At 34.9% G+C, this 57,671-nt stretch carries 48 protein-coding genes and 1 riboswitch (2 of these 49 cut by a window edge); of the genes, 3 read left to right on the plus strand and 45 right to left on the minus strand.

Annotated features, from left to right (window positions below; genetic code table 11):
- The 8 genes from ABG79_RS04330 to rlmD all read right to left on the minus strand — a co-directional run.
- Positions 1-363, minus strand: the 5' portion of a protein-coding gene (locus tag ABG79_RS04330) for a recombinase zinc beta ribbon domain-containing protein (protein ID WP_083490333.1). Its footprint begins 264 nt before the window's first position; 363 of the gene's 627 nt are visible here — the first part of the coding sequence; it begins with the start codon at positions 361-363; the stop codon falls past the left edge of the window.
- A gap of 154 nt (positions 364-517) precedes the next feature.
- The gene (locus tag ABG79_RS04335; protein WP_057977520.1) at positions 518-1,204 is read right to left on the minus strand and encodes an ATP-binding protein; all 687 of its coding nucleotides are present in this window, start codon (positions 1,202-1,204) and stop codon (positions 518-520) included.
- Positions 1,197-2,669, minus strand: a complete 1,473-nt coding sequence (locus ABG79_RS04340; protein WP_057977522.1) for a DDE-type integrase/transposase/recombinase — start codon at positions 2,667-2,669, stop codon at positions 1,197-1,199. Before ABG79_RS04340 ends, ABG79_RS04335 begins: the two co-directional genes overlap by 8 nt.
- A 291-nt stretch (positions 2,670-2,960) precedes the next feature.
- Positions 2,961-6,209, minus strand: coding sequence for a DEAD/DEAH box helicase family protein (locus ABG79_RS04345; RefSeq protein ID WP_057977524.1), 3,249 nt, complete (start codon positions 6,207-6,209; stop codon positions 2,961-2,963).
- On the minus strand, positions 6,209-9,439 hold the full coding sequence (locus ABG79_RS04350; RefSeq protein ID WP_057977526.1) for a site-specific DNA-methyltransferase: 3,231 nt from the start codon (positions 9,437-9,439) through the stop codon (positions 6,209-6,211). Before ABG79_RS04350 ends, ABG79_RS04345 begins: the two co-directional genes overlap by 1 nt.
- 176 nt (positions 9,440-9,615) lie before the next feature.
- Complete coding sequence (locus ABG79_RS04355) at positions 9,616-12,297, minus strand: SNF2-related protein (RefSeq protein ID WP_242859308.1); 2,682 nt, start codon at positions 12,295-12,297, stop codon at positions 9,616-9,618.
- A gap of 27 nt (positions 12,298-12,324) precedes the next feature.
- Entirely contained in the window at positions 12,325-12,534 is a 210-nt protein-coding gene (locus tag ABG79_RS04360; RefSeq protein WP_057977528.1) for a helix-turn-helix domain-containing protein, read from the minus strand.
- Positions 12,535-12,857: 323 nt separating this feature from the next.
- Complete coding sequence (gene rlmD / locus ABG79_RS04365; protein WP_057977530.1) at positions 12,858-14,228, minus strand: 23S rRNA (uracil(1939)-C(5))-methyltransferase RlmD; 1,371 nt, start codon at positions 14,226-14,228, stop codon at positions 12,858-12,860.
- Positions 14,229-14,360: 132 nt separating this feature from the next.
- Here rlmD and ABG79_RS04370 point away from each other — a divergent pair, with 132 nt between their 5' ends.
- Entirely contained in the window at positions 14,361-15,485 is a 1,125-nt protein-coding gene (locus tag ABG79_RS04370) for a GNAT family N-acetyltransferase (protein WP_057977532.1), read from the plus strand.
- A gap of 43 nt (positions 15,486-15,528) precedes the next feature.
- Here the strand turns inward: ABG79_RS04370 and ABG79_RS04375 are convergent, their stop codons facing one another.
- The 27 genes from ABG79_RS04375 to uvrB all read right to left on the minus strand — a co-directional run bounded on the left by ABG79_RS04375 (position 15,529) and on the right by uvrB (position 46,454).
- On the minus strand, positions 15,529-15,744 hold the full coding sequence (locus ABG79_RS04375) for a DUF378 domain-containing protein (protein ID WP_057977534.1): 216 nt from the start codon (positions 15,742-15,744) through the stop codon (positions 15,529-15,531).
- 176 nt (positions 15,745-15,920) lie between these two features.
- Positions 15,921-17,678: a pyruvate kinase gene (gene pyk / locus ABG79_RS04380; RefSeq protein WP_057977536.1), complete on the minus strand. Its 1,758-nt coding sequence runs from the start codon at positions 17,676-17,678 to the stop codon at positions 15,921-15,923.
- A 12-nt stretch (positions 17,679-17,690) separates the two neighbouring features.
- Positions 17,691-18,653: a 6-phosphofructokinase gene (gene pfkA / locus ABG79_RS04385; protein ID WP_057977537.1), complete on the minus strand. Its 963-nt coding sequence runs from the start codon at positions 18,651-18,653 to the stop codon at positions 17,691-17,693.
- 169 nt (positions 18,654-18,822) lie between these two features.
- Entirely contained in the window at positions 18,823-22,287 is a 3,465-nt protein-coding gene (locus ABG79_RS04390) for a DNA polymerase III subunit alpha (RefSeq protein WP_057977539.1), read from the minus strand.
- An 11-nt stretch (positions 22,288-22,298) separates the two neighbouring features.
- Complete coding sequence (locus tag ABG79_RS04395) at positions 22,299-23,606, minus strand: DRTGG domain-containing protein (RefSeq protein WP_057977541.1); 1,308 nt, start codon at positions 23,604-23,606, stop codon at positions 22,299-22,301.
- A gap of 11 nt (positions 23,607-23,617) precedes the next feature.
- Positions 23,618-24,568, minus strand: coding sequence for a DNA-binding protein WhiA (gene whiA / locus ABG79_RS04400; RefSeq protein ID WP_057977544.1), 951 nt, complete (start codon positions 24,566-24,568; stop codon positions 23,618-23,620).
- 2 nt (positions 24,569-24,570) lie between these two features.
- The gene (locus ABG79_RS04405) at positions 24,571-25,902 is read right to left on the minus strand and encodes a gluconeogenesis factor YvcK family protein (protein ID WP_057977548.1); all 1,332 of its coding nucleotides are present in this window, start codon (positions 25,900-25,902) and stop codon (positions 24,571-24,573) included.
- Positions 25,899-26,777, minus strand: a complete 879-nt coding sequence (rapZ, locus tag ABG79_RS04410) for an RNase adapter RapZ (RefSeq protein WP_057977551.1) — start codon at positions 26,775-26,777, stop codon at positions 25,899-25,901. Before rapZ ends, ABG79_RS04405 begins: the two co-directional genes overlap by 4 nt.
- Before the next feature lie 26 nt (positions 26,778-26,803).
- Entirely contained in the window at positions 26,804-27,535 is a 732-nt protein-coding gene (locus ABG79_RS04415; protein WP_057977553.1) for a PHP domain-containing protein, read from the minus strand.
- A gap of 124 nt (positions 27,536-27,659) precedes the next feature.
- Complete coding sequence (locus ABG79_RS04420; protein WP_057977555.1) at positions 27,660-28,448, minus strand: metal ABC transporter permease; 789 nt, start codon at positions 28,446-28,448, stop codon at positions 27,660-27,662.
- A gap of 13 nt (positions 28,449-28,461) precedes the next feature.
- Complete coding sequence (locus tag ABG79_RS04425) at positions 28,462-29,169, minus strand: metal ABC transporter ATP-binding protein (RefSeq protein WP_057977557.1); 708 nt, start codon at positions 29,167-29,169, stop codon at positions 28,462-28,464.
- Between the two features lie 9 nt (positions 29,170-29,178).
- Entirely contained in the window at positions 29,179-30,027 is an 849-nt protein-coding gene (locus ABG79_RS04430; protein ID WP_057977559.1) for a metal ABC transporter substrate-binding protein, read from the minus strand.
- 259 nt (positions 30,028-30,286) lie between these two features.
- Positions 30,287-31,369 carry a histidinol-phosphate transaminase gene (gene hisC, locus ABG79_RS04435; RefSeq protein ID WP_057977560.1) on the minus strand — a complete coding sequence of 361 codons (1,083 nt, stop codon included), beginning with the start codon at positions 31,367-31,369 and terminating at the stop codon, positions 30,287-30,289.
- Between the two features lie 91 nt (positions 31,370-31,460).
- Positions 31,461-32,366 (minus strand): UDP-N-acetylmuramate dehydrogenase, encoded by a 906-nt coding sequence (murB, locus tag ABG79_RS04440; RefSeq protein WP_057977562.1) that lies wholly within the window; start codon positions 32,364-32,366, stop codon positions 31,461-31,463.
- A 63-nt stretch (positions 32,367-32,429) separates the two neighbouring features.
- The gene (locus ABG79_RS04445) at positions 32,430-33,785 is read right to left on the minus strand and encodes an RsmF rRNA methyltransferase first C-terminal domain-containing protein (RefSeq protein WP_057977564.1); all 1,356 of its coding nucleotides are present in this window, start codon (positions 33,783-33,785) and stop codon (positions 32,430-32,432) included.
- 60 nt (positions 33,786-33,845) lie between these two features.
- The gene (locus ABG79_RS04450; RefSeq protein WP_057977566.1) at positions 33,846-34,565 is read right to left on the minus strand and encodes a phosphatase; all 720 of its coding nucleotides are present in this window, start codon (positions 34,563-34,565) and stop codon (positions 33,846-33,848) included.
- A 102-nt stretch (positions 34,566-34,667) separates the two neighbouring features.
- Positions 34,668-34,853, minus strand: coding sequence for a hypothetical protein (locus ABG79_RS12785; RefSeq protein WP_341408318.1), 186 nt, complete (start codon positions 34,851-34,853; stop codon positions 34,668-34,670).
- 26 nt (positions 34,854-34,879) lie between these two features.
- Positions 34,880-35,056: a Fic family protein gene (locus ABG79_RS12790; RefSeq protein ID WP_341408320.1), complete on the minus strand. Its 177-nt coding sequence runs from the start codon at positions 35,054-35,056 to the stop codon at positions 34,880-34,882.
- On the minus strand, positions 35,053-35,226 hold the full coding sequence (locus ABG79_RS12380) for a DUF2281 domain-containing protein (protein ID WP_152978212.1): 174 nt from the start codon (positions 35,224-35,226) through the stop codon (positions 35,053-35,055). The genes ABG79_RS12790 and ABG79_RS12380 overlap by 4 nt, the downstream gene beginning before the upstream one ends.
- 81 nt (positions 35,227-35,307) lie before the next feature.
- Positions 35,308-37,155: an excinuclease ABC subunit UvrC gene (uvrC, locus tag ABG79_RS04460; protein WP_057977568.1), complete on the minus strand. Its 1,848-nt coding sequence runs from the start codon at positions 37,153-37,155 to the stop codon at positions 35,308-35,310.
- Positions 37,156-37,207: 52 nt separating this feature from the next.
- Positions 37,208-37,789, minus strand: a complete 582-nt coding sequence (locus ABG79_RS04465; RefSeq protein WP_160318217.1) for a metal-dependent hydrolase — start codon at positions 37,787-37,789, stop codon at positions 37,208-37,210.
- 145 nt (positions 37,790-37,934) lie between these two features.
- Positions 37,935-39,362: a peptidoglycan D,D-transpeptidase FtsI family protein gene (locus tag ABG79_RS04470; RefSeq protein ID WP_057977572.1), complete on the minus strand. Its 1,428-nt coding sequence runs from the start codon at positions 39,360-39,362 to the stop codon at positions 37,935-37,937.
- Positions 39,355-40,560, minus strand: coding sequence for an FtsW/RodA/SpoVE family cell cycle protein (locus ABG79_RS04475; protein ID WP_057977575.1), 1,206 nt, complete (start codon positions 40,558-40,560; stop codon positions 39,355-39,357). The genes ABG79_RS04470 and ABG79_RS04475 overlap by 8 nt, the downstream gene beginning before the upstream one ends.
- Before the next feature lie 11 nt (positions 40,561-40,571).
- The gene (locus ABG79_RS04480) at positions 40,572-40,994 is read right to left on the minus strand and encodes an FHA domain-containing protein (RefSeq protein WP_057977577.1); all 423 of its coding nucleotides are present in this window, start codon (positions 40,992-40,994) and stop codon (positions 40,572-40,574) included.
- An 8-nt stretch (positions 40,995-41,002) separates the two neighbouring features.
- Positions 41,003-41,572, minus strand: a complete 570-nt coding sequence (locus ABG79_RS04485; protein WP_057977579.1) for a YdcF family protein — start codon at positions 41,570-41,572, stop codon at positions 41,003-41,005.
- A 77-nt stretch (positions 41,573-41,649) separates the two neighbouring features.
- Positions 41,650-44,466 carry an excinuclease ABC subunit UvrA gene (gene uvrA, locus ABG79_RS04490; protein ID WP_057977581.1) on the minus strand — a complete coding sequence of 939 codons (2,817 nt, stop codon included), beginning with the start codon at positions 44,464-44,466 and terminating at the stop codon, positions 41,650-41,652.
- 17 nt (positions 44,467-44,483) lie between these two features.
- Positions 44,484-46,454, minus strand: coding sequence for an excinuclease ABC subunit UvrB (gene uvrB / locus ABG79_RS04495; RefSeq protein WP_057977584.1), 1,971 nt, complete (start codon positions 46,452-46,454; stop codon positions 44,484-44,486).
- Between the two features lie 292 nt (positions 46,455-46,746).
- Positions 46,747-46,899: riboswitch (cyclic di-AMP (ydaO/yuaA leader) on the plus strand.
- Between the two features lie 2 nt (positions 46,900-46,901).
- On the opposite strand from uvrB, the gene ABG79_RS04500 reads away from it, so the two are divergent.
- Positions 46,902-47,810: a hypothetical protein gene (locus tag ABG79_RS04500; protein ID WP_057977586.1), complete on the plus strand. Its 909-nt coding sequence runs from the start codon at positions 46,902-46,904 to the stop codon at positions 47,808-47,810.
- 64 nt (positions 47,811-47,874) lie between these two features.
- Here the strand turns inward: ABG79_RS04500 and ABG79_RS04505 are convergent, their stop codons facing one another.
- Both ABG79_RS04505 and ABG79_RS04510 read right to left on the minus strand, forming a co-directional pair.
- Positions 47,875-48,963 (minus strand): PRK06851 family protein, encoded by a 1,089-nt coding sequence (locus ABG79_RS04505; RefSeq protein WP_057977588.1) that lies wholly within the window; start codon positions 48,961-48,963, stop codon positions 47,875-47,877.
- 168 nt (positions 48,964-49,131) lie between these two features.
- Complete coding sequence (locus ABG79_RS04510; protein WP_057977590.1) at positions 49,132-49,506, minus strand: helix-turn-helix domain-containing protein; 375 nt, start codon at positions 49,504-49,506, stop codon at positions 49,132-49,134.
- A gap of 148 nt (positions 49,507-49,654) precedes the next feature.
- Between ABG79_RS04510 and ABG79_RS04515 the strand changes: the two genes are divergently transcribed.
- Positions 49,655-50,065: an NUDIX hydrolase gene (locus tag ABG79_RS04515; protein ID WP_057977591.1), complete on the plus strand. Its 411-nt coding sequence runs from the start codon at positions 49,655-49,657 to the stop codon at positions 50,063-50,065.
- Positions 50,066-50,083: 18 nt separating this feature from the next.
- On the opposite strand, the gene ABG79_RS04520 is transcribed toward ABG79_RS04515, so the two are convergent.
- From ABG79_RS04520 to ABG79_RS04555, 8 genes are all read right to left on the minus strand, one after another.
- Complete coding sequence (locus tag ABG79_RS04520; protein ID WP_057977593.1) at positions 50,084-51,385, minus strand: PDZ domain-containing protein; 1,302 nt, start codon at positions 51,383-51,385, stop codon at positions 50,084-50,086.
- Between the two features lie 77 nt (positions 51,386-51,462).
- Positions 51,463-52,662: a S41 family peptidase gene (locus ABG79_RS04525; protein ID WP_057977595.1), complete on the minus strand. Its 1,200-nt coding sequence runs from the start codon at positions 52,660-52,662 to the stop codon at positions 51,463-51,465.
- Between the two features lie 67 nt (positions 52,663-52,729).
- The gene (locus ABG79_RS04530; protein ID WP_057977597.1) at positions 52,730-53,896 is read right to left on the minus strand and encodes a murein hydrolase activator EnvC family protein; all 1,167 of its coding nucleotides are present in this window, start codon (positions 53,894-53,896) and stop codon (positions 52,730-52,732) included.
- Positions 53,897-53,916: 20 nt separating this feature from the next.
- Positions 53,917-54,810 carry a permease-like cell division protein FtsX gene (gene ftsX, locus ABG79_RS04535; RefSeq protein WP_057977599.1) on the minus strand — a complete coding sequence of 298 codons (894 nt, stop codon included), beginning with the start codon at positions 54,808-54,810 and terminating at the stop codon, positions 53,917-53,919.
- Positions 54,794-55,480 carry a cell division ATP-binding protein FtsE gene (gene ftsE, locus ABG79_RS04540; RefSeq protein ID WP_057977601.1) on the minus strand — a complete coding sequence of 229 codons (687 nt, stop codon included), beginning with the start codon at positions 55,478-55,480 and terminating at the stop codon, positions 54,794-54,796. The genes ftsX and ftsE overlap by 17 nt, the downstream gene beginning before the upstream one ends.
- A gap of 186 nt (positions 55,481-55,666) precedes the next feature.
- Positions 55,667-56,512 (minus strand): YitT family protein, encoded by an 846-nt coding sequence (locus ABG79_RS04545; RefSeq protein ID WP_057977927.1) that lies wholly within the window; start codon positions 56,510-56,512, stop codon positions 55,667-55,669.
- Positions 56,512-56,874: a hypothetical protein gene (locus ABG79_RS04550; protein WP_057977603.1), complete on the minus strand. Its 363-nt coding sequence runs from the start codon at positions 56,872-56,874 to the stop codon at positions 56,512-56,514. Before ABG79_RS04550 ends, ABG79_RS04545 begins: the two co-directional genes overlap by 1 nt.
- Before the next feature lie 133 nt (positions 56,875-57,007).
- Positions 57,008-57,671: the 3' portion of a transketolase family protein gene (locus ABG79_RS04555; RefSeq protein WP_057977605.1), read on the minus strand. 275 nt of this gene lie beyond the right edge of the window; the window shows 664 of its 939 coding nt (coding positions 276-939); its start codon lies off the right edge, out of view; its stop codon occupies positions 57,008-57,010.

Consider the following 57,671-nt stretch of genomic DNA (forward strand, 5'->3'; position numbering starts at 1 on the left):
GGCCAGCCTCAAAAGGTCTTTTTGTAATTCCTCTAGCTTTTTATCTATCTCAGAAACAATATTATTGTCCGTTTCACTTATCACTGTTTCTATATTTTCCTTTAAGGTAATCAAAAAGTCATCTTTTTGCCCAAGTAGCTTATTAATTGCATCCACCGTAGCTAAGCCTATCATGTCCTCTTGTACAGTTCGAGAATGACAAGCTAACCCTGTATTCTCAAGCCTACTGACACATCTCCAAACAATCGATTTTTTGCCTCTGTTATTCCAATGAACTCTACGGTATATTTCACCACACGTTTGAAACTGCGATTTTTCGCGCGTGACCCCCCGCCCGTTTCCGGGGTGAAAAGTGGTAGAGATTTAGACCCCCCTACCCTATAAACTGCAGAAAATCTCAAAAGCTAAGCAGTTCTTTGAATTTCGTGAGATTTTTTGCATCTATTTTAAGCCGTTTTTCGGCATTGTTTTCAAACGAGGTATTTGCCCCTGTTAAAAAAGAAGTGAGTGTTTTTATTTACTTGTCAGTCAAACGAACAATTTGACAATTGACCGTCATTCTGTCCAATAAAGTCTGGCAAAGATGCTTATCCTCAGCTGCATCTATCCATGCTGACAGTTCACGATTGGTTATAAAAATAATGCTTCTGGCTTCATTAAGAAAGGTAACTGCCCGGTAGAAAACCTGCAGTTCTGCCCTGGTTGGTTCCACATAAAAGACATCATCAATAATAATTAAGTCACATTCCTGCATATAAGAAAAGATCGCTTCTGCTTTTGGATTTGTGGCTTTCTTTTCTGCCACTGCGATAAAATTATCAAAAGGCGCATAATAGGTTTTATGTCCATTGCTGATTGCAGTTTCTCCAAGTTGCGCTGCAAGACCGGTCTTACCCGTCCCGCATTTTCCCAGCAGGATTGAGTTTTGCTCTTCCTTAAGCCATGTCAGGTTGGATAACTGTTTAATCTGCCATTTTAAGCCCTTGTTTGAGTCCGATGCGTCAAATGCTTTGTTTGGAAGCTTACTTGCCTTCCTCAGCTTGGTGTGTTTTTGTCTGGCCCTAATCTCCAATTCTTTTTCTAACACCATCTTAAGATAGTCAAGGTTTGATAGTTTCTCATCATTCAAATCAATATATCCCCTTGCGATATTCCAAAGGTTGAGCTTTTGGGCCAATTCACGGATTTCTGTTATATCAGCCATCGATTTCCCTCCTTATTTCTTTACTCCTCGCCAAATGGTTAAAATACTGCTGATTCGGCAAAAACTTCTTAGCTATATGCTCTCCGTACTGATACATGAGATAAGCCAAAAGCTCATAGGCACTGCAGCGTTCAGTATCAATGCAGTATTCTATTCCATCAAGCAATTGTCCAATTGTATAAAACTTCGTCATCCGGTTTATTCGAATACAATGGGAATTAAAATATTTTGGTTGCTGTAACTCCATAAGCCGGATGAATTCCTGAGCTATTTCGTATTCTGCAAAATATTGTTTTATGATGGTTAAAGAAACCCTGTCTCTGCTGTAATTTTCTTCTGGTTTGAACAACTGCCCGGTATCTTCTGTGACTGGATATTTAGCCAATAAATCATTTGTTTCAGCATCATAGAACAAAAGCATTTCACCATCATCTTCAATGCGAATGCGTTTATGAACATCCATCATACCTGTATTAATCAGATAACGGTTGCCTTTGTAACTTACCACTCCATCCTTATCAAAGGAGGCAACAGTGCTTGATACTTCGGAATAAGGTTTGACATGGAACAAGTATTTTTGCTCTTCCATGAACATTTCACGCGGCACTTTTCTGGTCACAGTATGTATTCGCCCGTTGCCTTCCCTATCTAACCATGCAAGGGCAGCACTGTTAAGGCAATCAATTCCGGTGTATATCCTGCCCTCAAGAAAACTTTGCTTTATGTATCCAATCACCTCTTCAACCTTGCCTTTACTTTGAGGATCTCTTGGTCTACATAGCGAAATACTGTAACCTATACGCTTAACATATTCTTCAAAGGCGGGTACGAATATGATATTCCCCAGATTTTCACTGACTACATAGACAAGGTCAAGGTCATAAAGAATAGTCTGTGTTCTTCCTCCAAAATATTGGAATGCATATTTATGAGCTTTAATGGCTGTTTTGGTTGTAAAGGGATCCGGTGAAAAATAAACAAATTTCATTCTGCTATAGCTTAGAACCATGCAAAAGAAATATATTCGTACAATTCGCCCGTACATATCCTTTAGTTTGTATTGACCGAAATCTGCCTGCGCTTCATATCCCGGCGGAGATATTTCACGGGGCGAAGTTTTTCTTTTACTTGCATGCTGGTACCCATGTTGTTCCCTTAATGATTTCATATAGCGATAGAATGTAGCTCGTTTAACTTGTAAATCGGGAAAGGCTTCCATCAATTTAAGATAGACATTTGTGTCCCGTATTTGTGGGCATAACTTCAGTTGTTCCAGTATGTACTGACGATAGTTATCCATGTGGAACCTTTCCTTTTCAGCTTCCCTTACATAATCTTCTTCGCTCATATTCCAGTATTTGCTGACCGAAGAATAGGTTATTCCTAGCACCTTTGCAGTTTTTGTCTGGGCAAGTCCAAGTGCTTTATACTCCTGGATTTTTTGGTACTGCTCGAATCCAATCATTTTTGATTTCCTCCTTTGGTTTGTGTGTTATTGAAGTCATAATACCTATATTAGTTCAAGCATAGGCATCACCTCCTTACCTCCTTGTTAGGAGTGAATAAATTAAACATTATAAAATAAAAACACCCATTTGGGTGTTCTTGATAAAGTATGTCAATATTGTCATTAATTTTAATTTTACAATTATGCTACTAACAGAAATTTATTTCTTATTTTCTGTGCTTGATAAACTAATTTTTCCAATTAGTGCCATCGGATTACGTAATTATTAGCTTAATATTCAACAATAAGCTATTCCGATTTCAATATTTTCGCTATCATACCATCAATGCAGTCGTCTTCATCAAGGCAAAACACATTCTTCGCTCTACGTTCCGGCTTGCCTTTTCCCCACCACTGACACAAATCCTCGGAACGGGTACCGGACATTATAAAAGAGTTCAGCACAATTTTCTTATCACCGCTTGAGGGCTGGAGGCGCGCTTCAAGTTCTTTAATAGTGGCATGGAACTCTATCTTGGGATCATCCCATTGCAAATGCCGCAATCCTTTTGGGTCGATAAAGGAAATATATTGCACATCGGGCGTATCAATCCATAACACATAGTCCGGATAAAAATTGCCTGCTTCGAAGAACCCCATTCCTACCTTGCTCTTGTTGCGGAGCAAGTATAGCTTTTTGCCCTCGAAAATTGCAGCATTTGCATCTACATATGCCTTAAGTTTATCAACAAACCGTTTCTCGTCTTCATTCAGACTGACCGGTGATACAGTCAGTTTCAAACCACCCGCTCTCAGACAGATGAGCGGTGTGTAGAGGTGATGCCGGAAATCAAAAGCTATCAGTGAATTGCTAAGCATACCTTTTTCATATGTTGGTATACCGCTATGCTGATTAAGTAGAGCCTTCAAATCCTCAACAAACTGCTCCACTGTCCCGGCGGTTGGATCACCGTCGTAGGCATCATAATACGAAAGTTTATATTCAGCAACAAAGTTTCCATCGCTGTCATTCAATTCCTGGTATTCTAGGAACCTTTCCTCCCACTTTGCTTTTTCGTATTTGTAGAACTTATCAATATAACATTTCAGCACCATAATGGCTAAGTCAGTTACAAGAACAAGCTTTTCCATACTGTCAAGTTCGAGGTGCTTCTTCGGAATGATAAGCAAATACCAACCGTCAGTTTTTAAAATATCCTTGATACCATCTTTAGTGATAGAGATATTATAATAAAACTTCTCGTTCTTATAGGTTTCAAGTTCGTCAAGAATGCGGTCATAATCGATGAATGGTATATACTGCTTACCAATTGTATGTTCTTCGGGGATAGATTCAATCTGCATGCTGAATGTAGATTCAATTGTCTGCACTTTTGAACGGCAATCAAGTATCACCTTGTTCTTGTTTAAATAACGCAAAAATTCCTCGTTCGGTTTACCGAGTAAAAGTCTTGCAGCTTGATTTTTAAAGTTTACACCCTCTTTAACTTTGATGACCCGCAATTTTCTGTGCTCATCGGGATTATACCGGTTTAATACAGGAAGCGTGTACTCGTGCGGCCTTTCGTTGGCAGGCATATCCTCCATTTCAAGATACCTTTTAAAGTCTTCCATATACTGGGCTTTTATTCCGAATATAGTCAGCGTTTCAAGCAGGTCAATATATTTCGGTATGATAACAGAGCTGTCATCCAATCTGTGACTGCGTTTTAAACAACCACCGTAGCCACGCAGGCGAACTCCGCGTCCAAAAAGCTGGATGGCTTGTGAGCCTTCGCCTTTAGCAAAGTTAATAAGCCCCATCGTAGAAACACGCCACGAGTTCCAGCCTTCGGTAAACTTGCGTGAACCAATGAGAATATTTATGTTCGAATTTCGTTCGTTGATGTTGTGGAAAAGGGATTCAGAAACAAACTCCTCTGTTTCGGTGGTAATACCTTTTGCCTCGCAGTTTTTAATTAAGCCTGCCGTGTCGCCAATGCTTACCACACCAAAATATTCGCCGTCGGAACCAATTCGGAGTGCAATTTCTCCTTGTACCTGACGCAAGTTTATGACGTGCAGGCGTGGGGAGTCAGATGTGGTATCGCTGTTGAAAACAAGGCGGAGAATATCCTTATAAACATCTTCAGCTTTAGGAGTTCCTCCGAACAAAGAATTTAGAGCGTTGAAGTTTTGTGAAAAGAGTTCCCGGCCGGCGCTGTCGGTTAGTCCGGTGTCACCACTTAACACAGTGTCGATTCGGTTTATGGTTTGCTCCTTGCGGTTGACAAACTTATCAATAAAGTCCAACACTTCCTCAACATCGGTCATTTCTGCGACGGATGTTTTTGCCGTTACACGATTGCCCACAAAAACAAGTAGAGGCTTTTCAATTCGAAAAGGTGCGTACTCCTTGCCTTTTTCACAAAACAACTTCAATTGCTGATAAAATGACAACAAGCAGCCTACGAGGTATAACTGCCTCTGTTCCTCTTCAATACTGTCCCGTAAGTTATAAATGCGGTATTCCTTGCCGTATCCGTCTTCATAAAAGTACTTGTAAGAGTAATCAATTATAATTGAACGGAAATACTCGTCAAGACGTTCTTTCCATTCTTTCTGAGAAATATTACCCGGCTTGGTTGATTTCATCGCCTGCTTTAATGTTGCGGAATATTCAAAGGCAAAGCCACCCTCTGCCGAAAGGCGCGAACGGTAGTCATACCACACATCTCCCGCGAGGCCGCGGTGTGCTTCGTCCACAAGCACGAGGTTGTTCTGCTCGAAGCTGTCAACTGAAACGGTTTTGACTTTACCTTCCTCTTTCAGCTTGTTCATGTCGATAACAATAACGTCAGCGGTTGTACCAAAGCCGCTCTTTGAGAAAGGCTCTGCGGATATGTCCGATAGTTTCAACTCCTCCAAATGCTGGTTTGACATTCCCTGGTTCGGCGCAAGAACAATAATCTTGTTAATGTCCAAGCGCTGGTTGGTCAGCTTCGCCTTTCTCAGGTAATAGCGAAACTGCAGGATGTTTATGTGCATAATGAGCGTCTTGCCGCTGCCGGTGGCGCACATAAATGCCAATTTATTCATATTCTCCGGTGTAAAAGGCTCAATATCAATAGCACCGAAACTTTCTACCTTAACCTTTTCGATAAAAGCGTTCAAATCAGCTGCAAAGGCTTCTTTGTCGGTAAAATAGCGGTCAAGATATATTTCGGTGAACAGACAGGCTATATACTGAAAATATTTAAGCTTAATGCCCCCGCGTTTTTCGCCAATTTTTTTGACATAGCGGCAAATACGCTCATCATATTCCCGCAGAGTATCCCGGCTAATTTTTGCGTCTGCGCCCTGGCGCATCAACAGTAAATCCAGTTCACCCCAGAAGTATGTATTCTGGTTTTCGTCAAAGCCTTCGTATTCAGAACTGTTCATTTTGCCAGCAAGGTCAGCAAGGCTGTCTTTGCCAAACAGGTTGAGGAAATAGCGAAATAAAACTAACTGGTCACTCCATTTGAAAGCAGAAGCAGTGTTTTTTCTTTTTGCCATTATTCCGCCTCCTCAAACATCTTTTCCCTGAATACAGGTTCAATACGCTGCACTTTCCAGTTTTCGTCATCCAGGCGCAGGTTTTCAAGGTTCTTGTCACCGTTGACATAGATAACATCAAACTCACGGTCAGCGGGGTTAATCCTGTGTTTTGTGAAATATGAGTCTAATGCAGCATTGCTTTGTATCAAGTCACTTGTGATGGTGCGCCAGATTACAAGCGCTCGTCTGCCATCAGGTAGTCTGCCCTCAATTTGCTTAAAGCCGTACTCGCCGCTGTTATCCCGCTCCAATCTGACCGCTCCTTCGTATAAGCCTTCTCTTTTCCATTCCTCTTCAATCAGTCTTACAGCTTTAAACCAAGCTGTTGCCGACTGTCGTATAACCGACAGCCCAATCAGATAATTGAATGTCTCGCATAAGTCAACAGTCTTAAGTTTCGTTTCGTTGTTTTCAATGATTTTAAGCTTATAGGAAAACGGTGCGTTAAAAGCGTCCAGCGAAAGCATGCTGTCTTTCGCCTCGTAGTCAAACATATAGTGTATCATATATTCATCGCCTAATTTCATCGCAAGCTGGTGTTTGTCGTCATCCAGTTCAATATTTGAAAGCGTGTCTTCGTAGCTTTCAAGGGAGATGTATTTCATAATGTGGCTTATGCCAGTGTTGCGGTTTTGCGGTTTACCGCTTTTCCAATCGGCGGAGTAGATAACCTTTTTCATGCGTGGCAGCGTAACAGTGTAAAAATACTCGCCCATTTCAACAAGAATATACTTTCTGTCCGAATTGTCTATTGTGCGGTTTAATTCAATAACAGCGTGACCAGTAGTACCACTGCCGGCAAAAAAATCAAGTACTGTATCTTTTTCATTGCTACCTATAACAATATTGTCTAATACTGTATACAAGCTTTTCGGATAGTCAAATGGATTTTGCGGTATAATGTCCTCCAAAAGATTCGTTCCTTTTGAAGAGGCATCGTAACGTTCGCCAAACCATAATGATTTAGGCGTTTGCTCATCATCAGCAAAATCATATTGATAAACAGCATAACTGCCATTCCGTAATTGTTTTGCAAAAAGAATCCCGCTTTCACAGCCAGAAACACAGCTTTTATACCCCCAACGCCAGCGTAAATATTCTCCATTCTCACTCAAAGGAAGAATAAATGCGTAACCTTCCGATTCATATTTCTTTCGCAAGTAATTAATAAATGCATCATCAAATGTATTCGTGCTCGCTTGGTAAATCTGACTATATTGATCCTCTGGTATTACACTCAGTTTTTTACTCTCAATATGGTAAATAAAAGGGAAAAACATGTAGGGACGATCTTCTCGACGTTTACCGCTTCCTGTACGTTTTAATGGTAGTTCCCTATGTGCTTGTTCACCTTTTAATTTCGAGAATTTCTTTTTAAGCTCTTCTTCGGAAAGAGTAAATTTATTTGTTGTGCAATAACGCTTATCACGAGCATACATAAGTGTATAATCATGCGCTTGTGCAATAAAATCTTGATCTCTCCCTTTAGGGTTTGTTAATATCGCTATGTTCGATATTGCATTATCAATGCCATAGATTAAGTCCAGTAAGCAATTAATATAACGTAGTTCATAATCGTCTATAGCAACTTCTATCAACCCAGTTTGTGACAAAAGACAGCAAGAAGCGGATAGACGCGATTCCATTAACGATATCCAACTGCTGTGCTCATAGCCGTTTTTATACAATATTTTGCTTGCATCAGTATTATAAGGCGGATCTATATATATAAGCTTAATTTTTCCGTTATACTTCTCAGTAAGTAAATTAATAGCTTGAAAATTTTCTGAATATATCATCAATCCGCCCGTCTGCTCGTCGAGATTGTCTATGCTTGCAATCAGGCGTTCTTTAAAATCGGCCGAGAAATGACGAGTGTCAAGAACAAGGTTTTTATTTTGACGCAAAAACTCTATCGTCAGTGGCTCGGAATATCCGACGGTCGTAAGGTTGCCCTCGATCTCATGAATCGCATACATTTCCCGCCATTCGGCAATTTGAGCTTCGTTTTCAATAATTTCTGGGTAGAATTTTTCGTCCACCCTATCGAGAGTTATACACCAATTTGTATCAACAACAAACTTCTTTTTCAGCCACAGTTTTTTCTGAAAATCCTCAATTTGTGCGAGAAAGTCAATAATAATCTTACCGACACGCTTGATTGCCCTCACCTTGGCAAGATAGCTATCAGCACGTTTCTCGTCGGTAGTATCAATATCATCAAGATGAATGACTTCGCTCTTTATAAAAAAGTCCAGTTCGCGGGTTAAAAAGCCGCGTAAATCCTTATGAATGAAATAGTCAAAGGTGTTTTTAGCAACATAGGTACTCAGATGTTTTTCCAACACCGTACGCGTTTTCTTTTTTTCGCTAGGTGCAGGCGCGAGTAAGTGAAACCATTCTTTCAAATTCTTTGCAATTGCATCCGAAATGGCGTCAAGGTTGGCTTCAAACCAATTTACTTTTCTATCATCTGGAGTGTCATATACAAAACGGATAACCAATTCGCCGTCAACTTCTTCAATTGTCTTAAGTTCAGGGCGCTCCGGCGTTTCTTTATAAAGCATAAACTCGCGCTTTTTTGTGTCGGATTCCTTGTTATTGTTCTTTTCTGTAGTTGCATCAACAAGACGGAAATGTACCTTTTTACCGTTGTCAATAAAAGTATAGTCACGAAAGTTTTCTGTGGTCTTTATATAATACTGGTCAGCATTCGCCCAGTAAAGTTTTACCTCATCACCCTCATAAGGAATTGCGTAAACGCCTTCTTTGTAGCGACGTTTAGAAATAAAATCACCTTCATCATAATAACGGCTGAAAAATTTATAAAGTGCTGAGTACACATCTGTTTCAAGTGAAGACAAGTCTGTACCCGACGCAAGCTGTGATTTGTAACGGGCATATTCTTCTGCTAGCTTCGGGCTTGCATTAATCTCTATACCAAGTTCAGCACCTTGTTTTTCAATAGCTGCAATACGTTCTTTTATTTCCCCGGTATTTTGGGCAAACGGAGTAAGCGTTTCCTTCACTTTTTTTGGCAAATCCTCCGAGAGGAATTTCATAATCTCTTTCCTGCGGATATTCATAATGCGGTAGATCCCGAAATCCAAATCTGCCTTGTCAAGTTCAAAAATTTCCTCCAAGAGGTTAATAAATCGGTTCAATTTTTCGTTCGTATTTTGATTCATCGCGTTCTCACTCCTTTATACAATCTGCCATTCAATGGCGAATAGATCCTCGTGATGAGTTTGTTTTATCATTCGGCTGTCCAATTCAGCCAACAGTTTGCGGCGTTTGCTTGCTATTTCATCTTCTCGATCGGCAAGCTCATTGCGCTTTCGCCGCTTGAAGCTTTCGAGTTGTTCTAATTTTTTGTTGCTGCAATTTTCTCCTCTATTGTTACAGCATTGCGTATTAACCTTTCCTGCTCACGGATTTGCCGCTTAATCGTATCAAGCTCTTTTTCCAGACTATTTATCATATCCTTCTCCCATTGGAAGATGCGTTCTTCCTCTTCCTTAAAATATAAGAGATTTCGCGAGTCAATCTGCTGTAATTTCCCTTTTCGATGCTGTTCTGCACTCTCTTTCAATTTACGCTGTTGTACAGGGGTAAGTCCTGTTGGTTTGACTTCACGTCCGGCACAAAGAAACAATTTCTCACATAATTCCTGAGACAATGGTTGTCCGTCATCTGTATATGCCGTAAATAAGCTGTATTGTTCTGTATCGAATGCCAAAACATCCAATGACGAAAGAAGCAGGTATCCGCTTTTTCCTTTCAAATCCTCCGGCAAAGTTACATTTAATTCTGTTTCCAATGGAGAAAATATAATCTTACCACCCGTAACTTTTATAGCTGAAGCCTGCTTCAGCACATATTGCGCAAGCGGATGAGAAAGACGGTAAGGTATCCCCTCGGTTTCTTTACTTGTAATAAGACAATACTTTCCTTTTGGAGATTCTCCAATACGTTCTTTTAATATAAAAGAGTGGTTGCTATCGTTGAAAACCGCTTTATCTCCTAAAATAAATTTCGTCAGTTCCCAGAAGATATATTCGTAACGGTTTATGAACGCACAGGTGTGTTCTTTTGCTAATTTCAACCGTCCCTGAACTTCCACGTCAAAGGTTTTCAGTACTTGTTCTTTTACGTCTTTCAGGCGCGTATTAATTTTACTTTCCAGTTCGGCTTGAAGTTTTTCAAACGCAGCACTGATCTCAGCTTCGGTCCGACATTCCTGGTATATGAGCCATATACGCTTTTCAAAATCAACACCGACGATTTGACCCAGTATTTCATCGGATGTCCCGAACACATCGCTAAACAGTTTAAATTTATCATTTAGCAGCTCGAATACACGTAAATCGGCGTAGTTACGCTGATTTACGAAATTTACAACGACGACATCGCTTTTTTGTCCGTAGCGGTGACAGCGGCCAATGCGCTGTTCTATTCTCTGTGGATTCCAAGGTAAATCATAGTTCACAACAAGTGAGCAAAATTGCAGGTTTAATCCTTCCGCAGCAGCTTCTGTTGCGATCATAATTTCCGCCTTGTCCTTAAAATAGTCAACAATGGCGGCACGTCGGTCCGCCGCGCGGATACCGCTTATTTTGCCTGTATAGGCATTAGCCTTAAGCCAAGCCTCAAGTATCTCGTTTGATTGCTTGTCCGAGTTTGATCCGTTAAAAATAACAATTTTTCCCCGGTATCCATTTTGCTCAAGAAATTCTTTCAAATATGCTTGCGTTCGTTTTGATTCTGTAAAAATAAGTGCTTTACGATTCGCACCTATTAATTCAATCTGTTCAAATGCTTTCTGTAATGCTATAAGGAGTGCTTTAGCTTTCGAATCATACTTAATTTGTTCAGCCAAATTTATAAATGACTGTATTGCTGCAATTTCTTTTTGTATTTGTTTTGTATCTATTATTTCATCCTCTGTAGGCAAGTTAGCATCACTATCGATATTATCTTCTTCATTTTCATTAAGAAGTTCAATCTCATCCTCATCAAAAATCTCATTCAAATCAAACTGCTGGTATTTATTTTCTTCAAGCATTTTTTCCAGGCGTGCTTTTATGGTAGCCAATGTGCCGAGCAAAGCATATGTAGAAGATGCCAGTATTTTTCTAACCATCATTGTTGTCAACATTTTCTGTTTTACAGGTATAGAATATAAGTTGTCGGAACGCAAAAATTCCGAAACCTTCGTGTACAACTCAAACTCCAAATCAGTAGAATCAAATTTTTGTGTCAAAGGCAGACGTTTGGTATAGTTTATATACTCCACCACGTCTTTTCGCAAAGTTCTTTTATAATAAGGTGCAAGCCTCATTTGCAGTTCAGAATAATTCTCTTCATACACATAATTGGCACGAAATGATTTAGCATCGCCAAAAATGTTTTCGTCTATTATGGAGGTTAGTCCGTATAATTCCATAAGGCTGTTTTGAAACGGCGTAGCCGTCAGGAGCAGTTTCTTTACATTTTCAAGAGCTTCCCGAACAGCGTGTGCTGTGACACTATTCTTTTTATATACATTTCTCAGTTTATGCGCCTCATCAATAATAGCCAGGTCAAAGCCAAACAAACGTATTTCATCTTTTTTTCGGGCAGCAAAATTATAAGAACAAATGACAACCTTTTTATTGTCAAACGGATTACGCCCAATGCGGACATATTCGTTGTAATTTTTTGAATCAAGGATTTCATTATCAATACCAAACTTTTCTGTCAGTTCAAAACTCCATTGTTTTCGTATGGCAGCAGGACAAACAACAATTATCTTCCGCTTACCAATAGCCCAGTATTGGCACAGCACTAATCCGGCCTCTATGGTTTTTCCCAAACCAACCTCGTCGGCAAGAATAATGCCTTTGGAGAGCGGAGAACGAAACGCAAATAAAGCCGCCTCAATTTGGTGTGGATTTATATCCACAGCGGCATTTAATAATGATTGTGACAAACTGTCTATATTATCGCCTATTGCTCTTTGCGCAAGAACACGTGCATAGTATATTGCATGATATCTTGTAATCATTGCTTCTCCTTTAGTATTTAATCGTTTTTATTTATTATCTGGTATAATTTCCATAATATTACTTATATCACATTCCAAAGCCCTACATATTTTTTCTAATACTTCAGTATTCACATTTTCGTTTTTGCCAAGCTTTGTTATTGTTGCAGAACTTATACCTGCAATCTTTTGCAGGTCTTTTTTCTTCATATCTCTATCAATCAATAGTTCCCAAAGCTTTTTATAACTGATTGCCATGATAATCACCTATAGTTATTTATAACTGTATAATATCATTCGTTTCATAATAATGCAAATAAATTCTTTACATTCGCATGATTTTTAAATTGGATTTAAATAAATATTATTCTAAATACAATATCGACAGATTTTATAAAAAGTACATCCATTCTGGCTACTCAATCCTATGTAAAAATGGGCATTATCTAATGTGTTAACTCAACCCCATCAATCTTGGGGGATTAAATATGAGTTTTCGACATGTTCCCATATACGCATTTTACCCTTTCTCTCGAGTAGACTAGTTGAATGTAAACGCGAAAAGCCAGTAATATCAAAGGTTAAGGCTTTGACATCAATGTGACACACTCCACATGTGCCGTTTGTGGAAACATATCAACCGGCTGAATTTCAATTGTTTTATATCCCAATCTTTCCAATAGATTTAAATCTCTTGCTAATGTTGATGGATCGCAGGAAACATAAACTATTCTACTTGGATTAGCATTTGCGATGGAATGAAGTAGTTTCTCATCGCAGCCCTTTCTTGGAGGGTCTACTACAACTACATCAGGAATAACTCCCTTTTCGATTAGTTTTGGAATGATTGCTTCACTCTCACCAACTATGAATTCTACATTTTTAACTTCATTTTCGACTGCATTTTCTTTTGCGTTTTTTATTGCTTCTTCAACTATTTCAACGCCGTAAACTTTTTTTGCCCTTTGTGCTAAAAATAAAGATATTGTTCCTGTTCCACAATATGCATCAAAAACCACTTCATCACCTGTAAGATCAGCAAATTCAAGTGCTTTGTTGTATAAAACATTAGTTTGAACAGGATTTACCTGAAAGAATGAAAGGGGGGAAATTCTGAATTTAAATTTTCCTATGTAGTCAGTTATATAATTCTGTCCCCAAAGCAGAATATTTCTTTCACCTAATATAACATTTGTAATTTTATTGTTGATGTTATGAACTATACTTTTTAATCCATCAATGTTATTTAGCATCAAATCAATAAACTCATCTTTGTATGGAAGTTCGTTTTCATTAGTTACTATAACTATCATAACCTCGCCTGTTACAAATGCCCTTCTAATCATAATATGTCTTATTAATCCGCTTCCATCTTTTTCATCATAGGGTTCAATTCTATACTTATCAATCCATTCCTTTGTCAAGTTTACAACTTTATCAGCAACCTCATCCTGAATAAAGCACTCATCAATGTCTATTACATCATGAGTTCCCTGCTTAAAAAAACCTATTTTAATCTCTCCATTTTCCCTTCTTACAGGAAGTTGAACCTTGTTTCTGTATCTGTATGGATTTGCCATTCCCAATGTTCTATGTATCTTTACATCTGTTATTTTCCCAATTCTGTTGATTACATTTTCAACTCTTTCTCTTTTGAACTCTAATTGACCTTCATATGTTAAATGCTGAATTTGGCACCCTCCACATAATTCGTAAATAGGACATATTGGATTAGTCCTTTGCTCTGAGATGTTCAATATTTTTATAAGTTTACCAAAGGCAAAATTCTTTTGAACCTTTTCAATATCAACTTTAACTTTTTCTCCCTTCAGAGCACCTTTGACAAATACTGCAAAGTTCTCAATTCTTCCTACTCCTTCACCTTGAAATCCCATTCCTGTTATATCAATCTCATATTGTTTTCCTAATTCAACTGGAATATGTTTTGCCACATTCATCACCCTTTTTAATATTTTATCCATATTATTTTATCAGAATAAAATTATAAAATAAACAATAATATATTGTAAAACATTGCTAATATTTGATAATATTAAATTAAATTATTAGAGGGGGATTTTGTTGTGATAATCATTAAGGAAGTTATTGATAAGAGAGAGGAAAAGGAATTTATAAAATTACCGTGGAAAATATACAATGATGATAAAAACTGGGTTTCTCCCTTGATTTCAGACTTTAAGAAAACAATTCGGGGAGAAAATAGTACTTTGAAACATGATGGACCATATAAACTCATACTTGCATTTAAGGACAACGAGACTGTTGGAAGAATGCTTATAGGAATTAACCAAAAAATAAATAAGATAAAAAAATATAAAAGAGGATATATATCTTTTTTTGAATGCATAGATGATTTTGAAACAGCTAAATCTATGTTTGACTATGCAATTAATTGGTTTAAACAAAACGGTGTAGACGAAATAGTAGGACCTGTTAATGTTCCTAATGGGGATGATAATAGAGGAATATTAATCGACAATTTTGATGACCCACCATACGTAATAAATGTATATAACAAGCCCTATTACAAGGATTTGTTTGAAAAATACGGTTTTGAAAAATACTGGGATGTTTATGCATTTCATTATGATATAAATACTGTTAATATAGAACGTTATGAAAGAGCATACAATTTTGCTGTTGATAAATTTGATTTTGTAGTGGAAAAATTAAACAGAAAAAGACTAAGTAAGGACATAGAAGATATAAAACAAATAATTGCAAGAGCAATGCCAGAAGAATGGGAGGATTTTATTCCACTTGATAAAGATGAAATAGAAATAATGGCTAATAATTTAGTTCCAGTTGTTGATGAGGATTTTATTTTCATTGCAAGAACAAAAGATGGACAACCTATCGGATTTAACATAGCACTGCCAGATTACAATCAGGCATTAAAATATGTAAATGGCAGGCTGTTTCCTTTTGGAATATTTAAGCTTCTATATCACAAAAGATTTATCAACAGATTAAGGGTCTTTGTATTATTCGTCATTCCCGAATATAGAAAAAAAGGTGTTTCTTCAGCTATTTACCTTAATATATTCAAGTCTGCAAGGGAGAAAGGGTTTATTGAAGCAGAAGGTTCAACAATCTGGGAATATAATACACCTATGATAAATGATGCAATAAAACTTGGAGGCAAAATTTATAAGACCTACAGAATATTTAAGCTAAAATTAACTTAAAAAATTAGCTGTTGCAAAGCATATAATGCAACAGCCAATTTTTTTATCTTGCTTCTTCTCTGTTTTCCTGTTTTGCTATAGTGAATATCATATATAATCCTGCTATTCCTATTATTGAATATATAGCAAAACTTGCAAGTGTTCTTGTTCCAAAAATAGCTCTTACCAAATCAAAATCAAAGAAACCTATAAGTCCCCAGTTTATCGCGCCAATTATAGTAAGAACTATCGCTAACCAATCTAAAGCGTTTAATCTCATAATCAATCCTCCCTCAAAAAATATCTTCAAGTTTATTTTTTTCACTTTATATTTTTTTATTCAAAAAAAATGGCACACCCACTGGTGTGCATAATTAGAATCAGTTGCCTCAAAATCTATCTAAAATTATATCCATTTTTTTAATATTTAATACAAATAGCCCTAAAATAGGGCTATTATGCAGTGATATTTGCCTTACCGCTGAAAACCAATCCGTTTCTTGGAAGCATGGTAACGAGCGTTCCGTGTTTTATTATAGTTGTAGCTCCCTCAGCAGAGATTATAATTGGAATATTATTATTTATACATTCTAAAGCAGCATCAGTAGTTAAACCCCCGTTTTCTACTATAACTCCTGCTGCTCTCTCTATAATGTATGATACATCAGAGGGAGCTAAATCCTTAACAACTAATATGTTTCCCGTCTCAAGCATTTCGTCAATTTTTCCATTATTAGTAACTACACATGCTGTCCCATATGTTGGATTTCCTACTCCTTTTCCTTGAACAAGAGTGTCCCCAACTATTGAAATCTTCATCATGTTAGTCGTTCCGGCATATCCTACAGGAACACCTGCCGCTATAACAACCAAATCTCCCTTGGACACTAATCCTTTATCCAATGCCTCTTTTACTGATAAGTCAATTACAGCATCTGCCGACTCCATCTTAGAAGCTATAATTGGGTAAACTCCCCAAACAATCGATAGTTTTCTTGCTACATCTTCATAAGGAGTTGCAGCAATAATTTGACACTTTGGTCTGTATTTTGAAACCATCCTCGCAGTATGACCTGATTGAGTAGCAGTTATAATTGCCGATGCATTAAGCTCATCAGCTGATGTAACTGTTGCAAAACTAATTGCATCAGGAACAGTATTTAATTTCTGTTTTGCCTTCTTTTCAAGAAGCAACTCATAATTTAAAGCTGACTCAGCCTTTTCAGCAATTCTAGCCATAGTTCTTACTGCCTCAACAGGATATTTGCCATTTGCTGTTTCACCGCTCAGCATAATAGCATCAGTCCCATCGAATATAGCATTAGCAACATCAGTTACCTCTGCCCTTGTTGGTCTCGGATTTCTAATCATAGAATCCAACATCTGAGTTGCTGTTATTACAGGCTTTCCTGCCTTATTTGCCTTTTCAATAATCATTTTTTGCACTAATGGAACATCCTCCGCAGGAATTTCTACTCCCAAATCACCACGAGCAACCATCACTCCATCAGCAAGTTTCAGAATTTCATCGATATTGTCTACACCCTCTTGATTTTCAATCTTTGCTACAATTAAAATATTGTGACCACCGTTGCTTTCTAAAACCTTTCTAATTGCAAGAACATCAGATGGCTTTCTAACAAAGGAAGCTGCGATAATATCAATTCCTTTTTCAATCCCAAACTTTATATCTGCAATGTCCTTTTCTGTTAGAGCTGGTAAATTAATTTTAACTTTTGGAACATTTACACCTTTATGGTTGCTTACAGGGCCTCCATTTTGAACAACACAATGAATATCCTGTCCTTCAATTTTTTCAACAGTAAGTCCAATCAATCCATCATCGATTAATATTGTATCCCCTACTTTTACATCCTCATGTAATTTTTCGTAGGTAACAGAACAAATTGTCTCGTCTCCATCTATTTGCCTTGTAGTTACGATAAACTTTTGTCCTTCAACCAATTCTACCTTTCCAGTTTTAAAATTACCCGTTCTAATCTCTGGCCCTTTAGTATCAAGAACAATAGCAATCGGTTTTCCCATTTCTTTTCTAAGTTTCTTTATGAGCTCAATTCTTCTTCCATGTTCCTCATGGTCGCCATGTGAAAAGTTAAGTCTTGCAGCATTCAATCCAGATTCGATTAATTTTCTTAATACCTCTTCCTTTTCACTAACAGGTCCAATTGTGCAGACAATTTTTGTTTTTCTCATACCTTCAACTCCTTAGATTGATAAGATATTTGCAAGTTTATACATATAGTCATCGCTATCCTTTTTCATAGCTAATGCTTCATTAATATCCACATCAATTAACTTTCCGTCTCTAATTCCAATAACTCTCTGACTCTTTCCTTCTAAAAGCAACTCTATAGCTCTTGCGCCCATCTTTGAAGCCAATATTCTGTCAAACGCTGATGGACTTCCACCTCTTTGAATATGTCCAAGCTTTGTTGCCCTGGTTTCAATACCTGTAATATCCTCAATTTTTTTAGCAAGTTCTTCAGCACCGCCTACGCCTTCAGCAAGTATAATTAGATTATGCATCTTTCCATGGGACTTGCTTTCTATAATCGTTCTGCAAAGTTCATTGAAGTCATATTCCTGTTCTGGTATTATAATACTTTCTGCACCGCCTGCAAGTCCAGCATAAAGCGCAATATCTCCACATCTTCTTCCCATTACTTCAACTACTGAAACTCTTTCATGCGAAGTTGAAGTGTCTCTCAATTTGTTGATAGCATCTAAAACTGTATTCACTGCTGTATCAAATCCAATAGTATAATCTGTATATGCTAAATCGTTGTCAATTGTTCCTGGTATGCCAACAACCTTAATGTCGTGTTCGTTTGAAAGCTTCATTGCACCTGTAAATGAACCGTCACCACCAATTACAACCAAACCATCAATTCCAAATACCTTTAAAACATTAAAAGCCTTTCTTCTTCCTTCTTCTGTTCTAAATTCCTCACTTCTTGCAGTTCTTAAAATGGTTCCACCCCTTTGAATAATGTCTGAAACCGATGATGAATTCATTTCAAATATTTCACCATTTATTATTCCATTATACCCTCTTTGTATTCCCATAACTCTTAATCCATTTGCAAGGCCTGTCCTTACGACTGCTCTGATGGCTGCATTCATTCCTGGTGCGTCTCCACCACTGGTTAATACTGCTATAGTTCTCATCTTCTGTTGCCTCCTTCGACCATGTAGGACTAAAAATGTCCCACATACTTTATAAATTAATTTATATCGTTATGTTTATAAAAATCAAAATGTTCCTAATTTATTTTACCATAAAAGCAATTAATAAAACAATATATTATTAAAAATAAGTGCCCAATATTTTAGGCACTTAAACTATTTTTATATTCTCATCCCCTATTTCTATCTTAAGATAATTCAGTATTTCATCGTTTGCTTCAATCCAGAAATCCCTTGAAGCCATAAATGTCTGTTTGGAATTTTTAAGAACAACATATATAGGATTATTTCCTCTGTGCAGAGCGAGCTTCGATTTTATCTTATTAAACTGCTCCTTCCATATCTTATCATCAAGCCTTAAATATATTTTATTAACCCTTGTCTCTATATTTTTAAGCGGCTCAATTTCCTCAGCAATTATTTTAGGCTGCTCTTCTTCTCTTATCGTTACCCTTCCCTTTATAACTACTATGTTATCCTCAATTATAAACTTGCTTGTTTTTTGATAAATTTTAGGGAAAATCAAAATTTCTATTGTTCCATAGCTGTCCTCAACCTTTGCAAATGCCATTATTTCGTTTTTTCTTGTTGATTTAATTGAAACTTCGCTTATAATGCCACCAATAACTACCTTTTGACCATCGTGAACTTTAATATCAACAACTTCATTTTCTTCAGCACCAATTGAAAATATGTCCGATATTCTTGTATTTGTCATTAGCTCAAGTTCATTTTCGTAATCCTCAAGAGGATGCCCACTTATATAAAGCCCAAGCATTTCCTTTTCCATTGTCAGCAAATATTTTCTGTCAAACTCCTTCATGTCCTGAAAATCGTCCTTTTTTATAGAAGAAAATTCGCTCTGAAAAAATCCTATTTGCCCATCTATAAGTTGCTTTTTTTCATTTATAATTGAATCGACCACTTTTTCATAGTTGTTCATCAATACCGACCTTTTCAATCCAAGGCTGTCAAATGCTCCAGCTTTAATTAAACTTTCAATATTCTTTTTATTTACTTCAGATAAATTTACTCTTTCACAGAAATCTCTAAAGCTTATGAATTTGCCTCCCTTTTCTCGTGCATCAATAATAGACTGAATAGCTCCCTTCCCAACATTTTTTACCGCAACAAGCCCGAACCTGATTTTATTGCCAGAGACAGAGAAGTTTTCAAAGCTTTCATTGATATCAGGAGGTAAAACTTCAATATGCATTTTTCTGCACGCATTGATATAAAAGGCTACTTTATCAGTATTACCCATAACGCTTGTTAATAGGGCTGACATAAACTCTACAGGATAATACTTTTTTAAGTATGCCGTCTGGTAAGCTACTACGGCATAAGCAGCAGCATGAGATTTATTAAACGCATAACTTGCAAAATCCATCATTATGTCGAATATTTTGTTCGCAACTTCTTCCTTAACTCCATTTCTTATGGCCCCTTGAACGATTATATTTCCATTTTCATCCTCAAGTCCATATATAAAGTTCTTACGTTCCTTTTCCATAACTTCGTGTTTCTTCTTAGACATTGCTCTTCTTACAAGGTCAGACCTTCCGAGCGAATAACCACCGATGTCCCTAACTATCTGCATAACCTGTTCTTGATAAACTATACAACCGTATGTTACATCAAGAATTGGCTTTAGCTTTTCATCAATATATTGAATTCCATCTGGATTGTTTTTATTTTTAATATATTCTGGAATCTGGTCCATAGGACCTGGTCTATAAAGTGAAAGCCCTGCAATAATGTCTTCAAGCGAAGTTGGTTTCAACTCCTTCATAAAACTTGTCATACCTGAAGATTCCAGCTGAAATACACCTTCCGTTTTACCCTGTCCAATCATTTCATAGACACTCTTATCCTCAAAATCTATTTTATCTAAATCAAGCTTAATGCCCTTGTTTTTATATATCAATTCAACTGCATCCCTTAGCACCGTTAATGTTCTAAGTCCCAAAAAGTCCATTTTCAATAGACCAATTTCTTCAAGTATCGTCATTGTAAACTGAGTAGTTATTGTATCTTCGTTTTTTGATAGTGGAACATATTCTACTAGCGGAAGCGAAGATATTACAACGCCTGCAGCATGAGTCGATGAATGCCTCGGCAATCCCTCAAGCTTTCTCGCTATATCAATAAGGTGCTTAACTCGAGCATTTTCTTCATACTCATTCTTCAATTCTACGTTCATATCAAGCGCCTTATCGATAGTCATCCCCAATTCCATAGGAATCATTTTGGCTATTGTGTCTACTTCAGCATAGGAATAGTTAAGCGCCCTTCCTACATCCCTAATAACCGCCCTTGCTGCCATAGTTCCAAAAGTAATTATCTGTGAAACCCTATCCTTACCATATTTGTTAAATACGTAATCGATAACTTCCGAACGTCTCTCGTAACAAAAATCTGAATCTATATCCGGCATACTTATTCTTTCTGGGTTCAAAAATCTTTCAAAAAGAAGATTATATTTTATAGGGTCTATCTTAGTTATACCCAGCGTATACGCTACTATTGAACCTGCAGCCGAGCCTCTGCCTGGTCCAACCATTATATCATTCTCACGTGCAAATCTAATAAAATCCCAAACTATTAAGAAATAATCGACATACCCCATTCTTTCAATTACATCAAGCTCATAATTCAACCTCTCAATCAACATATCCGATGGTTTTTCATATCTTTCATTCAATCCCTTAAAACAAAGTTCTCTTAAAAATTCGTTGGAATTCTTTCCTTCGGGTGTTTCAAACTTAGGAAGTTTTGTCTTATTAAACTCAAATTCAACATTGCATTCGTCTGCTATTTTCACACTGTTCTCCAACGCCTCAGGGACAAATTCAAACAACTCCTCCATCTCTTCAGGCGATTTTAAATAAAACTCATCAGTAGGAAATTTCATCCTTTCCTCATCGTCTATAGTCTTGCCAGTTTGAATGCACAATAGTATCTCATGGGCAGCAGCGTCCTCCCTGTTGACATAATGAACATCATTGGTTGCAACAAGAGGAATGCCTGTTTCATTTGACATCCTTATCAAATACTCATTAACTGCCTTTTGCTCGTCCATACCATGGTCCTGAAGTTCCAGATAAAAATTTCCCTTGCCAAATATTTTTTCATACTGAATTGCCTTTGCCTTAGCGTCTTCGTATCTATTTTTTAATATAAGCTCCTGAACTTCCCCTGCAAGGCATGCCGATAGCGCTATCAAACCTTCAGAATATTTTTCAAGCGTTTCAATGTCAACCCTTGGTCTATAATAAAATCCTTCAATCCATCCAGCCGATACGATTTTCATTAAATTTTTGTATCCATCGTTATTTTTAGCAAGCAAAATCAGATGGTAATACTCATTGTCTATTCCCGAAACCTTATCAATCATTCTTCTTGGAGCAACATAAACTTCGCAACCTATTATAGGCTTTATTCCGTGAGCTTTGCATGTTTTATAAAAATCAATAACCCCATACATAGCTCCATGGTCCGTAAGTGCAATAGCATCCATATTTAATTCTTTTGCTTTTTGGACCAAATTTTCAATTCTGCTCGAACCATCAAGAAGACTATATTCGCTATGAACATGAAGATGAACAAAACTCATGTTCATTCCACCTACTTTCTAAATATCTTGGCGCTTAAAAGAGCTTTCCCAACTACTTCTTTGTCGGATTCTGAAATCATCTCTATTTCTACCTTAGCATAATTTTTGCTGCTATCTATGCATTTAACCAATATCTGTATTTTAGAGTCAAGTTGAACTGGTTTTATAAAATAAACCGAGAATGAATCTACAGAAACATTTATATTATTATTGTGCTTTAATGCAAGTGAACCTAAAGTAGACATAATCATAGATAATGTATTCCAGCTTGCAGTTCCAATAGGACTTAGCATTTCAGGTGAAATTTTACCGTAATATTTAAAACCGCCATCAATTTCCTCACAATCAAAGTTTTTTATTATCATATCATCGATTGTTTCTCCAAACTGAGGTTGTCCACTTGCCTGTTGAAGCGCTGCGATGATATCTTGTCTACTAATTAGTCCGACTAATTTTTTGCCATCTACTACTGGTATATTCTTTATGCCTTCCCAGATTGTAATATGCGCTGCATATGCAACTGATGTCTTTGGCGTTACAAATACAACGTTTTTGTTCATTATCTTAGATACTACTTCATTTTCATTATGATAATTATTTATTTCTCTTTCGGTAGCTAAACCTACTATTTTTTCTTCATCGTTCAATATAGGAATAACTTCAATTCCTGATTCCCGCATTATCTCTTTAACATCTTTAATCTTTGAATTTAAATTAACAGAAATTATTTCACCCTTCATTATATCTTCAACTAATATTATATCCTTCTTTATCAAATTTTCTGCAAGTGCCTTATTTATCATAGAAGCCGTTGTAAATGTATCGTAATCGCAGGAAATTATGGGTAGCTGTTTTTCGTTAGCATATTGTCTAATCTCATCACTACAACCAAAGCCTCCTGTTATTAAAACAGCACATTCATTATCAAGTGCCAGTTTCTGTGCTTCTTCTCTATTGCCGACAATTAGAAGATTACCTGGTGTAATATACCTTTCCATAGCATCCAATGTCATAGCTCCAATTATAAATTTGTTTAATGTCTTATATAGACCTTCTTTTCCTCCCAATATCTGACCTTCAACAATATTTACAACTTCAGCATAAGTTAGTTTTTCAATATTTCTTTTAGTTGTTTTTTCAATTCTAACGGTTCCTATTCTTGGAACAGCACTTACTAATCCTAAATTCTCTGCATCCTTTATTGCCCTGTATGCCGTTCCTTCACTAACATTTAATTCATTTGCAATTGTTCTCACAGAAATTTTTGTTCCTATCTTAAGGTTGGAAATGTGTTTGATGATTTCATCATGCTTAGACATCTAATCAGCTCCTATTCATCCCTAAGTTCTTCGGCTATTTTTTCAATTTTCCTTAATCTATGATTTATACCCGATTTACCAATAGGCGGGTTTAGCATTTGCCCTAATTCCTTTAGTGATATATCAGGATAATTAAGTCTCAACTCCGCAACCTCTCTTAAATTAGGTGGTAACTTCCTTAGTCCTATTTTTTCCTTAATCATATTTATAGATTCAATTTGCCTAACTGCAGCATCCACTGTTTTGTTTAAGTTTGCAGTTTCGCAATTTACTAGCCTGTTGACATTATTCCTCATCTCTTTATATACTCTAACATTTTCAAGTTCAAGCAGCGCACCGTGCGCACCTATTATATTTAAAAGGTCAATTATCTTGTCTCCTTCTTTAAGATATACAACATAATTGTTTTTTCTTTGAATTATCTTTGCACCAAGGTCATATGAGTTTAGTAGTTTCATCAAATCTTCAGCTTGTTCAAAGCTATTAGATACAAATTCAAGGTGATAAGTTTTTTCTGGATTGCTAATTGAGCCCGATGCTAAAAACGCTCCCCTTATATATGCCTTTTTGCAGCAAGCCTTTTTAATAACTTCACTGCCTATCTTGTTGTTAAAGCTAATACTGCCCTCATGTCCTTCCCTTAGAATACCAAGTTTGATTAAAATATTTTGGGCCTTCATCTCAGAATTTACAACTATATAGTAAATGTTGTTCTTTTTTAGCAGGTTATTCTTTTTTACCAAAATATCAGCATGGACATCGAATAAAGATTTTAGCAAAGAAAAAACCTTCCTTGCTATAGCAGGATTTTCAGTTGTAATTCTAAAGCTCAACCCCTGTTTTGCATTAATATTGATGATTCCGCTCAATCTAACTATTGCTGATAATTCTGCAGTCATACAACATTCTTTATCATCAGTGATTCTACAAAGTTCATTTTTAACATTTGAAGAAAAGGACACTTTTACACCTCCGTTTTATCCTTTATTTTTTCTGAAAGATAATAATAATCTAATATTCTTCTTCTATTCTTAGGAAATACTTGCTTTAATACAAGTCTCATAATTGTATTTGCTAATTTTCTAGTATTATGTCTAAGATAACCATATTTATTTATATCCACAAAATTCTCCTGAATTACAAATATATCATCATCTATATTTTCTAAATCAGTCTCCACAATATACTGACCATCGTTTATATATTTTTCGTAATATTCCTCAGGTATTTTCCCATTGTTCGCAATAACGTAGTTTATTATTCCCTTTCCACAATGCTTTTCTATGGCTTCAAGATGATTTGATAATTTATATCCATCTGTTTCTCCAGGTTGAGTCATTATATTCGATACATAAACTTTTATAGCCTTTGAGTTTTTCACACTTTCAGCAATTTCCTTTATTACAAGGTTTGGAAGGACGCTGGTATAAAGGCTTCCTGGCCCCATAATTATACAATCAGCGCTTTCAATTGCCATAATTGCTTCCTCAAGTGGTTTTACATCCCCAGGTTCAAGATAAATACTTTCAATCTTTGTTTTTTTCTCAAGCGCAGCTTCTGGAATCTTCGATTCCCCTCTTACGATGCTTCCATCCTCAAGTTTTGCGCAAAGGGTGACATTGGATAATGTAGCCGGAAAAACCTTCCCCTGCACCGCCAAAACATCGCTCATCTTTTTTATTGCCTCTTCAAAATTTGATGATATTCCACTCATAGCCGCAATAAATAAATTGCCGAAGCTTTGACCTTTTAAATTCCCTTCCTTGAACCTGTATTGCATCAATTCCTCCATTAAAGGTTCAGTATTAGCAAGTGCGACAAGGCAGTTTCTGATATCCCCAGGAGGCAGTATCCCAAGGGATTCTCTTAGAACTCCACTGCCGCCGCCATCATCAGCGACAGTAACAATCGCTGTAATGTTTGAGGTATATTCCTTTAAACCTCTTAGCATAGTGCTAAGTCCGGTTCCCCCTCCAATCGCTACAATCCGCGGTCCTCTTATCAACAGTCTTTGTTCGTATAAAAGTTCTTCAATTTTATGCCTGTTTAATCCATTGTTATTAGCAGCTCCCATAAAAAGAGCAAATATGCTCTTAAAAATAAATTTTGTTGAAATATAGATGAACATAATACCTATAATCGTAATGTATAAATAGAGCAAAAAATACCAGTCAAAAATAGCTCCCCTGAAAAGTAGCTTAGAGACACCTAATATAAATACCAATACCCCTAAAGTCCCCATTATAATCCATCTTTTTAAGTTTAAACCTGGTTTAATCCAATCAAACAAACTCATCTTTTAATCTCTCCTGATACGTCTTTTCCTATATCTCTATGAGTTATTAAAACTGTATGCCCATTTTTTTTCAAGCTATTAAATATTTCACTCGCAAGAACAACCGACCTGTGCCTTCCTCCAGTGCATCCTATTGCAATAACGAGCCTTGATTTACCCTCTTTAATATAATGCGGTATTAAAAATTCCAGCATTTCATTTATTTTATTAAGGAATTCATTTGCCTCCGGCCACTGAAGAACATAATCTCTTATATTATCTTCAAGCCCCGAAAACCTCTTTAGCTCCTCTATATAATAAGGATTTGGAAGGAATCTGACATCAAATACAATATCGGCATCTATTGGGATACCATATTTAAAACCGAAGGAAGATACCGTGATTACAAGACTTTCAAATGTTTCTCCCTCCACAAATATCTTTTCAAGTTCTTCTCTTAATTGCCTTGGTAAAAGGTCCGTTGTATCAACTATATGCTTTGCTTGATTCCTAACTTCTGATAATTTGTTTCTTTCCCTTGTTATTGCTTCAAATATATTCCCATCGTGTGCAAGCGGATGATTCCTTCTTGTTTCCTTATATCTTTTAACCAAAACCTCATCCTTTGCCTCTAAAAATAATATTTCGTAATTATATCCCATATTTTGAAGCATTTTTAAACTCTTAAACAGGTCATTGAAGAATTCCCTTCCTCTAATATCTATTACTATAGCTACCTTTTCTATTTTGCCCTGCGTCTGCGAGCAAATTTCTGCAAATTTTGGTATCAAGGATGGAGGTAAATTATCAATACAAAAGTAACCAAAATCCTCTAAAAATCTCACAGTTTGAGATTTGCCTGCACCTGAAAGCCCCGTTACTATAACAAAATTCATTCAAATTCCCCCTTAAGGCCAAAAGCCTATTCTTCAATATTAACTATTCTATCAAATGGCAATCCTGCTCTTAACGCTATTGCTATCCCATTATCAACATTTCCAACATCTGAAGGTTTATGCGCATCGCTGTTTATAACAAATTTTACTTTTTCCTTCATCGCAATTTTAACATAATCTACATTTAAAAAACCATGACTACTGTTAATTTCAAGTAAAGTATCTGTTTCTGCTGCAACTTTTGCAACCTCTCTTGTATCAATATCCATTTTTGCACCTGGATGAGTCAATATAGCTATATTATATTTTCTAAGTGCCTTAACAACAGCTATCGTATTGTTTATTCTGCATTCATCTCTCCAAATTGGAAGCATTCTTGAAATTTTATTTTTTATAAAAATTTCGTTCCAATCCTTTAGTGTGCTAAACATTGCTCCGTTATGAAAACCCGCAAGTAAAATATCTATCGTTTTAAGGACATCATCATCAACATCGAGGTCGCCATTTAAATTTATAATATTGGCCTCAACGCCAAGAAGAATTTCTATATCTTTAAACTCCTCTTTAAGTGCATCTATCTCCTGTCTCATTTTCTTCAAGCCTTTTCTAGAAACTCCGTAGGTTAAATGACCTGGCCCGTGGTCTGCTATAACAATTCTCTTTAGGCCTTTATTAATTGCAGCTACTACATTATCTCTAATCGTCCCCTTTCCATGGCTATATATAGTATGAGTATGATAATCAGCAGTTACCTTCATATTCATTCCTCCGTTAAAAAGGGTATTTATATTATTATATCACATTTTTTGAATAAAAAATAAACAAGACATGCAAGTATTTTTATAAGTTTGCATGTCTTTTATAACTATTTTTTTATTTCTGTTATACCCTTTTCTTCAAAAACTCAGCCAGGACAAAAAGAATTGTAAAAACAATAACAATACTTCCTCCAGGAGAGATATTAAAATAAAATGACAAAATAATTCCACTTATAACCGCAAAAATTGATATAATTATAGATAATATTTGAAGCCTATTAAAATTTGTTGCAAGCTTCATTGCTATAGCGCCTGGAACAACTAATAACGCTGAAATCAAAAATCCACCTACTATTCTTATCGATATGCCTACAACTAAAGCAACAAGTATATTTAGAATTAAATTTAATAATTTCACATTAACTCCAGAAACATAAGCTCCATCCTCATCAAAGCAAATATATAATAATTCCTTTTTCAATAAATATGTAATAAAAATTGTTGGAATAGCAATCGATAATATAATATAAATATCGCTTTTAGAAATTGCAACAATACTTCCAAATAAGTAATTCATAACATTTGCAGAGCTTTTCAGTCTGCTAAAAATAATTGCAGATAAACCAAGTGATGCCATTGTAATTATTGACAGTGAAATCTCAGCAAAACCTTTAAATCCCTTTCTTATTCTTTCAAGTAGAATTGCAAAAAGTATAGTCGAAAGAAGAGCACCAAAAAGAGGGTTAAAGCCAATTAAAAGTCCTATTGCAACCCCAAGTATGGCGCTATGAGATAAAGTATCCCCAATTTGCGAAAAACGTTTTAATATAATAAAATTTCCAATCAAAGGTGCAATTATTGCAATAATAATTCCAGCTATAAATGCCCTTTGCATAAATGCATATTGTAGCATATGAACACATCCTTTAGTCATTTACATAAATTTCTTTGTATTTTTGAGTTGAAAACTCCTGAGCGTTGCAGATAGTTAATATTTGCCCGTCTTTCATGCATATAACTTTATCCGCGTAATCTTTTATTGCAAAAATATCGTGGGTTACCATAACAATAGTAGTATTTTTCTTCTTTTCGTTTAATAGAAGTTGATATAAAAGCTCCTCCGATTTAGAATCTATACCTACTGTTGGTTCGTCCAAAATTAATAATTCGGGCTCTGAAATCAATGCCTTTCCAATAAAAACTCTCTGCTGCTGCCCTCCTGAAAGTTTGCCAAGCTGTTTATCCTTTACTTCGCTAAGAGCCAACATTTCAAGTATTTCATCAACTTTTTTCATATCTTCTTTAGTATAGCTTCTGAAATATCCTCGCTTTGAAACTAATCCTAAAAGAATTGTTTCCTTGACGCTTATTGGAAACAGCTGATTAAAACTTGAAACTTTTTGAGGAACAAATGATATTTTTTTTCTTAATTCTGAATAATCTTCTCTATCAAATAAAACAACTTTACCGCTTACAGGAGCATATATACCACATATCACATTAACAAGGGTGCTTTTACCTGAACCATTAGGTCCAACTATAACTGCAAGTTCACTCCTATCAATCTTAAGATTTATGTCCTTTAGAGCCACCTTATCCTGAAATTCAAAATTTACGTCGATTAATTCAATCATTTAAAACACCTACTTTAATGCTTTTATTATATTATCTATGTTTTTTTCCATTAGAGTTATAAAATTATCTTTTTCTTCTATATCGCTTGGAACTGCTCCCATTCCATAAATTTCAATCTTTTGAACCCCAGTCGCTTCTATTATCGGTCTTATTATATTTTCATTTTCTGTTCTATCATAAAGAATATGCTTAATGTTTTTATCCTTAATAAAATTTATTATATCCGAAACGAGTTTAGGAGATGGTTCCTCCACCTCTTCCTGACCAGTAACAGAAATTTGATTTAAATTATACTCCCTTGCTAAATATCCAAATGAAGGATGTGCAATAACAAAATCAGAACGTTTAAAATTTGTTTTTTCTGCCTTCATTTTATAATCAAGTTTTTGCATTTTATCAACAAATTCATCATAGTTTCTTTCATAAACGCCCTTATTTTGCTCATCGATTGCAATCAACGCATTCTTAATATTTTGAGCAATGACAATAGCATTCTTTGGTGATGTCCAAACATGTGGGTCATCATCAACAAAAACTATTCCCTCAGAAACTTTAAATACGTTTTCATTGCCACCTTCTGAAGCCTTTTTTGCCCACTCATCAATAATTCCTAAATATAATACTGCCTTTGCGTCTATCATTTTTGCAATATCCTGAGTTTGAGGTTCAAAAGAATGTGGCTCAGCAGCTCCTTTAACAATTCTTTCCACTTCTATTTTATCTCCAGCAATAAATTTTGCAATTGAATAAACAGGATAAATTGTTGTATAAATCACGTTTTGTTTTTGAACAGTTTTAGCACATGATGTAAAAATTAAACCCACTACTAGCAATAAAGCAAATATCTTAACTTTCATGGCGCACCTCCTAATTGATAATTACTCTCATTATTTAATTATAGTAAATATAAACAACATTGTCAAAAGTTATTACACACATTATAATTATTTACATAAAAAATATCAAATAAAACAAGTATCAATCCCTTTTTTTGAAATACTTATAAAAATTTAAAATCCCAAGAATGATTTCACAGGCTTCGCTTATTTTAAGTGGTTCAATAAAGCTGCCTGATAAAATCATATCATGGGATTTCATAAAATTGCTAATTCAAATTTATGCTAATACTTCTTTTAGAGCACTAATAAATCTTTTATTCTGTTCCATTGTTCCAGTTGAAACTCTTAGCCAGCCTGGCATGTCAAATAAATAGCCAGGTCTGACAATTACTCCTTTTTTTAATAATTCGTTAAAGATTAGCTTGTCGTCGGTATTAATTTTAACCATTACAAAATTTGCTTGACTCTTAATATATTCAAGTCCCATTTTTTCAAATTCTGAATAAAAATATTCACGTGCCTCCCTGTTAAGTGTAACAACTCTATTCAGGAAATCTTTATCTTTAAGTGCAGCTAATGCAGCATTCTGTGCAATCAAATTCACATCAAAAGGCCCAATAACTGCGTTAATATATTTAGCTATTTCCTCACTTGCGATTCCATATCCAACTCTTAACCCTGCAAGTCCATAAGCCTTTGAAAATGTTCTTAAAATAATCATGTTTGGATATTTATCAAGCATAGGTATTGTTTGTGGGAAGTTTTCATCATCGACATATTCATAGTAAGCTTCATCCATTACAAATATTACGTCCTTAGGGATTCTATCTATAACGCTAAGAAGCTCCTGCTTTGATATCATTGAGCCAGTTGGATTATTAGGTGTGCAAAACCAAAGTATCCTTGTCTTATCCGTTATAGAATCAACCATTCTTTCTAAATCCAATCCATGGTTTTTCATTGGAATCTTAACGACTTTTCCACCCATCAATTTTGTATTATCTTCATATCTTTGAAATGACACTTCACCCATAATGCTTTCTTCGTCCTGCTCTATAAAAATTGAGCATATTGCCCTTATAATTGAATCTGAACCTGTGCTCAAAAAAATCTGATTTGGATTAACATTTAATTGATTTGCAAGCTCTTTTTTTAATTCGAAATTAGAAGCATCAGGATAGAGATTAACTTGAGTTGACAGTTCATTGATAACCCTTGTTACATTTTCGGAGCATCCTAATGGATTTTCATTCGATGCAAGTTTTATAATATCATCTAAACCTAATTCTCTCTTTACTTCGCTGATTGGTTTTCCTGCAGTATAAGGTTTCATTTGAAGAATGGCACTTCTTAATTTCATTTACATCCCCCTTAATTTTTGAAAAATTTCAATCATTTTAATTATCTCATTATTCTTAAAATTTTGCAAACAAAAAAAATAGGGCTAAGCCCTATTCTCCAACAATCTTAACCTCTGTTTCCAATTTTACTCCAAACTTATCTAAAACAACATCCTGAACTTTTTTTATAAGCTTTAGAACATCGTCAGCAGTTGCGTTGTTATAGTTGATTATAAAACCTGCATGTTTTTCTGAAACCATTGCCCCGCCTATACTGATTCCCTTGAGCCCTGCATCTTCTATTAATTTGCCTGCAAAATACCCTTCGGGTCTTTTGAATACACTTCCTGCACTTGGATAATTCAAAGGCTGTTTATCTGAGCGTCTTTTATTTAAATCCTCCATCAGAGCTTTAATCTCATCATAGTTTCCCTTTGAAAGTTTAAATTCAACCTCCAAAACGATTAATTTTTCTTTTTGAACTATACAACTTCTATAAGCAAATTTCAAATCTTCGTTAGAAAGATTAATGATATTACCGTTGAAATCAACAGCTGTAACCTTTTCAACAATATCTTTAATTTCTCCCCCATATGCGCCTGCATTCATAAAAATCGCTCCGCCAACGCTTCCTGGTATACCTGATGCAAATTCCATACCTTTCAGCGAATTTTTCAGCGCTTCTGCTGAAGCCTTTGCAAGAGTTGCACCACATTCGGCAAAAATTCTATCACCCTCCGCCCAGACTTTGTTTAGATGTGAAGTTTTAATTACAACTCCTCTGATTCCTCCATCTTTAACTAAAAGGTTAGAACCGTTGCCTATTATCATAAAAGGAACTGATTGGTCATTACAAATCCTAATCGCGCTGATTAGTTGTTCCTTGTTTTCAGGTATAACAAGTATATCCGCTGGTCCTCCTACCTTAAACGAAGTATGATTCTTCATCGGCTCGTCAAATAATATGTTATTATTGAAAATATTAAGCAATTCCTTTTTTACAACATCTAAATTCATATCTTCAACTCCCTGATAAGTATTAAGCTATATAAATTATAATATGCTCATACAATTTATTTGTCACCATCTTAAAGCCTTTGGGAAATAATTCTTCAATACTCCCTTTGAAACCTTACCCCATGACAATGAATATCCATCCACTTCAACAAGATACCATCCGTCGGGTTTATCAACGTTTAATGTATACCCCTCAATATACTTGTCAGCATCGCTTGTTTTTGTAGATAAATTAATATTGAGCTTTGCTTGGTTGACCTTTAATGACGCTGCAAGAGCGTAGTCTGGCTCAAATCTATTCTTTTTAAATTCTCCAATTAAAATTCCAGGCCTTAGAACATTCAATCCATTTAATTCAAACGCCTCATCAGGCAAATAGTATAATCTATCACCGCGCATCAAAAGCCTTTCATCTTCAAATTTAATGTTCAAATATTCCCTTTCAAATCTATTGAACTCTTCTAAGTTTTGCCTTTTCACATTGGTTTTAAACTCCTTAATGTCCTTAACATCTCCATCTTTTTTCATTAATAGAGCAAGAAAATGCCCCTCTCCCTTTAATTTGTGTGGAAAAAGCCTTGCAGCTTTTTTGAGCTCAATGTTGTCTAAAATTTCATAAAAACCAGGCACAAATCCATTTTTCTTTTCGATATTAACTAATTCAAAATTTCTATTTTTTTTCAAAAACTCGTCTATAATAAATTCATCTTCTTCAACAGAAAAAGTGCAGGTTGAATAAACCATCAGTCCACCAGGTTTTAACATGTTGGCAGCACTTTGAATAATCCCTCTTTGCATTGACTGATAGCCTAATACATTTTCAATGCTCCATTGAACTACTGCATCCTTGTCCTTTTTAAACATACCCTCACCAGAGCACGGAGCGTCGACTATTACCTTATCAAAATATCCTGTAAAAACTTTTTCAAGCTCTTCAGGCGAGTTATTAGTTACTATAGCGTTTCTAATTCCCATCCTTTCTATATTTTGAACCAATATCTGCGCCCTTTTCAATTTAATCTCATTTGAAACTAATAAACCTTCTCCATTCAAATAACATGCAGCCTGAGTTGATTTTCCCCCTGGTGAAGCACACAAATCCAAAACTTTTTCACCAGGCTTAATATCAAGTTGAGGTGTAACCGACATCGCACTTGGCTCCTGAATATAATAAAGTCCTGCCGCATGGTAAGGGTGTCTTCCTGGCTTTTCCTCTTCTATGTATAATCCATTTTTAGCCCATGGCACCTCACCCTTTACATCGAATGGGCAAATCTTCAGGAATTCTTGATAATCAACTTTTAAAGTGTTTACCCTTATTCCCTGATACCTATCCTCGTTATAGCTATCCAAAAAGTCTTTATATTCATCCTTCAGCAGCATCTTCATCCTATCTAAAAACTTCTCCGGTAACTTCATCCTTCTCCTCCTATGAGTGACATTCACTTGATTTCTTGAGTTCTTGAATTGTTTGACAATTTACCTCTTACGTTTAACCTCAACAAATTTCATAAACTTTTCTACACTACTATTGATTATATATCTTTCATCAGCGCCCAATTCTTGCAATAGCTTCTTAGCCTTATCCAACCTTCCTACTTCATAGCATATATGTGCATCGCTACCCAAAGTTAGCATATTTCCATTTTCAAGCGCTTTGTAAGCGATTCTCTTACAATTATCGTAACTACCCGGTCTTGAGGTTGTAAATGAACTGTTGTTTATTTCAATAAGAACATTAAACTCCTTGGCTGCCTTTAACATTTCATCGATATCTATCTCAAATGCAGGGTTGCCAGGATGTGCAATTGCACAGACATATTTATTCTTCATCGCCCCAATTAAAGCTCTTGTATTTTCTGCTTTACTACCTGGCTGTATACAAACATCATGTAAACTTGCAATAACAAAGTCAAGCTTACTTAATCTTGCATCATCAAGGTCTACATTACCATTATAATCAATAATATTTAACTCAACACCCTTCAAAACCTTAACACCATTAATTTCTTCAGGTATAACCTTTAAATTTCCAAAGTGAAAAATATGTGGTCCACCTGGCATTGCTGGACCGTGGTCCGTCATAGCAATCATTTTCATTCCATTCTTTGCAGCTTCAGTGCAATTTTCTATTAACGTGCTATATGCATGTCCGCTAGCAACAGTGTGTGTATGTGTATCTATAACCACTTCAAACATATAACCACCTCTATCCTAAATTGCTTTTTTAATTTTAACACTATGCTTATTTTTATTCAATACATATACATTCCAAAAACAAAAGGAAGGTAAAACCTTCCTTCACAAATTACGTTTACAAACATGTTCTATTATCCAATTTTCTATATCTTCTTTCTTTAATTTATTTTGAGCTATACCAAGACCTAATTCTACTAATTCTTTTTGACTATAAACCAATTCAATATTATTTAATTTGCATAAAATTCCCAAAAGAGAAACACCCAGCTGCTTATTGCCATCAATCATTGGATGATTATTGATTATAAAGTAGGTTAAGCAGCTATTTTTTCTTCAACTTTAATGTAAAGTTCTTGATTATTGAATGTTTGGAAAGGATTTTCTAATGCACTCTTCAGCAAATTTATATCTCTAATACCGTGGCTGCCTCCAGTTTTCTCTATTAACTTCTCATGCAACAGTAAAATTTCATCTAATTCAAGCATTATCATTTTGCAAGCTCCTTTAAAGCTTCAAAATTCTCATCAATAAATTGATCCATCAATTTTTCTCGTTGTTTCTTTTCACGATATTTTAGGAATTCAATATATTCGATTACTTCAGCCTGAGCCTTTTCTGGCAATGTTCTAATATCATCAAAAATTTTTTCTGCAAGATTCATCAAATCGCCTCCCATCTTAATATTGTTGACGATTACTTTCTTATTATAATTATATCACTTTTTAATAAATTTGATAATTAACTACTGGTGAAAATAATTATATACCCTTTCTGCAGCCTTGATGTTCATTCCTTCAACTTTTGAAAGTTCTTCAATATTCGCATTCTTAATATTTTCGATACTTCCAAAATGCTTTAAAAGAGCTGTTTTTCGTTTTGAACCAATACCTTCAATCTCATCGAGGCTTGATTTTACAACACTTTTTGACCTTAATTTTCTATGATACTCAATAGCAAACCTGTGAACTTCATCCTGAACCTTGGCAACAAGTTTGAATGCATTTGAGTCTTTATAAATCATTATTTCACTACCTTGGAAAATCAAACCTCTTGTCCTATGCTTGTCATCCTTAACCATTCCTGCAACATGGATATCTAACGAGAATTCCTCCAAAACCTTTTTTGCGATATTTACTTGCCCTTCTCCACCGTCCATCAAAATTAAATCTGGTAATATATTGAATTTCTTTTGGTGTTCTGGCTTGTCGCTATTCATTTCTTCAACAAATCTATTAAATCTTCTTCTCAAAACCTCTTCTAATGCTGCATAGTCATTTTGTCCTTGGAGGTTTTTTATCTTAAATCTTCTGTAATCCTTATTCTTTGGAGCCCCATTTTCAAAAACAACCATTGAGCCTACCATATCAACCCCACTGATATTTGATATATCGTAAGCCTCAATTCTATACGGTATGTTTTCTATACCTAATATCTCCTTCAGCTCCTCAAGTGCTCCTATAGTTTTCTGCTTTTCTTTTATTATTTTAGCCTTAATCTGCGTCAATGCTGCCTCTGCATTCCTTTGCGCCATTTCAACTATATCTTTTTTGTCTCCCTTCTTAGGTGTTTTTATCTTAACCTTACTTCCCTTCTGTCTTGATAAATAATATTCGATTATATTTATTTCAGGAACTTCACTTTGCAGAATAATATCCCTTGGAATATACTCCTCATTTGAATAATACTGAACCAAAAATTGAGATATTAGCTCATCTACATTTTCTTCTATATCTTTGAAATAGAAATTTTTTGTCCCCAGTAGTTTGCCACCCCTGATATAGAACATCTGTATACATGTTCCTTCATCGTCCTTAGCAAATGCAATAACATCCTCATCCTCAAGTGCAGATGATATAATCTTCTGCTTCTGCTGAATCTTCTTAATAGCATTTATATTATCCCTTATCTCGGCTGCACGTTCAAACTCGAGATTTTCTGATGCCTTAAACATCTTTTCTTCTAGGTCCTTCAACACATCATCGTGCTTCCCAGATAAAAGTTTTATTACATCTTCAATTTGTTTCATATAATCTTCCTTTGTAACATCGCCTTTGCATGGCCCTAAGCATATGCCAATATGATAATTTAGGCATGGCCTTCCAACTTGAGTTCCAAATGATAATTGTCTATTGCAGGTTCTTATCTTATATAGCTTTTTTATTAAAAGCAATGTATCCTTTACAGCTCTTAAATCAGTAAATGGTCCAAAATATTTTGCTCCATCCTTCTCAAGCTTTCTAACCATCAATACCCGTGGATACTCCTCTGTAAGTGTAACTTTAATATACGGATAATTTTTGTCATCCTTCAGCAAAATATTATACTTAGGTTTATGTTTTTTAATCAAATTGGCCTCTAAAACAAGAGCTTCCAATTCATTATCAGTTAATATATATTCAAACTCCCTTATCTGATAAACCATGGCTCTAACTTTAGGATGCTGATTCTTAGAGTTTTGAAAATACTGCCTTACTCTATTTTTCAGCGATATCGCCTTGCCTATATAGATTATTTCTCCATTTTCATCTTTCATTATATAAACACCAGGACTATCCGGAAGATTTTTTAATGCTTCTTTAATGTCAAACACAAACTCACCCCCATGAGTGACATTCACTTGATTTCTTGACTTCTTGAGTTGTTTACTTCATATTCAATAATATTTCTGGCAATTTCAACGTCAAATATATCAATCCGCCTGAAATTATTAGCCCTTCAAAAAGGTTTCCCCAAAATGAACCTACTGAAAACGTTATTGGCATTTTATACTTTTTCTTCCTAAAAGGATAAAACAGTGAGACACCTCTATTAGTGAACATATCGGCTAATATATGCAGTCCATAGCCTATAAAAAATGGGACAATATATTCCCTAAAACCATAGGTTCTCGCTGCATAACCAAAGGTTGAACTAAACGAAATCAATCCCACCAAACTATGAGTAATTCCATTTCTATGTGATGAAAAACCAGTTAAAATAAAGAAAATGCCTATTATTTCAACGTATTTAATATTCAAATAAAATAAATTCAATAAAATAAAGAATATACCAATTGTAAAATAAATAGACGTCTTAACAGATTTATTCTTAATAGGCAGTATATATTTATTCAAAAAAGCCTTAGGATGGTCTATATCGGGCAAAAGAGAAGCTAATGCGCATATAACAAGACCACCTAAAGTTAATTCTACAACATTATATTGTGACAACACAACTGTAGACATCACTCCTATTCCCACATGGGTTTTACCAGTCATGATTATTCCCCTTTATGTAAACTTTACATATAGTATATACTAATTTTTACTATCGAACAAGTGTTTGTCACAAAAAAAGATGGGTCATTGCCCATCTTTTAGGTAACAATATTTATTTTAAATATTCTCTTATAATTTCTCTTGCTATCTCAGCAGCCCTTTTCCCGCCAGTTCCTCCATTTTCAACAATTACAGCAAATGCAATTTTAGGATTTTCTGCAGGTGCAAAACCCACAAACCATGAATGTGTATCGGTTGTTTTTGGTATTTCCGCCGTTCCTGTTTTCCCTGCAACGTTTATTCCGTAAACTCTCGCTCTTTTTCCTGTTCCCTCTTCAACAACCTCAAGCATATATTTTTTTATCTTTTCTGCAATGTTTACATCGATTGCTCTTCCTATCTCATCGGGCGAATTTATTTTCAAAGCTACTCCAAAATTATCTTTTATTTCTTTTACAACATATGGTTTCATCATTACGCCATTATTTGCAACGGTAGCAGCAATAAGGGCCATATGTAGTGGATTTGTTGCAACTCCATGCTGCCCTATAGCTGATTGGGCTAATAGTGCCTTGCTATTCTTATCCTCTATTTGGTATTGTGACTTACCTATCTGAAAATCATCAGTTTTTATTTCCCTGTTAAATAGGAATTTTTCTGCTGTTTTATTTAAATTATTATATCCTAACTGCATACCCAGTGTTCCAAATGTAAAATTGCATGATTCTTCAAAAGCCCTTTCCAGGTCAATAGCTCCATGAACTTCGTTATTAAAATCACTTAAAACATAGTTTCCTATTTTTAATTTGCCTGTGCATTTAAATTTTTGGTTATCCATTGTTTTTAAATTTTCAAGCGCCGATGCTGCTGTAATAATTTTAAACGTAGAGCCAGGTGGGTAAAATCCCATAATAGCTCGGTTAAGAAGTGGATTTGCATCTACATCCTCTTTATAGGTTTTAAATTCTTTATCGATGTCTTCTGGGTCATAGGCTGGAGTAGAAACCATCGCAAGTATCTCTCCGGTTAGGGGATTTAATGCCACAACTGCTCCTCTGTCATTACCTAAAAGTTTATAGGCTTTATTTTGCAGGTCTGCATCGATAGTTATAAATAAATCGCTTCCCCTTTTTTCCCCTTGAAAAGTTTGAGCAAGATTTCTAAAAATGCTTCCTATAAAATCATAATAAAAAGTTCTTCCCTGCAATGCATCATTATATTTTAATTCAAGCCCAGTCTTACCGTATATATAGCTATTATAACCTATCAAATGCGAGAAGGCCTCTCCATTTTTGTAGTATCTCTTTTGGACACCATTTACCCTTTTGCTATAGGCAACTGTCTTTCCATTTCTATCAAGTATCGAGCCTCTTAAAACTTCGTTTTCAGAAAGCTTAATCCTCGGATTTGAACTATCCATCACAACTGATGGAGATACAAAAATATTAAAATAGGTTAAATACCCTATTATTGAAAAAAAACAAATCGAAAAAAATATAATTAAAATCTTTATATTTTTAATAAGCCTTTCATCATTCATCTAAATTCCCCATTTCAGATATTTTCTGTAAAATTCCAATCGATACAAAGCTGATTATCATTGAACTTCCTCCATAACTTACTAAAGGCAGCGTAATTCCTGTTAGTGGAATCATCTTAGTTACTCCACCCACGATTACAAAAACCTGAAACGCAAACATACTTGCAATACCTACGGCTACAAGGCGTGAATAATCATCCTTTGCGTATAACGCAGTTCTAAGCATTCGATAAATAAGGAGCAAATACAGCATCAATAGTGCTATTGCACCTAATAATCCAAATTCCTCTGAAATCGCGGAAAAAATAAAATCTGTGTATACCTCTGGAATTACCTCGGGGTGACCTGCAGCAAGCCCTGTTCCAAACAATCCGCCACTTGCTATTGCAATCAGCGACTGGCATATTTGATAACCTGCTCCAAACTTATATCTCCACGGGTCAAGCCATATATCAACTCTTTTTCTAACATGGCTGAATAAAAAATAGCTCATAAATCCACCTATCGAAAATAAAAAAGCTCCTGAAAATATATATCGCAACTTTGACGTCCCTATATACAGCATTGTCATAAAAATACCAAAGAACATCAAAGATGAGCCTAAATCCTTTTCCAAAACAAAAATTGCTATCGATAAAATTACAGGAATGGATACTTTTAATACATCCCTATAGGACTCAATCCTTTTAATTGCAGACGAAAGATAAAAAATCATGGTTATCTTTGCAAGTTCTGAAGGTTGAAATCTAAAATTCCCAAATTGAATCCAATTCTTCGACCCCTTTATTTCTCTTCCTATAAGCAAAGGCAGAGTTATAATAACAATCGTAAATATAGCAAAAAAAATTTCACTTTTTTCAAATTTCTTTATTTCAGGCATAAAAAGCAAAATAAAAATAAAAAGTGAAATTCCAATTGCAAACCAGGTTATTTGCTTAAGCGCTCTTTCTAAATCAAGCCTGTATAACATTACAAGCCCAAACTGAACAATGAATACAGATAATATATACAAATACTTATCAATAGTTGGGAAAAAGCGTTTTACAATAAAATGTCCGTATCCTGTTAATCCTATTGAAAATGCTCCGTATACAAACGGTGCTATTTCAAAATTCCCTTTGTATAGTGATAAAATCAGGAATAAAAGCAGAATAATAAAATAGATATTATGTAAAATCGATTTTTCTAATTTTTCCATCCAAATCTCCCCTAAACAACAACCTTGAATGTAACTCTTCCCATCTCTATTATATCGCCATCATCAATACCTTCTAAATCCTTTATCCTTTTTCCATTCAAGAATGTTCCGTTTGTGCTGTTTAAATCCTCAATGTATAAATTATTATTTTTAACAAAAATTTTTGCATGATTTCCTGAAATGTATGGATCTTTAATTGTAATATCCGAATCATCATTTCTACCAATTAAAAGAACTTTGTGAACCAGGAAAAAAGACCCTCTGCTCAGCCCCGTCTCTTCTGGAGCGTCTATAACCTCTAAAGTGTATTCTTTAACATTACCCTTTGGCTTTACACCCTTTAGGTCTAAATACATAACCCTTATAATCCTGAAAAGCACAAGATAAATTAATCCAATCACGACGAACTTTAATATCATTGCAATCTCTTTCATATCATCACCTACGAACCCAAAATATAGAATTTTAATAGGGCAATAATCTCACGTAAAAATCCTACTGTTTCAAACCAAATCCACTCTTTTACATAACAACCTGAATATGTCGCATTCATACCTATCTTTCTTGCAATTAAAGATGCCCTTTTTAAATGGTATTTATTTGAAACTATTATAGCACTATTAAATCCCATATTCTTCATTATATCCACAGAATTAAATAAATTTTCATATGTTGAATAAGATTTATCTTCTTCTATTATAAATTTTTTATCAACACCATATCTAATTAAATACCTCTTCATTGCTTCAGCTTCTGAAACATCTTCATTTTCTCCTTGTCCACCTGTAACTATAATATACTTTGAATAGCCTTCATTATATAGACTTAGCGCTAAATCGAGTCTTTCCTTTAAAAAATAGCTCGGCTCCTCTCCTCTAACTTTACAACCTAAAACTATTATACAGTCAGATTTTAAAGGCTTTGTTGTCCATCCAAAATGCAGTATTTGACCTGCCAATATAGCAAAAATAAATATTCCAAGTATAAAAACTCCAATTATAATTTTTTTCATTTATCTCCCCACCTTTACCATTATTATAATGTAAAAAACAAGACCTGCAAATGCAAGCCTTGTTTTTTACATTTAAATTATAAATATCTTTTTAAATACTCACCTGTGTATGATTTCTTATTCTTTATTATCTCCTCTGGGGTTCCGGTTGCAATAACTTGTCCGCCTCTATCTCCACCTTCAGGTCCCAAATCAATAATATAGTCTGCACATTTAATAACATCTAAGTTGTGTTCAATAACTATAACAGTATTCCCGGTTTCTACAAGCCTGTATATTATTTCAATAAGCTTTCGGACATCTTCAATATGAAGCCCAGTTGTCGGCTCATCCAAAATATAAAGTGTCTTACCAGTGCTTCTTTTTGACAATTCGTATGCAAGCTTTATTCTTTGGGCTTCTCCGCCAGAAAGCTGAGTTGATGGCTGTCCTAGCTTTACATAGGATAATCCTACATCATACAATGTCTGAAGTTTGGTCTTTATCCTTGGAATGTTTTCAAAAAACTCAAGTGCCTCTTCAACTGTCATATCTAGGACATCTGCTATGTTTTTACCCTTGTATTTAACCTCAAGAGTCTCCCTGTTATACCTTTTCCCTTTACATACCTCGCATGGAACATATACATCGGACAAAAACTGCATCTCAATCTTAATTATACCATCACCTGCACATGCTTCGCATCTGCCGCCCTTTACATTAAAGCTGAATCTTCCAGCCTTATACCCCCTCATTTTAGCCTCAGGAGTCTGTGCAAACACTTCCCTTATAATATCAAATACACCCGTATAAGTAGCAGGGTTTGAACGAGGCGTTCTACCTATTGGCGACTGGTCGATATCTATTATTTTATCAATATACTCAATTCCCCTTATTTCATCATGCTCTCCAACATCAAACTTAGAACCATTTAACTTCTTTGCAATTCCTTTATATAGTATTTCGTTAACAAGAGTGCTCTTTCCTGAACCCGAAACTCCAGTTACGCAAGTAAATACCCCCATTGGAAACTTTACATCAATCTTTTTAAGGTTGTTTTGCCTTGCTCCAATAACTTCAATCCATTTTCCATTCGGCTTTCTTCTTTCTTCTGGAACTTCAATCTTTTTTCTTCCACTTAGATACTGACCAGTAATTGAATTTTCATCCATCGCAATTTCATCAGGAGTTCCGGCAGCAACTATATTCCCACCGTGTGCTCCTGCACCTGGTCCAATATCTATAACATAGTCAGCAGACCTTATAGTGTCTTCATCGTGTTCTACTACGATTAATGTATTTCCTAAATCTCTTAAATGCTTTAATGTTCCAAGCAATTTATCGTTATCCCTCTGGTGAAGCCCTATACTCGGTTCATCAAGTATATATAAAACTCCAACAAGCCCTGACCCTATTTGTGTTGCAAGTCTTATTCTCTGAGATTCACCACCCGAGAGAGTAGAAGCTGCTCTTGATAATGTTAAATAATCAAGTCCAACATCAATTAAAAACTTAAGCCTTGCCTTTATTTCCTTTATTATTTGATTTGAAATAGTCTCTTCCCTTTGAGTAAGCTTTAGTTTGTTAAAGAATTCGAATTCTTCTCTAACCGGCATATCGCTAATTTGAGCAATCGAAAGCCCTCCTACAGTAACTGCCAAACTCTCCTTTTTAAGCCTTGCCCCTTTGCATAGATGGCATTTTTTAACCGACATATAGCTTTCAATTTCTTCCCTCATATACTGTGAATATGTTTCTTTATATCTTCTTTGTAGGTTTGGAATTACTCCTTCAAATGTATATTCTGTTTCACCCTTTATTTCGTTTCTTGTAAATTGAACTTTAAACTTTTCACCATTGTTTCCATATAAAATAATGTTAACTATTTTTTCATCTAAATCTTTAATTGGAGTATCAAGGCTGAAATCATAATGTTTTGATAATCCCCTTACGACTGCATAGGTCCAGCCAGTTTCATCAAGAACTCCCCAAGGTTTTACAGCCCCTTGTTTTATAGAAAGTTCTCTATCCGGAATCACTAAATCCGGCGAAAGTTCCATCAATACACCCAATCCATCGCATTCTGGGCACTTTCCAAATGGATTGTTAAATGAAAACATCCTTGGCTCTAAATCTCCAATGCTTATTCCACAATCTGGGCAAGCATATTTTGAACTAAACAATAATTCCTCTCCATCTACAACCTGCACAACTACAAGTCCATCTGAAAGCTTTAATGCAGTCTCAATAGAATCAGTAATTCTTGACTGTATTCCTTCTTTTATTACGATTCTATCTATTACAACTTCTATATCGTGTTTTTTATTCTTCTCCAGCTTAATTTCATCATTAATATCATAAACTTCCCCATCGACCCTTACTCTTACAAATCCATTCTTTTTTATATTTTCTAATACCTTTACATGCTCCCCTTTTCTTCCTCTTACAACTGGGGCTAATATCTGAAGCTTTGTCTTTTCCGGGAATTCTAAAACCTTATCCACCATCTGGTCAACAGTCTGCTGTTTAATCTCCTTCCCACATTCAGGGCAGTGCGGGATACCTATTCTTGCATACAATAGCCTTAAATAGTCGTATATTTCAGTTACTGTTCCTACAGTAGAACGAGGATTTCTGCTTGTAGTTTTCTGGTCTATCGAAATCGCAGGAGACAAACCTTCAATATAATCAACATCAGGTTTATCCATTTGCCCTAAAAACTGCCTTGCATAAGCAGAAAGTGATTCTACATATCTTCTTTGCCCCTCAGCATATATAGTATCAAATGCCAGTGATGACTTGCCTGAACCCGAAAGTCCAGTTAATACAACAAATTTATTTCTTGGAATTTCAACATCTATATTTTTTAAATTATGCTCCCTTGCTCCTTTGATGATTATTTTATCCTGAAACATTATTTTACCTCCAGATACTATCTTTTCTTGCCTTCCTTTTGTTTTTGAAGTTCTTTAATTAAATCCCTTATTTCGGCAGCTTTTTCAAACTCAAGCTCCTTTGCAGCCTTTTTCATCTGCTCTTCAAGTGACCTTATAAGCATATCTATGTCCATATTCTTATCAATATAAACCTCTTTGGTCTCTGCTGTCTTAGTTGCTTCTATCACTTCATGAACAGGTTTAATTATCGTCTTTGGAGTTATTCCATGTTTTATATTATACTCCATCTGTATTTTTCTTCTTCTATTAGTTTCATCAATAGCTCTCCTCATAGAATCAGTTATATTATCAGCATACATAATAACTCTGCTTTCGGAGTTTCTTGCTGCTCTACCGATTGTCTGAATAAGAGAAGTTTGAGACCTTAAGAACCCTTCCTTGTCTGCATCAAGAATAGCTACAAGTGCAACTTCAGGAATATCAAGTCCTTCTCTCAAAAGATTTATACCTACTAAAACATCAAATTCCCCAAGCCTTAAATCTCTAATTATTTTCATTCTTTCAATTGTATCTATATCTGAGTGGAGATACCTTACCTTAATTCCAACTTCCTTAAAATAGTTTGTTAAATCTTCAGCCATCCTCTTTGTAAGGGTAGTTACTAATACTCTAAACCCTGAAGATACTGTCTTATTAATCTCTCCAAACAAATCATCTATCTGTCCTTTGACCGGTTTTACTATAATCTCAGGGTCAACAAGTCCTGTTGGTCTTATTATTTGTTCTGCTACTTGTGTAGAATTAGTAAGTTCATACTCTGCTGGCGTAGCACTCACAAATATTACCTGGTTAATCTTCTTTTCGAACTCATTAAATTTTAATGGTCTATTGTCGTATGCAGAAGGAAGTCTGAATCCATATTCAACAAGGTTATCCTTTCTTGATTTATCTCCTCCATACATTGCCCTTAGCTGTGGAATAGTAACATGGCTCTCATCTATAAACAATAAGTAATCGTCCGGAAAATAATCTAAAAGAGTATATGGTGGTTCCCCGGGACTTCTGCCGTCAAAATGTCTTGAATAATTTTCTATTCCCGTGCAGTATCCAACTTCCCTCAGCATCTCTATATCATACTTGGTCCTTTGCGCAAGTCTTTGTGCCTCAAGAAGTTTTCCGTTATCCAATAGAAATTTATATCTTTCTTCCATTTCTTTTTCAATAGATTCAATTGCCTTTTCTATCTTTTCCATGGATGTTGCATAATGGGATGCAGGATATATCGAAACATGGTTTCTTTCTCCCAATATTTCTCCTGTTAAATAGTCTATTTCTGTAATTCTATCTATCTCGTCGCCAAAAAATTCAACCCTTATAGCTTTCTCTGAAGATGAAGCAGGAAAAATTTCAACAACGTCTCCTCTTACCCTAAAAGTCCCACGGTGAAAGTCTATATCATTTCTCTGATACTGAATATCTATAAGTTTTCTCAATACTGCATCTCTTTCTTTTTCCATTCCCACTCTTAAAGAAAGGACAAGGTTTTTGTATTCAAACGGGTCTCCAAGACCGTATATACATGACACGCTGGCAACGATTATAACGTCTCTTCTTTCAAAAAGAGCAGATGTTGCAGAGTGTCTCAATTTATCTATTTCATCGTTTATCGATGCATCCTTTTCAATATAAGTGTCGCTGTGTGGAACATACGCCTCCGGCTGATAATAATCGTAATAGCTAACAAAATACTCAACAGAATTATTAGGGAAAAATTCTCTGAACTCGTTGCATAGCTGAGCTGCAAGAGTTTTGTTGTGGGCAATAACAAGGGTAGGCTTTTGAACCCTTTCAATAATGTTGGCCATTGTAAACGTCTTACCGGAGCCTGTAACCCCTAAAAGTGTCTGCGCCCTGTCACCTCTTAATATACCTTCAACTAACTTATCTATCGCCTCAGGCTGGTCGCCTGTTGGTTTAAAATTCGATACTATTTTAAATTCACCCATAACCTCACCTCAAGAACATTTGTTCGTAATTTGATTATATACTTATCTATAAATTTAGTCAATCAAACTCACATATATTTTACTCTATATAATTAATTTTACAACTATAATAAATCTTGATAGATTTTGATGAATCATTAAACATTCTTCGACTCTGTTTTTGATTTGTTATAATTTGCTGAAAATTCTTGTTTAGCTAGTTAAAGTTAAGTTAAAGCCTTCGTTTTAGCAGAACTGTAAGTTGCTGGTATATATTTCTATTGACAAGCCCTCTTATCTCAAGCATAATATAAAAAGAAATTAGCCGAATGCCATTAGGCAGCGGGGGATTTATTTTGGGGTGAATCTAGATAGTTTGTTTACTTGATTTTCAAATTGCTATCTAGTAGGGACGCTCTCTTCCCGAACCCGACAACTAACCTCGTAGGCGTTAGAGAGGTGGAACAAATGATAAAACTATTAGCTATTTTTATTACTCTAATTATTTCAGCCAGTTCCTTTAGCACATTAGCTTGGACAAGCTTAACTAATCTTAATTCATCATCAAACTCAGTTTTAAATAATTCAGCTTTTGAGAAAGAACTTGTAGATTTATCTAACTCAATAGAGAACGAAAATATATTGAGTATAAAAAGGGCAAAGGTAGCAGAAGCAATCAATCTTGATAAAAATAAATCCAAAATTGATAATACTAAAGTTGCTTCTGCAAAGGTTGTTGCTCCAGAAAAAAACATTGCTTCAACCAAGAAGATTATTGCTAAACCAGCAAAAAAAGAAGCATCTTCAAAATCAACTAGAATATCTGCTACATCTACAAAAACGGTAAGAACTTCAAATTCAACAAAGTCAAAATCATCTACCAAACTGGTAGCTTCAAGAAGTTCTAATGGTTACGGTGAGCTTCTTGACTGGTGGAGTTCTGTTAGCAATATTTTTGCTATAGGCTCAACAGCTAGAGTTATAGATTTACAAACCAAAAAGTCATTCTATGTGGTTAGAACCTATGGGCATAATCACGCTGATGTTGAGGCAAAGACTTTAAATGATACTAACACCATTAAAGAGATATGGGGCGGTTGGTCATGGGAAAGACGTCCTGTCATAGTTGAAGTAAACGGGAGAAGAATTGCAGCTTCCATGACAGCAATGCCTCACGCAGGAGTAGATTCTGCTCCTGCTTTAAAGGTTGTAGATAATCGCTCAGGGGGTTATGGAACTGGACAAAACCTTGATAAAATAAAGGGAAATGGAATGGATGGCCACATAGATATTCACTTTTTAAACAGCACAAGGCACAAAGACGGTGCCGTTGATAAGGAGCACCAGGCAATGGTAAAAAAAGCCGCCGGATTCTAAAATAATGTAAAAAAAGGCATATATTGCTGCCCAATGCAACAATATATGCCTTTTTTACATAATATTATTTTATTACCTTATACATTTCAAGTAAAGTCTTTGTAATTCTGATTCTTAAAGCATTTACATTATTGAAATCCATTGCATTAATATAATATTTCTCTAGTTCATCATGCAGTTGCTTAATATTAGAATATATCTTCTTTGCCTTTCCTATTTCTTCGGCATATTCCTGTTCAATAGCTTTAATTGGCTCCTTGTCCTCATGGACTATTTCTGTATTTATACATTCAAACATATCAACAAGCTTATCATTTCCATGAGGGTCAAATACATGTGGTGCTGTTCCATCTAGCAAAGCAAAATCAAGTTCCCTTATAACTATCATATCAATACTTGAAGGGTCAAATGCACAATGATAAAACTCAACATCATAACCACTGTTTAAGGCAGCCTGTGCTATTTTTTTAGTCATTGTTGACTTACCTGTGCCCGGTCTTCCCTTTACGATATACCTATTCTTTATATCCTGAGTTAAATTTTCATAGAAGCATACTTGCCCTTGAGGCGTCATAGCCCCTGCAAATCTATGCCATTCCTTTGATTTCTTATGCGTTCTTCCTCTAACAACTTCATTTATCAACTTTTCTGTAATCTCATCAGCCTTTTTAAAGTCCATTCCCTTTAAATATTCCTTTTCCCACTTGTCATGTATTCCCTTTGCGTTTTTCATATGCTTAAAAAACGATTTATATTGATTTTCTATCTCGTCAATGTAGAACTTAATAATCTCTTTTCTACTTCTTAAATAGTCTATATCCCAGTATTCTCCAAAGTCTAAAAGTCTTTCAACTGCCCCTGGATATTTAGGGTCAATGACGTGTGGTGCGGTTCCATCGACGATTACAACATTTAAATCGTTAACAACAATTGCATCAAGTGAGTCTTTATCGGCCGAGCAATAAACAAAGTCAACGCTCATTCCCTCTTTAAGCAGGTCTTCACCAATAAGCCTCATAAAAGTTGATTTTCCTGTTCCAGGGCCTCCTTTTATAATATAAACCCTCTGAGCATCCCTTAGAACATAGTCAAAATAATTTACAAATCCAGCAGAAGTGTTTGCACTTGCAAGATAGTATCTTGATTTAACCATATTCTCCTCCAGAATAGAATTATGTTTTATAATATGCAATTAGTTCAATAAAAGTTCCTTTTTATTTTCAATGCTTTTCCCTTCAAAATGCCTTTGTTATTTTTAAGAAACAAAAATATCAAATAGATCTTCTCAGATGCTTAGATATTTTTGCATTTCCTATATTTATTAACGCAATATAGTTCTTTTCTTTGTATCATAAGATTTGCCTGTTGCTTCCTTGATCCATTCATCGATTAAATCCTTTGAAAAGTAGAGCTTACTATTTATTCTTATATATGGGAACATTCTTCCCGTAAAGACACTTTGTTCATGTAATATTTTTTCTTCTGTTGCAATAATATCCATAATATCTTCTTCTGAAATACTTAGATATTCTGAAGCTTCAGATAATGTTAATAATTCCTTATTATATCTTGATTCTCTATATGCAAATTGTTTGCTTATATTTAATGCAGTATAACTTACAACTAAACTGGATATTAACAAGCATATTGATAAAAGAATAATGCTATAGAATAATTTACTATTTTTATTTTCCATTGAAATTCCCTCCAATTTACATATATTACAAATATTATTCTGTATAAATTAATATATGACTGCTAATTAATAGTAATGAGTATTTAAATTATTCTAAAAACGTTCTATAATAATAGTAAAGTTTCAATATTTTTTAGGGGTCGACATTATGTATGATATTAGATTTCATGAGTATGATATTTTGAAAAACAACCAACTCAAATATGCTATAATAATGGCAAAGATGGACGATAAGTGGATTTTTGTAAGACACAAAGATAGAACAACCTGGGAAATTCCAGGTGGACATCGAGAAGAAAATGAACATATCGAGCAAGCAGCAGAGCGTGAATTGATTGAAGAAACTGGGGCAATTGATTTTACTATCAAACCTGTTTGTATATATTCAGTAAAAAATGAAGGTATCGAAACATTTGGGGCTTTATTTATTGCAGAAGTGTTTAAATTAGGTGAATTGCCTGATTTTGAAATAGCTGAAATTACTTTAAGTAAAAGCCTGCCTGATAACTTAACTTATCCAGCTATTCAACCTGTCTTATTTCATCATGTAATAAAATAAGCTGCCTAATTTAGCAGCTTACTTTTTTCTTCTTTTCTTTAATTTATCAAACAACCCTTTTCTGTCCTCTAATATAGGAACATTATACGAATATTTGGGAATTGTTAAAACGCCGAGTTCATTAACCCCATTCTGGTAATCCTTGTATTCATAGATTTTCCTATTTCCATCAATATCTAACACTTCAACCCATATAAAATTCACATAGTCATCAAATATGCTTATTACATCATCAAGTCCTTTGATAGGTCGATTATTTATAGAAACAATCAAATCGCCCGGCTGAATTCCCATTTTTCCAGCAGGTGAATTGGGCATGGAATCCAAAACAATAACTCCATCTTCTCTTCTAACCCAGATTGGTTTTCCTTTTTTTTCTTTACTTCTTTCATAGAGAATTAACCCTTCATGTGCAATTGGTGAAAATAAAGCAGCTAATATTGTGAAAATAGGGTATTTTGTTGCCAACAAGGATAAAATAATTAAAGTTATGCTAAACACTGCTAAATGCAACGATGTTCTTTTTACTTTCCTTTCAACATTTGTTGTAACAGCAAAATCTCCATATCCCATCATAGCAAATACAGGTATTGCCATAAATACTGAATTTTTAACGTCTATTTGAACAAGTGTTGGTTTTACAAGCGGCCACCAGTCTGGAGTAGCGACTAAATCTCCGGCTGGAACATTTTGCATCATTAAGAAGAAGAAAATTAGTGGTATTGGCCAAAACCTTTGTATCAAGTAGATTCCTTGAATTTCATCATCCTTTTTAATAAAAGCTGGTATTGCAGACCTATGACCATCAAACCAAACTAAAACTGATTCAATAAGGTGCATAACTCCAACAATTGCAAGAAGAGAAGGGACATCTATTCTAATATATTCAAATGCATTAATAAATGATTCTGATGTGATTATACCCTTCTTAATCAAATAATCGCTAATAATTAGAAAAATGCTATATAAACCGCCGGAATATGATAGGCAAACATAACGGGGATTAATAATCAAAAGAACTAAGGATATTAAAACAACTATTTCTAAACCTAAGCTCCTTGAAAAAGTTATTCCTACTGCAGTCATAAATACATTTCCTACGATTCCTGCTATAAGTCCAGCAAGTATTGATGTTACCACCATATCCTTAACACTAAGTTTTGATTCACCGTAGTAAACTTCCCTCTGAAGTTGGTAGATTTTTTTATATTGACTATATAAAACAAATAAAAATGCCCAGGCAACAGGCTCAAAAATAAAACTTATAACACCCTGTGCATATGTTTTTACAGCAAATACAATTAGATTAATAAACCCCATAACAAACCTCCATAAAAATGTTAGCAAAGGCCCGAAATCTATTCGGACCTTATTAATATCAGATATTATATTATCGTCTATTGTAACTTAGCCTTTAGCACTTCTAAGGCCTTTTTAATCTGCATATCCTGTTCTAGAGTAGGCTCCTTTTCCTTTTGCTCCTTTGGCAAATCATATACTATGTCAGGCATAATTCCTTTACCTTGAATACATTCTCCATTTGGAGTATAATATCTTGCAATTGTAACCTTTACACCTGTTCCATCCTTTAAATCGATTATGTTTTGAACAAGGCCTTTACCAAAAGTCTTTGTTCCAATCAATGTTCCTGCTTTAAAATCTCTTATAGCCCCAGATAGTATCTCTGAAGCACTTGCACTTCCTTCATTTACAAGCACGGCAAGTGGTAATCCTAGATTATCGGGTTGGGATTTCCAAGATTCTTTTTCACCTTTATTGTCAATAGTATAAACAATAGTTCCCTGCGGTAATAACATATCAGCTATAGCTACAGATTCATCCAAAAGTCCACCTGGATTATCACGCAAATCTAATACCAATCCTTTAATGTTTTGATTTTTCAATGAATCGAGTGCCTTTTTAAATTCGCTTGCTGTATTTTCGTCAAATGATGTTATCCTTATATATCCTATATTCCCATCTAACACTTGGCTCTTAACTGTCTTGAGAACAATTATTTCTCTTGTGATCTCATAGTCCTTAACCCCTCTACCCTCGCGGAAGATAGTCAATATAACCTTTGTTCCTTCTTTTCCCCTCATCATTGTAACTGCCTTGTCTATATCCTTCGCAGATATTTCTTTTCCATCAACTTTTAAAATTACATCCCCTGCTTTGATACCAAGCCTTTCAGCAGGTCCATCTTCTATTGGAGCTACAACTGTTAATTTACCTTCCTTTTCTCCAACAACAATGCCTACACCACCATAGGTCCCCCTTGTTTGAGTCAAAAGTTCTTCGTATTGTTTTTTATCAAGATATACAGTATACGGATCGCCTATTGAATCAACCATTCCTGAAATTGCGCCATCAACAAGAGTGTTTTGATTTATCTCGTTTTTATCAACATAATTACTCTTAACTATGTTTTCAACTTTTATTAATTTTTCATACTTTTTTATAAACTCGTATTCAGTTCCAGACACTAGCCTTTTGCCACCTATGAATGGTATCTGGACAAATATTAGAAAAGCTGCAGTAATTAAGTTTGTAACAACTACGGCTATTACTGCATTTTTAAGTTTAATATTTTTCATAAAAACACCTCGATTGTCATTTCTTCTCTTGTTATTATATTATTTTTTTATCACTTTTATTAAAAATTTATTGTCCAACAATATAATATGGTTTTGGGTCAACAGGATTACCGTTAATTCTTACTTCAAAGTGCAAATGAGGTCCGGTCGATCTTCCTGAACTTCCTGACTTAGCTATCATATCCCCTTTGTCCACTTTTTGACCTTCATGAACAAGCAGTTTTGAACAATGGGCATAAAGAGATGTTACACCACCGCCATGGTCAATAACAACGGTATAACCATAGCCATTCATATAGCTTGCAATTAAAACTTCTCCGTCCGACATTGCATATATTGGTGTCCCAGTTGGAACTCCTATATCTATTCCTGTATGCATTTTATATTTTTTTAATATCGGATGAAACCTATTGCCGTAATCAGATGTAAGTTTAGGCATATAACCAATATCGCTGACTTTTAAAATACCTGTTTTTGAACCTGAGTATTTTCCAGAACCTCCATTTTTCTTAGCCAACTTCTCCTGTAAAGCCCTAATCTGAGCTTCAAGTGCCTTAGATTCCTTCAATTCTTCATCAAGCATCTTTTCTAGTTCCTCTTGGTTTTCCTCAAGCTTCTTATAGTATCCCTTTTGCTCTTCTGTAGCCTTTGCTACCTCATACTTCTTATTTATTTGTTCCTGTTGTAAAGATAGTAATTGTTTTTTTTGGCTTTCAAGCAATTGTTTCTTACTTTTTATATTTTCTTGTTTTTCCTTCATCTCCAACAATAAATTTTTATCGTAATCTATAATCTTATTAAATATTTCATATTTAGAAATAAAATCGGAAAAGCTCTCAGCAGCGAACAATACATCAAGATATCCTAATGAACCTTCCATATAGAGTGCTCTTAACCTTTTAGCATAAAGTTCCTTTTCATTGTCAAAGTCCTTAATTGCATTTTCAAGCTCGTTATTAGTAATATTTATTTCTGCCTTTTTGTTTTGTATTTTATCATCTAAATCATATATCTGATTTTGCAAATTATTAATCTTTTTTTCAAAGTCCTTTATTTTCTGCAAAACATCTTCTTTTTCTTCTTTTATATTTCCTATTTTCTTTTTCAAGTTATTTATATTAGCCTTAACATCATTCAATTGATTTTTCTTATTTGATAGTTCATCTGCATTGGCACTTGTTAATCCAAATGCAAAAATAATCAATAAAGCAAACGCAACTAATCTTTTGTTCAATTTAGAACCCCCCTTAAAACTTATGATACGAGATAACGTTTAACAGCAAGAAAACTTCCAAAACCTCCAATTGCAATCCCGCCAATTAAAAATTTCGTATACATAAACTGAATTAAATCTCCTGATTTCACTAAAGAAAATAGAACTATATCTGTAGAAATGTTTGACACAACGTAACTGTATCCTAAATAAAGCACAGCTATTGAAGTAGCAGCTCCTAGAAGTCCTAATGAAATGCCTTCTATAATAAAAGGCCAATTAATAAACCAATCCGTCGCACCAATATATTTCATTATGCTTATTTCTCTTCTTCTTGCATATACTGCTAATTTTATAGTATTCGAAATAAGAAAAGCTGCTATTGTCCCTAATAATCCCATAAGAACATAGCTTGCAATTTTTATAAGATTGGTAAATTTAATTAGCTTTTCAACTATGCCTTTACCGTCATAAATTTTTTCTACGCCGCTTAGAATGGATATTTTTTTTGATACATTTGAAATATACTCTGGCTTTACAACTCTAACTATAAATGATTGTGGTAAAGGATTCTCCATTTCAAAGCCTTCAGCTATAGATTTGTTTTCGCCCAGCTTTTTCTTTAATTCCTCAAGTGCTTGTTCTTTTGAAATATAAGTGACTTCTTTAACTCCATCTATACTCCTAATCTCATTTTCAAGGTTATTTTTTTGAAGCGTTGTAACTTCATCCTTTAAATATACCTTTATTTCAAGAGTTTGACCTATCTCTTTAACTGCGCTATTAACATTTAATGTTAAAGTCATAAAAATTCCTAATATGAATAAAGATGCCGCAACAGTGCTGATAGAAGCAACAGCCATAACCCTGTTTCTTATAATATTTTTAAACCCTTCGACGAAATAATATTTTAATCTTCTAATCTTCATAGCCATAGACGCCCCTTTGCTCATCTCTTATTACTACACCCTTTTCAAGTGCAATAACCCTTTTTTTCATTCTGTCTACAATATCCTTTGCGTGGGTAGCCATTAGTATGGTTGTCCCACTCTTGCTTATCTCATTTAATAATTCCATAATGCTCCATGAATTGTCTGGATCTAAATTTCCAGTTGGTTCGTCGCAAATAATTATACTTGGATTATTTGCAAGTGCTCTTGCGATTGCAACTCTTTGCTGCTCTCCTCCAGATAATTGATGTGGATAAGATTTTTCTTTATTCAAAAGCCCAACCAATGCTAATAATTGAGGAACTCTCTTCTTTATCTCTCGTGATGATGCATCAGCAATCTCCATCGCAAATGCAACATTTTCATAAACAGTTTTATCAGATAAGAGTCTAAAATCCTGAAAAACCACCCCAATATTTCTTCTATAGAACGGAATCTTATTTCTTTTAAGTTGTGTAATATTTATTCCATTAACTAAAATTTCTCCACTTGTTGGTTCAACTTCCTTCAACATTAGCTTAATAAAAGTTGTCTTACCTGCACCGCTTGGTCCTACAATGAATGCAAAATCACCCTTTTTTATATTTAAATTTATATTCGACAACGCTATGTGATTGTTTCCATAAACTTTTGACACGTTCCTAAATTCAATCATACAAACAACTCCTTATTTCGACTTAAATACTATAAGTATTATACCACAAAATAATTAAAATTTAATAATTTTTATTCTACAAATTTTTTAACAAAAAGTTTACCCCTTAAATGATTTCGCAGCATATGTTTATCAAGATGCCACTTTGAAACCATATTAAGGGGACGCAAAACAATTATTTTAATATCAATCAAAACTTTTAAATCCTTCGCCAAAAACCTCGTGAACATTACTTACTGTTATAAATGCTCTGTCATCAATCTCTTTAATGTATTCCCTTAATCTTATGAATTCTCTTCTGCTTAAGAGGACCACAAGCATTTCTTTTTCTTCATTTGTAAATCCGCCCTTAGCATAATAAATCGTTAATCCTCTTCCAAGTTCATCCATTATAAATTTCTTTATTTCTTCATTTCTATAGCTTATTATCTTTACTTCCTTTACCATATTAATGCCCTGTATTACTTCATCGATTACAAAACCGTTTATAATCACACCAAGAAGAGCATACATACCCTTTTCTGCTCCAAAAGTAACTAATGCTCCTAAAGTAACAACTAAATCAGAAATTAATAGGGCTTTGCCTATATTAAAGTGAAAAAACTTATTTAAAATCTTTGCAATTATGTCAGTTCCACCTGTTGAAGCGTTCTGATTAAACACTATTCCCATTCCTGCACCAGATATAAGAATTCCATAAATAAGTTCTAGGAGTAAGTTATTAGTCAGAGGCTGACTAATAGGGAAAAATTTTTCCATTATCCAAATAATTCCCGATAATCCCAAACTTGCATAAATTGTTTTTGCTCCAAAACTTGGTCCTATAAGTAGGAAGGCAACTATAAATAATACAAGGTTAGCAATAAGCATAAATGTTCCGACTGACAACGAAGGCACATAATAGTTTATTACCATAGCAAGACCGCTAACCCCTCCAGCAGCCAAATCGTTTGGAACAAGAAAATATACTATACCCGCTGCTACAAAAATAAGTCCTATTGTAATTAAAATATACTCCTTGATTTTCTTCATCATATTAGCCCACCCCTTCTTTCAATGATGAAATGCAATAACATTCCTGTAGTGGTTATGGCTATTGCTATAAATAAAATTACTAATCCTAAATTTAATACCTTAAAATGCTCTTTCCATTCATCCTCATATTCAAGTGGTCTTGTTGCATTCCTCTGCATAAAAAAAGCAGCGCTTAGAAACAAAGTAAAAATTCCTACATAATACAATGCGTTTTTAATAAAAAACAATGTGCTGTTTATTTCACCCCTATACAAAAACAAACATATTACCCAGGAAATTGACACTAAAACTAAAGAAATTCCAGCGCCTATTGCCATAGATATGATAATATCTCTAAACAAACCTTTAAACCTGCTCATCATAATCCCCCTGCATTAAAAACAATTTCTCATAAATTATTTATATCACAGTTTTGAATATATAACAACCCTGCGAAATATATGATTAAAATACAAATGAGGTTGCAAAGATAAGATGCAACCTCATAAAACTTTATTTTCTTTTTATTGCTTCTAGTGCGGCTCTAACTATGTTATCAGCTGTTAGACCATAGTGTTTCAATAGTTCATTCGGTTTTCCAGATTCACCAAATGTATCTTTAACACCTACTCTTACAACTGGAGCAGGCTTATTTTCAGCTAAAACTTCACATACTGCACTTCCGAGTCCGCCTATAATATTATGTTCTTCACATGTTACAGCGCATCCAGTCTTTGAAATAGAGTCGATAATTGCCTTTGAATCGATAGGTTTAATAGTATGGATGTTTACAACTTCTGCGTTAACTCCTTCGTTTGCCAACAGTTCAGCCGCCTTCATAGCTTCGCTAACCATTATTCCAGTTGCAAACAATGTAACATCGCTGCCTTGTTTTAAAGTTACAGCTTTACCTATTTCAAATTTATATGTATTTTCATCATTTAAAGTTGGAACAGAGGACCTTCCAAGTCTAATATAGACTGGTCCGTAATATTCAGCAGCAGCTTTAATAGCAGCTATAGTTTCAACATCATCACAAGGAACTATAACAGTCATATTTGGGATTGACCTCATAAGCGATATATCTTCTATAGCTTGATGTGATGCTCCATCTTCTCCAACTGTTAATCCCGCATGGGTCGCTGCAATTTTAACATTTAATTTTGGATAGCAAATT

This window comes from Caloramator mitchellensis (genome assembly GCF_001440545.1).
Taxonomy (GTDB): Bacteria; Bacillota; Clostridia; order Clostridiales; family Caloramatoraceae; genus Caloramator; species Caloramator mitchellensis.

Excerpts from the sequence above, each read along its gene's own strand:
- ABG79_RS04335 (WP_057977520.1), bottom strand. The coding sequence starts at position 1,204 with ATGGCTGATATAACAGAAATCCGTGAATTGGCCCAAAAGCTCAACCTT.
- ABG79_RS04340 (WP_057977522.1), bottom strand. The coding sequence starts at position 2,669 with ATGATTGGATTCGAGCAGTACCAAAAAATCCAGGAGTATAAAGCACTT.
- ABG79_RS04345 (WP_057977524.1), bottom strand. The coding sequence starts at position 6,209 with ATGGCAAAAAGAAAAAACACTGCTTCTGCTTTCAAATGGAGTGACCAG.
- ABG79_RS04350 (WP_057977526.1), bottom strand. The coding sequence starts at position 9,439 with ATGAATCAAAATACGAACGAAAAATTGAACCGATTTATTAACCTCTTG.
- ABG79_RS04355 (WP_242859308.1), bottom strand. The coding sequence starts at position 12,297 with ATGATTACAAGATATCATGCAATATACTATGCACGTGTTCTTGCGCAA.
- ABG79_RS04360 (WP_057977528.1), bottom strand. The coding sequence starts at position 12,534 with ATGGCAATCAGTTATAAAAAGCTTTGGGAACTATTGATTGATAGAGAT.
- ABG79_RS04375 (WP_057977534.1), bottom strand. The coding sequence starts at position 15,744 with ATGAGATTAAACGCTTTAGATTGGTTAGCGATAGTTCTTACTATAATT.
- pyk (WP_057977536.1), bottom strand. The coding sequence starts at position 17,678 with ATGAGAAAAACAAAAATTGTCTGCACAATTGGACCTGTTAGTGAAAAG.
- pfkA (WP_057977537.1), bottom strand. The coding sequence starts at position 18,653 with ATGAGAACTATAGCAGTATTAACCAGTGGTGGAGACGCACCAGGAATG.
- ABG79_RS04390 (WP_057977539.1), bottom strand. The coding sequence starts at position 22,287 with ATGAGTTTTGTTCATCTTCATGTTCATAGCGAATATAGTCTTCTTGAT.
- ABG79_RS04395 (WP_057977541.1), bottom strand. The coding sequence starts at position 23,606 with ATGTCTAAGCATGATGAAATCATCAAACACATTTCCAACCTTAAGATA.
- ABG79_RS04405 (WP_057977548.1), bottom strand. The coding sequence starts at position 25,902 with ATGAGTTTGTTTGATTGGATTAAACCAGGTTTAAACTTAAAAAGATGG.
- rapZ (WP_057977551.1), bottom strand. The coding sequence starts at position 26,777 with ATGAATTTTGTTATAGTAACGGGGCTTTCAGGTGCAGGCAAATCTCAA.
- ABG79_RS04415 (WP_057977553.1), bottom strand. The coding sequence starts at position 27,535 with ATGAAGGTAACTGCTGATTATCATACTCATACTATATATAGCCATGGA.
- ABG79_RS04420 (WP_057977555.1), bottom strand. The coding sequence starts at position 28,448 with ATGCTACAATATGCATTTATGCAAAGGGCATTTATAGCTGGAATTATT.
- ABG79_RS04425 (WP_057977557.1), bottom strand. The coding sequence starts at position 29,169 with ATGATTGAATTAATCGACGTAAATTTTGAATTTCAGGATAAGGTGGCT.
- ABG79_RS04430 (WP_057977559.1), bottom strand. The coding sequence starts at position 30,027 with ATGAAAGTTAAGATATTTGCTTTATTGCTAGTAGTGGGTTTAATTTTT.
- hisC (WP_057977560.1), bottom strand. The coding sequence starts at position 31,369 with ATGAAATTAAGAAGTGCCATTCTTCAAATGAAACCTTATACTGCAGGA.
- murB (WP_057977562.1), bottom strand. The coding sequence starts at position 32,366 with ATGAATTTAGATGTTGTAAAAAAGGAATTGCTTAATATTTTCAATAAT.
- ABG79_RS04445 (WP_057977564.1), bottom strand. The coding sequence starts at position 33,785 with ATGAAGTTACCGGAGAAGTTTTTAGATAGGATGAAGATGCTGCTGAAG.
- ABG79_RS04450 (WP_057977566.1), bottom strand. The coding sequence starts at position 34,565 with ATGTTTGAAGTGGTTATAGATACACATACACACACTGTTGCTAGCGGA.
- ABG79_RS12785 (WP_341408318.1), bottom strand. The coding sequence starts at position 34,853 with ATGATTGATGGCAATAAGCAGCTGGGTGTTTCTCTTTTGGGAATTTTA.
- ABG79_RS12790 (WP_341408320.1), bottom strand. The coding sequence starts at position 35,056 with ATGATAATGCTTGAATTAGATGAAATTTTACTGTTGCATGAGAAGTTA.
- ABG79_RS12380 (WP_152978212.1), bottom strand. The coding sequence starts at position 35,226 with ATGAATCTTGCAGAAAAAATTTTTGATGATATTAGAACATTGCCAGAA.
- ABG79_RS04465 (WP_160318217.1), bottom strand. The coding sequence starts at position 37,789 with ATGTCTACAGTTGTGTTGTCACAATATAATGTTGTAGAATTAACTTTA.
- ABG79_RS04470 (WP_057977572.1), bottom strand. The coding sequence starts at position 39,362 with ATGAATGATGAAAGGCTTATTAAAAATATAAAGATTTTAATTATATTT.
- ABG79_RS04475 (WP_057977575.1), bottom strand. The coding sequence starts at position 40,560 with ATGGAAAAATTAGAAAAATCGATTTTACATAATATCTATTTTATTATT.
- ABG79_RS04480 (WP_057977577.1), bottom strand. The coding sequence starts at position 40,994 with ATGAAAGAGATTGCAATGATATTAAAGTTCGTCGTGATTGGATTAATT.
- ABG79_RS04485 (WP_057977579.1), bottom strand. The coding sequence starts at position 41,572 with ATGAAAAAAATTATAATTGGAGTTTTTATACTTGGAATATTTATTTTT.
- uvrA (WP_057977581.1), bottom strand. The coding sequence starts at position 44,466 with ATGTTTCAGGATAAAATAATCATCAAAGGAGCAAGGGAGCATAATTTA.
- uvrB (WP_057977584.1), bottom strand. The coding sequence starts at position 46,454 with ATGGGTGAATTTAAAATAGTATCGAATTTTAAACCAACAGGCGACCAG.
- ABG79_RS04500 (WP_057977586.1), top strand. The coding sequence starts at position 46,902 with ATGATAAAACTATTAGCTATTTTTATTACTCTAATTATTTCAGCCAGT.
- ABG79_RS04505 (WP_057977588.1), bottom strand. The coding sequence starts at position 48,963 with ATGGTTAAATCAAGATACTATCTTGCAAGTGCAAACACTTCTGCTGGA.
- ABG79_RS04510 (WP_057977590.1), bottom strand. The coding sequence starts at position 49,506 with ATGGAAAATAAAAATAGTAAATTATTCTATAGCATTATTCTTTTATCA.
- ABG79_RS04515 (WP_057977591.1), top strand. The coding sequence starts at position 49,655 with ATGTATGATATTAGATTTCATGAGTATGATATTTTGAAAAACAACCAA.
- ABG79_RS04520 (WP_057977593.1), bottom strand. The coding sequence starts at position 51,385 with ATGGGGTTTATTAATCTAATTGTATTTGCTGTAAAAACATATGCACAG.
- ABG79_RS04525 (WP_057977595.1), bottom strand. The coding sequence starts at position 52,662 with ATGAAAAATATTAAACTTAAAAATGCAGTAATAGCCGTAGTTGTTACA.
- ftsX (WP_057977599.1), bottom strand. The coding sequence starts at position 54,810 with ATGGCTATGAAGATTAGAAGATTAAAATATTATTTCGTCGAAGGGTTT.
- ftsE (WP_057977601.1), bottom strand. The coding sequence starts at position 55,480 with ATGATTGAATTTAGGAACGTGTCAAAAGTTTATGGAAACAATCACATA.
- ABG79_RS04545 (WP_057977927.1), bottom strand. The coding sequence starts at position 56,512 with ATGAAGAAAATCAAGGAGTATATTTTAATTACAATAGGACTTATTTTT.
- ABG79_RS04550 (WP_057977603.1), bottom strand. The coding sequence starts at position 56,874 with ATGAGCAGGTTTAAAGGTTTGTTTAGAGATATTATCATATCTATGGCA.